At 65.3% G+C, this 57,671-nt stretch carries 22 protein-coding genes and 2 pseudogenes (2 of these 24 running past the window's edge); 18 read left to right on the top strand and 6 right to left on the bottom strand.

The window, feature by feature from the left end; all coding sequences use genetic code 11:
* Positions 1 to 528 carry the 5' portion of an Hsp70 family protein gene (locus IEX78_RS24535; RefSeq protein ID WP_188829103.1) on the bottom strand. The gene continues 1,494 nt to the left of window position 1, outside the view, so 528 of the gene's 2,022 nt are visible here — the first part of the coding sequence; the start codon lies at positions 526 to 528; the stop codon falls past the left edge of the window.
* 273 nt (positions 529 to 801) lie between these two features.
* Here IEX78_RS24535 and IEX78_RS24895 point away from each other — a divergent pair.
* Together IEX78_RS24895 and IEX78_RS12705 are read left to right on the top strand one after the other, a co-directional pair.
* Positions 802 to 957 (top strand): annotated as a pseudogene (locus IEX78_RS24895) (hypothetical protein); the annotation flags it as partial.
* 7 nt (positions 958 to 964) lie between these two features.
* Positions 965 to 1,216 (top strand): hypothetical protein, encoded by a 252-nt coding sequence (locus IEX78_RS12705; protein ID WP_188829102.1) that lies wholly within the window; start codon positions 965 to 967, stop codon positions 1,214 to 1,216.
* Between the two features lie 41 nt (positions 1,217 to 1,257).
* Here IEX78_RS12705 and IEX78_RS12700 read toward each other — a convergent pair whose 3' ends face one another.
* Positions 1,258 to 2,118, bottom strand: coding sequence for a hypothetical protein (locus IEX78_RS12700; RefSeq protein WP_188829101.1), 861 nt, complete (start codon positions 2,116 to 2,118; stop codon positions 1,258 to 1,260).
* Between IEX78_RS12700 and IEX78_RS12695 the strand changes: the two genes are divergently transcribed.
* From IEX78_RS12695 to IEX78_RS12670, 6 genes and pseudogenes are all read left to right on the top strand, one after another.
* Positions 2,110 to 32,652, top strand: coding sequence for a hypothetical protein (locus IEX78_RS12695; protein WP_188829100.1), 30,543 nt, complete (start codon positions 2,110 to 2,112; stop codon positions 32,650 to 32,652). The two genes, IEX78_RS12700 and IEX78_RS12695, sit on opposite strands and share 9 nt — an antisense overlap.
* Positions 32,653 to 32,666: 14 nt before the next feature.
* A pseudogene (locus IEX78_RS12690) lies at positions 32,667 to 34,559 on the top strand (dynamin family protein); the annotation flags it as partial.
* A 319-nt stretch (positions 34,560 to 34,878) separates the two neighbouring features.
* Positions 34,879 to 35,997 (top strand): alkaline phosphatase PhoX, encoded by a 1,119-nt coding sequence (locus IEX78_RS12685; protein ID WP_229683913.1) that lies wholly within the window; start codon positions 34,879 to 34,881, stop codon positions 35,995 to 35,997.
* A 190-nt stretch (positions 35,998 to 36,187) separates the two neighbouring features.
* On the top strand, positions 36,188 to 37,711 hold the full coding sequence (locus IEX78_RS12680; RefSeq protein WP_229683912.1) for a dynamin family protein: 1,524 nt from the start codon (positions 36,188 to 36,190) through the stop codon (positions 37,709 to 37,711).
* A gap of 149 nt (positions 37,712 to 37,860) precedes the next feature.
* Positions 37,861 to 41,559: an IniB N-terminal domain-containing protein gene (locus IEX78_RS12675; RefSeq protein WP_188829097.1), complete on the top strand. Its 3,699-nt coding sequence runs from the start codon at positions 37,861 to 37,863 to the stop codon at positions 41,557 to 41,559.
* A 2-nt stretch (positions 41,560 to 41,561) separates the two neighbouring features.
* Positions 41,562 to 43,268, top strand: a complete 1,707-nt coding sequence (locus tag IEX78_RS12670) for a dynamin family protein (protein WP_188829096.1) — start codon at positions 41,562 to 41,564, stop codon at positions 43,266 to 43,268.
* On the opposite strand, the gene IEX78_RS12665 is transcribed toward IEX78_RS12670, so the two are convergent.
* From IEX78_RS12665 to IEX78_RS12655, 3 genes are all read right to left on the bottom strand, one after another.
* Entirely contained in the window at positions 43,265 to 43,543 is a 279-nt protein-coding gene (locus IEX78_RS12665; protein ID WP_188829095.1) for a helix-turn-helix domain-containing protein, read from the bottom strand. The two genes, IEX78_RS12670 and IEX78_RS12665, sit on opposite strands and share 4 nt — an antisense overlap.
* On the bottom strand, positions 43,543 to 43,881 hold the full coding sequence (locus tag IEX78_RS12660; protein WP_188829094.1) for a type II toxin-antitoxin system RelE/ParE family toxin: 339 nt from the start codon (positions 43,879 to 43,881) through the stop codon (positions 43,543 to 43,545). Before IEX78_RS12660 ends, IEX78_RS12665 begins: the two co-directional genes overlap by 1 nt.
* A gap of 86 nt (positions 43,882 to 43,967) precedes the next feature.
* Positions 43,968 to 44,216, bottom strand: a complete 249-nt coding sequence (locus IEX78_RS12655) for a hypothetical protein (protein WP_188829093.1) — start codon at positions 44,214 to 44,216, stop codon at positions 43,968 to 43,970.
* 337 nt (positions 44,217 to 44,553) lie between these two features.
* Between IEX78_RS12655 and dnaK the strand changes: the two genes are divergently transcribed.
* The 7 genes from dnaK (at position 44,554) to IEX78_RS12620 (ending at position 52,457) form a co-directional block, all read left to right on the top strand.
* The gene (dnaK, locus tag IEX78_RS12650) at positions 44,554 to 46,416 is read left to right on the top strand and encodes a molecular chaperone DnaK (protein ID WP_188829092.1); all 1,863 of its coding nucleotides are present in this window, start codon (positions 44,554 to 44,556) and stop codon (positions 46,414 to 46,416) included.
* Positions 46,413 to 47,009, top strand: a complete 597-nt coding sequence (gene grpE / locus IEX78_RS12645) for a nucleotide exchange factor GrpE (RefSeq protein ID WP_188829091.1) — start codon at positions 46,413 to 46,415, stop codon at positions 47,007 to 47,009. The genes dnaK and grpE overlap by 4 nt, the downstream gene beginning before the upstream one ends.
* A 24-nt stretch (positions 47,010 to 47,033) precedes the next feature.
* Positions 47,034 to 48,212: a molecular chaperone DnaJ gene (gene dnaJ / locus IEX78_RS12640; RefSeq protein ID WP_188829090.1), complete on the top strand. Its 1,179-nt coding sequence runs from the start codon at positions 47,034 to 47,036 to the stop codon at positions 48,210 to 48,212.
* Positions 48,212 to 48,613, top strand: coding sequence for a heat shock protein transcriptional repressor HspR (locus IEX78_RS12635; RefSeq protein WP_188829089.1), 402 nt, complete (start codon positions 48,212 to 48,214; stop codon positions 48,611 to 48,613). Before dnaJ ends, IEX78_RS12635 begins: the two co-directional genes overlap by 1 nt.
* 602 nt (positions 48,614 to 49,215) lie before the next feature.
* The gene (locus tag IEX78_RS12630) at positions 49,216 to 50,385 is read left to right on the top strand and encodes an FAD-binding oxidoreductase (RefSeq protein ID WP_188829088.1); all 1,170 of its coding nucleotides are present in this window, start codon (positions 49,216 to 49,218) and stop codon (positions 50,383 to 50,385) included.
* A gap of 135 nt (positions 50,386 to 50,520) precedes the next feature.
* Positions 50,521 to 51,681 carry an FAD-binding oxidoreductase gene (locus IEX78_RS12625; protein ID WP_188829087.1) on the top strand — a complete coding sequence of 387 codons (1,161 nt, stop codon included), beginning with the start codon at positions 50,521 to 50,523 and terminating at the stop codon, positions 51,679 to 51,681.
* Between the two features lie 17 nt (positions 51,682 to 51,698).
* Positions 51,699 to 52,457, top strand: a complete 759-nt coding sequence (locus tag IEX78_RS12620) for an FAD-binding oxidoreductase (RefSeq protein WP_229683911.1) — start codon at positions 51,699 to 51,701, stop codon at positions 52,455 to 52,457.
* Here the strand turns inward: IEX78_RS12620 and IEX78_RS12615 are convergent.
* Positions 52,454 to 53,440 (bottom strand): NADP-dependent oxidoreductase, encoded by a 987-nt coding sequence (locus IEX78_RS12615; protein WP_188829086.1) that lies wholly within the window; start codon positions 53,438 to 53,440, stop codon positions 52,454 to 52,456. The two genes, IEX78_RS12620 and IEX78_RS12615, sit on opposite strands and share 4 nt — an antisense overlap.
* A 248-nt stretch (positions 53,441 to 53,688) precedes the next feature.
* Here IEX78_RS12615 and clpB point away from each other — a divergent pair, with 248 nt between their 5' ends.
* From clpB to IEX78_RS12600, 3 genes are all read left to right on the top strand, one after another.
* Positions 53,689 to 56,259 (top strand): ATP-dependent chaperone ClpB, encoded by a 2,571-nt coding sequence (clpB, locus tag IEX78_RS12610; RefSeq protein WP_188829085.1) that lies wholly within the window; start codon positions 53,689 to 53,691, stop codon positions 56,257 to 56,259.
* 65 nt (positions 56,260 to 56,324) lie between these two features.
* Positions 56,325 to 57,134 (top strand): DUF5666 domain-containing protein, encoded by an 810-nt coding sequence (locus IEX78_RS12605; RefSeq protein WP_188829084.1) that lies wholly within the window; start codon positions 56,325 to 56,327, stop codon positions 57,132 to 57,134.
* A gap of 68 nt (positions 57,135 to 57,202) precedes the next feature.
* Positions 57,203 to 57,671: the start of a TtfA family protein gene (locus tag IEX78_RS12600; RefSeq protein ID WP_229683910.1), read on the top strand. 653 nt of this gene lie beyond the right edge of the window; 469 of the gene's 1,122 nt are visible here — the first part of the coding sequence; the start codon lies at positions 57,203 to 57,205; its stop codon lies beyond the right edge, outside the window.

The following is a 57,671-nucleotide window of genomic DNA, read 5'->3' as shown; positions in this document are numbered from 1 at the left end:
GAGCAAGCCCGATTTTTCGCCGGTACGGACCACCGAAACGGTGACACCACTTTCGCCCAAGTCATAGACAACGAGCGCGCCCTCATTGAGCAACCCGCGCTCGATCTCATAGCGCCGGACAACCGAAAGCGGCTCGGGTACCAAAACCACGGTTTCAGCGCCCTGGGCATCCAGCGCCGCCCGCACTTCACGCACCCGCCCAGCGCCCCACCAGCCCGGATAATTCGCGACCGTCGTTGGCTCTTGTGCTGCGTCGGTTGTCGCGGAAATATCGGCGATCAGGCTGGTAACCGCCGCTGCGACCAGGTCGGCGGCCGCATGCGTCGAACCGTCTTCGGCCACCATTCGCACCGGGTCGCCGACCCGCGATAAGAACCCGTCGACCACGACGGGCCCACTACTCGACGCCAACTCAACAACGCTTCGTCGGGAAATGACAGCGACCGGTTCACCCCCATCGTCAGTGACGGCGACTGCTGCGGAACGCGAAGCGCCGACGGTGATGCCGAGCGCGAGACGGTCAGTCATGAGAAACCTCTTGCGAATGCGTGAGTTTGCATGGGCTAGCTACGGACACACGAAAGAGCTATTTCCATTGTCGGTTGCTGACCGTCTGCTGTTACTCCCGGACCCCTAATCACCGGGCAGATCCCCTAACCGGGGCGCTTCCCCTAACGAATGTGGGGGCACGCCTGCGGGGATTCGGCCCGTTACGGGGGTGCTGCCTCGCCCAATAGCGTCGAAACATCACTTTGTGTGTCGATGATCGTTCGCGGAGAAGCTAAAGGGAGCTGAGTTGCGATGACCACACCAATGGAGAACGCGATCGTGCAGTTCATTCTTGACCTGCTGCGTGACCCGAAGGCCGCGGCGGCCTACTGTGAGGCGCCGGACAAGGTCATCGACCAAGTGAAACTTTGTGCGACGCCGCAATATGTTGCGGCGTGCACGCCGATGGTGGCGCGTGGTGCGGGAATTGACTGTGGTGGCGCTGGGGTGCGCGGGATTGTTGGTGCGGGTCGTGGTTTTGGTGCTGGTTCGGGGTATGGGCAGGGTGCTGGTTTTGGGCAAGGTGCTGGATTTGGGTACGGGCGTGGGGCTGGGAATGGTGGTGGGTCCGGATTTGGTCAGGGTGCGGGTTTTGGGCGCGCGGGAAATGGTGGGTCGGGATTTGGTGGAGCTGGTTACGGTGGCACGAATTATTTTGGGCCCGTAACGAATTACTATGGGCCGTCTCGGTTTAACGGGCCGGGAGGTTCAGGTGGGTCTGGTGGTTCCGGTGGGGCTGGGACGGGTGGTGGTGCTGGCGGGCGTGGTGGTTCGGGCGGGACTGGCGGCGCTGGTGGGTCCGGTGTTGGGACTGGCGGCACGGGCATCGGGGTCGGCGGAGGTGGAACCGGCGGGAACAGCGGCGGTGGTGGCAATGGCGGCGGCGGCAACGGGGGGAATGGTGGTAGCGGCGGCAATGGTGGTGGGTCGAATAACGGTGGCGGGAATGGCGGTAATGGTGGCAACAGTGGGAGCAATAACAACACCGGTGGCAATGGGTCGAACAATGGCAATAACAATGGTGGCCAGGGGTCTAATAATGGGCAGATTAATGGCGACCCGTTCAGTAACTTCCTGAATGGAAACAATCCGCTGAGCAATGTCGCCAATGGTGTGCTTGGGAGTGTCGGCAACGGTGTTCTCGGCGGCGACATTCTTGGTGGCGATTTCCTCGGCGGCGACATTCTCGGCAACGTTATTGGTGGGGACGCGCTGAGCAATCTCGTCGGCGGCGACGTCGGCAATCTCGGCAGCGTGCTCAACGGGCTCAATGTCGGTGGGCAGAACATCGGCGATATCGGCAGCATCGGCAACCTTGGTGACATCACCAACCTCGGCAGCGTGTTGAGCGGCATCGGCAGCCTCGGCGACGTTGGCAATGTTGGGTCGATCCTTGGCAATGTCGGCAACTTCGGCGACGTTGGGTCGTTGTTGAACAACTCGGTGCTCAACAACGTTGGCAGCATTACCAATTCGCTCGGTGACGTTGGTGATTTCAGCCCGTTCAGCAACATCGGCAACCTTGAGTTCCTGAACCAGGCCGCGTCGATCGCGAACGACATGACCCAAGCCTTCAATGACGTGCAGAACGTGATTGGCAACGGGTTCCTCGGCAACCTCAGCGCGCCGGTTTCGGTGATCGGCAGTTCGCTCGGCGGGGTCAGTGGCGTGCTGAACAACCTCGGCCCGGTTGGGGATATCGGCGGGGTGTTGAACAACTTCGGCGACGTGAGCCACATCATTGAAGAGCTGACGATTACCGATTTCGTCAACGCGCTCAACGGAATTGGGTCGGTCAACAATGTGCTTGGCTCCGTTGGCGACGTGAATTCGCTTGTCGGCGACGTTGGTTCGGTTACCGGCGTTGGTGGCGACCTGATCAATTCGGTCGGCAATCTCTCCAACGTGGGCGATATTCTCAGCAACACCGGATCCATTAGCGAAGCGCTGAACGGAAATTCGATCGGGGATGTACTCGGAGGGGTTACCAACGTTGGGTCGGTTGGTGACGTACTCGGCGGGATTACCCAGATCGGTTCGGTCGGTTCGGTCGGCGACATCATCAGTGGCGTCGGCTCGGTAGGCGATATTGGCAACGTACTCAACGGAATTGGTTCGATTAACGATGTCGTCGACGGAGTAGGTTCCGTTGGCGACATTGGCAATGTGGGCAACGTCGTTGGCGATGCGGTGTCGATTGACCCGGTTACGAGCTTCCTTGGGAATGTTGGGCCGATTAGTGGTCTGACGAATGTGGGCAACATTGGGAATGTTGCGGGGGATTTGGTTGACGGCGGGATTGGGTCGATCGGGTCGGTTGGGGATGTGCTTGGTGGGGTCACGAATGTGGGGTCGATTGGGAATGTCGTTGGGGACATCAGCAATGTTGTCGGGTCCGTTGGCGACGTGGGGAGTGTCGTCGGGGACGTGACCGACGTTGGGTCGGTTGGGGACGTGATTGGTTCCGTTGGGGACGTCAGCAATGTGGTTGGTGATGTTGGCTCGGTTGGCGATGTGATCGGGACCGTTGGGGATGTCACCGATGTGGGCTCGGTTGGGGATGTGCTCGGTGGGGTGACCAACGTCGGGTCGGTTGGCGATGTGGTCGGGACGGTTGGCGACGTCACGAACGTTGGTTCGGTTGGCGACGTGGTTGGCGGCGTGAGCAATGTTGCCGGCGACGTGACGAACGTCGGCTCGGTCAGCGACGTGCTCAGCAACGTGACGGGGGTTGGCAACGTCATCGGGTCGGTCGGCGACGTGACTGATATCGGGTCCGTTGGGGACGTCAGCAACGTGGTCAGTGACATCGGCTCGGTGGGCGATGTGCTCGGCGACGTGACCAACGTTGGGTCGGTTACGGGTGTGGTTGGCGACGTCAGCAATGTGGCCGGGGACGTGATCAACGTTGGATCCGTTGGTGATGTTGTCGGCGGTGTCAGCGGCGTTGCTGGTGACGTGACCAACGTCGGCTCGGTCGGTGACGTGCTCAGCAACGTGACGGGTGGGTCCGTTGGCGACGTGGTTGGCGACGTCGGGTCCGTCAGCGAGGTGCTGAACAACATCGGGACGGTTGGGGACGTCACGAACGTGGTTGGCGATGTGACTGACGTCGGCTCGGTGAGCGAGGTACTCAACAACGCGGGCTCAATTACTAACGCGGGCAACATCATCGGTGACGTCACCGACATTGGCTCGATCTCCGACGTTGGCAATGTTGCGGGTGACGTGCTCAGCAATGTTGGTTCGGTTGGCGACGTCACGAATGTCGCGGGTGACGTGCTCAGCAGCGTTGGTTCGATCGGCGACGTCACCAATGTCGCGGGCGACGTGATTGGCGACGTTGGTTCGGTTGGCGACGTCACGAACGTTGCGGGCGACGTACTGAGCAACTCGGGTTCGATCGGTGACGTCGGCGGCGATGTACTGAACAACGCGGGTTCGATTTCGAATGTCGGCGACGTATTGAGCAACGTGAGCTCCGTCGGCGACATCACCAACGTGACGGGCGACATCACCAACGGTGTTGGGTCCATCGGCGACGTATCGAACGTCGCGGGTGACGTGCTCAGCAATGTTGGTTCGATTGGCGACGTCACGAATGTGGGTGACGTGCTCAGCAACGTCGGCTCGGTTGGCGACGTGACCGACGTTGGGGGCGTACTCAACGAGGTTGGGTCGATTTCGGACGTGGGCAACGTCGCGGGTGGCGTGGTGAACAACGTCGGGTCGGTTGGCGACGTGCTGAACGACGTGAGCTCCGTCGGCGACGTCACGAACATCGGCGGCGATGTGCTCAGCAACGTGGGCTCGACGGGCGATATCGCGGGCGACGTCATCAACAACGTCGGTTCTGTCGGCGACGTGACGAATGTGGTTGGCGACGTGACCAACGCGGGTCAGGTGGTCGGGGACGTCGGGTCGATCGGGGACATCGCGTCCGTCGGCGGTGGCGTGGTTGGCGACGTTACGAACGTGGCAGGCGATGTTGGGTCGATCGGCGACCTGACCAACGTCGGCAACCTGACCGACGTGACCAACACCGTCGGCAACGTGATTGGCGACGGGGCCTCGGTGGGCAACGTCGGGGACGTGGTCGGCGACGTGATCGACAATTCGGGTTCGCTCGGCTCGGTCGGCGACGTAACCAACCTTGTCGGCGGAATCGGCAATGTCACCGGCACTTTCGGCGACGTGGCATCGAACATTGGGTCGGTCACGAACACGGCAGGCGACGTGGTCGGCGGAGTCGGCAACGTCAGCGACGTGAGCGGCGTGGCTGGGGACGTCACCAACGTCGTCGGCGGAGTAACCGGAGTCGCGGGCGACGTAACCAACATCGGCGACGTGAGCAACGTCGTTGGCGATGTGACCAACCTTGGCGACGTCACGAACATCGGCGACGTGTCGAACGTGATCGGCAACGTGGGCGATGTTGGCGGCGTGACGGGCGTGGCCGGCGATGTCACCAATGTGGTGGGTGACGTGCTCAATAACGCGGGTTCGATTTCGGACGTGAGCAACGTGGTTGGCGACGTGAGCGGGGTCGCGGGTGACGTGAGTGGTGTTGCGGGCGACGTCAGCAACATCGTCGACGTGACCAACTTCGGTGACATCACCAACGTCGCGGGCGACGTGCTCAATAACGCTGGCTCGATTTCCGACGTGAGCAACGTGGTCGGCGATGTCGCGAGCGTGGGTGACGTTTCCAACGTGGTCGGCGACGTCCTCAACAACGCGGGCTCGATTTCGGACGTCACCGGGATCGCTGGCGACGTGTCTGACCTCAGCGACGTGACGAATGTCGTCGGCAACGTTGGCGACGTAACCGGTGTCGCGGGCGACGTGCTCAGCAACGTCGGTTCGATTTCCGACGTGAGCGGTGTGGTCGGCGACGTCGCGAGCGTGGGTGGCGTTTCCAACGTGGTCGGCGACGTGAGCGGGGTTGCGGGCGACGTGAGCAACGTCGTTGGTGATGTCAGCGGGGTCGTGGGCGACGTCGGCAACATCGGCGACGTGACGAATCTCGTTGGCAACGTGGGTGATGTCAGCAACGTCGCGGGCGACGTGCTCAACAACGCGGGCGCGATTTCGGACGTAACCGGGGTCGCTGGCGACGCGTTCAGCAACATCGGCTCGATTTCCGACGTGAGCAGCGTGGTTGGGGACGTCAGCGGGGTCGCCGGTGATGTCACGAACGTCGGCGACGTGACAGGTGTCGCGGGTGACGTGATCGGCAACGTCGGTTCGGTTGGCGATGTGAGCGATGTGTCTGGCGTGGCTGGAGATGTGACGAATGTCGTTGGGGGCGTAGGCAACCTGTCGGATGTAGTCAGCAATTTCGGCAATGTTGGCGACGTAACCGGTGTCGCTGGCGACGTCACGAACCTGGTGACCGGCGTCGGCGACGTCAGTGATGTGGTTTCCAACATCGGTTCGATCAACGACCTGACCAGCACGGTCGGTGATGTGGGCAACGTGACCGGCGTCGCGGGCGACCTCACCAACACTCTCGGCAACGTGAGTGACGTGTCCGGCGTGGCTGGCGATGTAACCAATATCGTTGGGGGAGTTGGGGATATCAGTGATATCGGCAACGTGACCGATGTGGTTGATGGCGTCGGTGATGTCACCGGAGTCGCTGGCGACGTAACGAATGTTGTTGGTGGCGTTGGGAATCTGTCGGATGTCGTCAGCAACATTGGCAATGTTGGCGACGTCAGTGATGTGGTGTCCAACATCGGCTCGATCAACGATTTGACCAGCACGGTTGGCGATGTGGGCAGCGTGACGGGCGTCGCGGGCGACCTCACCAACACCCTCGGCGACGTGAGCGGGATCGGTGACGTGACCGACGTCGTATCCAACGTTGGCTCCGTCGGCGGCGATGTGACTGGCGTTGCGGGCGACGTGATCGGCAGCGTTGGCGATATCGGATCGAACATCGGAAACGTGAGTGATGTTGCGGGCGGCGCGATTTCGAATGTGGGCTCGATCGGTGACGTGACGAACACTGTCGGCGACGTGACCGGCATCGCGGGTGGGGTCAACGATGTGACTGGCGTTGCGGGCGACGTGATCGGCGGTGTCGTCAACACGGGGGACATCACGAATCTTGTTGGCGGCGTTGGCAATGTGAGTGACGTTGTTGGCGACGTGACGAACGTCGGCTCGATCAGCGACCTCACCAGCACGGTCGGCGATGTGAGTGGCATCGGCGACCTGACGCAGACGGTTGGCGACATTTCGAACGTCGGTGGTGACGTGACGGGCGTTGCTGGCGACCTCACCGGAATCGCCGGAGGCGTGGGGAACCTGACCAACACGGTCGGCGATGTTTCCGACGTTGTTGGCGGGGTCGGCGACGTGACGGGTGTCGCCGGTGATCTGACGCAAACGGTGGGCTCGGTTGGCGACATTTCCAACGTCGTTGGGGACGTGGGGAACCTGACGAGCACCGTTGGTGACGTGGGCAACGTGACCAACACGGCTGGCGATGTTGTCGGCGGCGTTAGCGACGTGACTGGCGTCGCGGGCGACCTCACTGGCGTCGCAGGTGGCGTGGGGAATGTGACCAGCACGGTCGGGGACGTCGTTGGCGGGGTTAGCGATATCGGCGACGTGAGCAACGTCGTTGGCGATGTGTCCGGCGTCGCGGGCGACCTGACCAATAGCGTCGGCAACGTCGGCGATGTGGTCGGCGGCGTGACGGGTGTCGCGGGCGACCTCACTGGGGTCGCAGGTGGCGTGGGGAACGTGACCAACACCGTCGGCGATGTAGTTGGCGGAATTAGCAACGTGACTGGCGTCGCGGGGGATCTCACGCAGACCGTTGGTTCGGTCGGTGACGTTGCTGGGGTCGCGGGTGACCTGACTCAGACGGTTGGCGACGTCAGCGACGTGATCGACGCGGGGAACCTGACGAACACGGTCGGCGACGTTTCGGGTGTCGCGGGTGACGTCACCAATAGCGTCGGCGACGTGCTCTCCGGTGCGGGCGCGATCAGCGACGTGACCAACACTGTCGGCGATATCGGCTCGATCAGCGACCTGACCAGCACCATCGGTGACGTCTCGGATATCGGCAACATCGGTGATCTGACGCAGACTGTTGGTTCGCTTGGTGATGTCACCGGGATCGCCGGGGATGTGGGCAACCTGACCAACACGGTCGGCGACGTGACGGGTGTCGCTGGCGACCTCACGCAGACCGTCGGTTCGCTTGGTGACATTTCGAACGTCGTAGGTGACGTCACCGGGATCGCCGGAGGCGCGGGCAACGTGACCAACACCGTCGGCGATGTGGTCGGTGGCATCGGCGATATTTCCGGGATCGCGGGCGACGTAAGTGGCGTCGCGGGCGACCTGACCAACACCGTCGGCGACGTGTCGAATATCGGCAACCTGACTAATACCGTGGCCGGGGTCGCCGGTGACCTCACGCAGTCGGTGGGTGACGTCGGCAACGTGACAGGTGTTGCGGGCGACGCGCTTTCGAACATTGGCAACGTGACGCAGTCCGTCGGTGACGTGTCGAACGTGGTTGGCGACGTGAGTGAGATCGGGTCGATCAGCGACGTTGTTGGCGACGTGACGAACGTTGGGTCGCTCGGCGACGTGACGGGCGTCGCGGGCGACGTCACCGATGTTGTTGGCGGCGTTGGCAACCTCACTCAGTCGGTGGGCGACGTGACCAACACGGTCGGCAACCTCACGGGCGATCCAATTTCGAACATCGGGAATCTGACTGGCGTCGTAGGTGACGTGACGAATGTTGGGTCGCTCGGGGACGTGACCAACGTGGTTGGTGACATCGGCTCGCTCGGCGACGTGACGAACACCGTCGGCAACTTGACCGGCGATCCGGTGTCCAACATTGGGAACCTGACGCAGTCGGTTGGTGACGTGACGGGTGTCGCGGGCGATGTGGTCGGCGGGGTTGGCGATATTGGGTCGGTTGGCGACGTCACGCAGACGGTTGGGAACTTGACCCAGTCGGTCGGCGATGTTTCGGGCGTCGCGGGTGATGTCACGGATGTTGTTGGGGGCGTTGGGAATTTGACGCAGTCGATCGGTGACATCACCGATATTGGCTCGGTTGGCGACGTAACCGGCGTGGCTGGGGATGTGACTGACGTGGTCAGCGGCGTTGGCGACGTGACGCAGTCGGTTGGTGACATCGCTAACGTCGGCTCGGTTGGCGACGTGACGAACACCGTCGGGAACCTCACGCAGTCGGTCGGCGACGTGACCGGCCTCGGTGATCTCACGAACGTCGGCTCGGTGGGCGACGTGCTTGCGGGTGGAGTCGGCTCGATTGGCGACGTAACTGGTGTGGCTGGGGACGTGACGAATACCGTCGGGAACCTCACGCAGTCGGTCGGCGACGTTACGGATGTTGTTGGTGGCGTTGGGAATTTGACGCAGTCGATTGGCGACATCACCGATGTTGGCTCGGTTGGCGACGTGACGAATACCGTCGGGAACCTCACGCAGTCCGTCGGTGATCTCACGAACGTCGGGTCGGTTGGCGACGTTACGCAGACGGTCGGCGACGTGGGTGACGTGCTCAGTGGGAACGGGGCCGTAGGCGACGTGACGGGTGTCGCGGGCGACCTCACCAACACCGCGGGCAACCTCACCGACCTCGTCGACGTTGGCTCGGTCGGCGACGTGACCGGCGTGGCCGGGGACGTGACCGACGTGGTCAGCGGCGTCGGCGACGTGACGCAGTCGGTGGGCGATGTGGCTGGCATCGCGGGTGACGTAACCCAGTCGGTTGGGGACATGAGCAACATCGGTTCGGTTGGCGACGTGCTCGCCGGCGGGATCGGGTCGATCAGCGATGTCACCGGTGTCGCGGGCGATCTCAGCGGGGTTGGCGACGTGACGAATGTCGTCGGTGACGTGACCGGGGTCGCGGGTGATCTGTCCGGCGTTGGCGGCGATGTGATCGGCGACGTGTCCGGGGTGGCTGGCGACATCGGGTCGATCTCGGACGTGAGCAACGTGATTGGTGACATCACGGATGTTGGCTCGATTGGCGACGTCACCGGAATCGCGGGCGATCTGACCGACATTGGTTCGGTCGGCGACGTGCTTGCCGGTGGGATCGGTTCGGTTGGCGACGTGACGCAGTCGGTTGGTGACGTGAGCGGCGTTGCTGGCGACCTCACTGGCGTTGGCGGCGACGTGATCAGCGGGATCAGCGACGTGACCGGCGTTGGCGGCGACGTGATCAGTGGCGTCGGCGACGTGAGCAATGTGGTCGGCGACGTAACCGACATCGGCTCGATTGGCGACGTGACCGGCGTTGGGGGCGACCTGACGCAGTCGGTTGGCGACGTGGTCAGCGGGGTTGGCGATGTGACGAACGTTGTCGGCGACGTGACCGGCATCGGCGACGTGACTGGCATCGCCGGGGACGTGAGTGACGTGGTCAGCGGGGTTGGCGACGTGACGAATGTCGTCGGCGACGTAACCGGCGTCGCGGGTGATCTGTCCGGTGTCGGCGGGGACGTGATCGGCGGAATCAGCGACGTGACTGGTATCGCCGGGGACGTGAGCGACGTCGTCGGCGGAGTTGGGAACGTCGGCGACGTGAGCAGTGTGGTCGGGGACCTGACCAACGTTGGCAGTGTCGGCGACGTGAGCGACGTGGTGAGCGGCATCGGCGACGTGACCGGGATCGCGGGCGACGTCACCGATATCGGCTCGATTAGCGACGTCACTGGAGTTGCGGGCGACCTCACCAACTCGATCGGCGACATCGGTTCCGTTGGGGACGTGCTGTCGAATGTTGGCTCGGTTGGCGATCTTTCGAACACCGTCGGCGATGTCACCGACATTGGGTCGATCAGCGACATCACCGGTGTCGCGGGTGACCTGACGAATTCGGTTGGCTCCGTTGGCGATGTGACGGGCGTGGCGGGCGACCTCACCAACTCGGTATCGGATGTTGTTGGCGGCGTTGGTAATTCGATTGGCGATGTTTCGGGCATCGCGGGCGACGTCACTGGCATCGCTGGTTCGGTTGGCGAAGTCACCGGTGTTGCAGGCGATCTCACGCAGAACGTGTCCGGTGTCGCGGGTGACCTCACTCAGTCCGTTGGTGACGTATCGGGTATCGCGGGCGATGTCACGGGCGTCGCTGGCGACCTGACGCAGACCGTCGGTTCGATTGGTGACATCACGGGCGACCCGTCGATTGGAAACGTGACCGGCGTTGCGGGCGACCTGACGCAGTCCGTCGGCGACGTGACCAACTCGGTTGGCAACGTGACCGATGTCGTCGGCGACGTAACTGGCATCGCTGGGTCGGTCGGCGAAGTAACCGGCGTTGCGGGCGACCTCACCCAATCCATTGGCGACGTATCGGGCATCACGGGCGGTGTCACGGGCGTTGCTGGCGACCTCACGCAGAATGTGTCCGGTGTCGCGGGTGACCTCACGCAGTCGGTTGGGGACGTATCGGGCATCGCAGGCGACGTCACGGGCGTCGCTGGCGACTTGACGCAGTCCGTCGGCGACGTGACCAACTCGGTTGGCAACGTGACCGATGTCGTCGGCGACGTAACCGGCATCGCTGGTTCGGTTGGCGAAATCACTGGTGTCGCAGGCGATCTCACACAGAATGTGACCGGTGTCGCGGGTGACCTCACGCAGTCCGTTGGTGACGTATCGGGCGTCGCTGGCGACTTGACGCAGACTATCGGCTCGGTCGGCGACATCACCGGTGACCCGTCGATCGGGAACGTGACCGGCGTTGCGGGCGACCTCACCAACTCGGTGAGCGACATTGGCGGCGACCTGACCGGCGTCGCGGGAGATGTGTCCGGCATCGGCGATGTCGCGGGTGTGGCGGGCGACCTCACGCAGTCGCTGAGCGACGTTGGGAACGTAACTGGCATCGCGGGCGACCTCACGCAGACCGTCGGTTCGATTGGCGACATCACTGGCGACCCGTCGATCGGGAACGTGACCGGCGTTGCGGGCGACCTCACGCAGTCGGTTGGCGACGTGAGCGGCGTTGCGGGCGACCTGACGCAGTCAGTCGGCGACGTGACGAACTCGGTTGGCAACGTGAGCGACTTCGTCGGCGGCGTGACCGGGGTCGCGGGCGATCTGACGAACACCATCGGTGACGTCACCGGTATCGCTGGCTCGGTCGGTGAAGTGACCGGAGTTGCGGGCGATCTTACGAATTCGATCAGCGATGTGAGCGGTGTCGCCGGTGACCTGACGAACACCGTCGGTGACGTGACTGGCATCGCGGGGTCGGTGGGCGAAGTGACCGGCGTCGCGGGCGATCTCACGCAGTCGGTTGGCGACGTAACTGGCGTGGCGGGCGATCTTGGCTCGATTGGCGACGTAACCGGCATCGCGGGCGATCTGACCCAATCGGTTGGCGACGTGACGAACTCGGTTGGCGACGTGACCGGTGTCGCGGGCGGCATCAGCGACGTGGTCGGTGATGTGACTGGCGTTGCGGGTTCGGTTGGTGAAGTGACTGGTGTCGCGGGCGATCTCACGCAGTCGGTTGGCGACGTGACGAATTCGGTCGGCAACGTGACCGACTTCGTTGGCGGCGTGACCGGGGTTGCGGGCGATCTCACGAACACGATCGGCGACGTGACTGGCATCGCGGGCGGGGTCAGCGAGGTGGTTGGCGACGTAAGCGGCGTGGCCGGCGACCTCACCAACACGGTCGGCAACGTGGGCGACGTTACGGGTGTGGCGGGCGACCTCGTTGGCTCGGTGGGTGACGTGACCGGTATCGCGGGCGACGTCAGCGACGTGGTCGGCGGCATCGGGAATGTCAGTGACGTGACGGGTATCGCGGGCGACCTCACCGATGTCGGGTCGATCAGCGAAATCACCGGCGTCGCAGGTGATTTGACGAATTCGGTCGGGTCGATCGGTGATGTGACTGGGGTCGCGGGCGACCTCACCCAGTCGGTTGGCGACATCGGCGGCGACGTGACTGGCGTCGCGGGCGATCTGACCCAGTCGGTTGGCAACGTGACCGACTTCGTTGGTGGCGTTACCGGGGTCGCGGGTGACCTGACGAACACCATCGGTGATGTAACTGGCATCGCGGGCGACGTGAGCGATGTCGTCGGCGGCGTCGGCACTGTCGGCGACGTGACGGGCATTGCGGGCGATCTCACCGGCGTCGCGGGTGACTTGACGAATTCCGTCGGCTCGATCGGGGACGTGACTGGCGTAGCGGGAGACCTGACACAGTCGGTTGGCGATATCGGCGGCGATGTGACTGGCATTGCGGGCGGAATCACCGGCGTCACAGGGGATTTGACGCAGACGGTCGGCTCTATTGGCGACATCACTGGTGATCCGGCGATCGGCAACGTGACTCAGTCGGTCGGGGACGTCACCGGTGTCGCGGGTGATCTTACGAATTCGATCAGCGGGGTCGCCGGGGATCTGACCAACACGGTCGGGTCTGTTGGCGACATCGCGGGCGTCGCGGGTGACCTCACCAACTCGATTAGCGACGTGACCGGCGTCGCGGGCGACCTCGGGTCGATCGGGGACGTGACCGGAGTCGCGGGCGACCTCACCAACACCGTCGGCGACCTAACCGGGGTCGCGGGGTCGGTTGGCGAGGTCACGAACTCGCTCGGTGACGTGACCGGCATCGCGGGCGACCTTGGCTCGATCAGTGACGTAACCGGGGTTGCTGGCGACCTCACGAACACCGTCGGCAACGTCAGCGACGTGACCGGTGTTGCTGGCGACCTCACGAACGGGATCGGCTCGATCGGCGATCTCACCAACACGGTCGGCAACCTGGGCGATGTCACCGGTGTCGCGGGCGACGTGATCGGCTCGGTTGGCGACGTGAGCGGTGTCGCGGGTGATCTGGTCGGGTCCGTCGGCGACGTGAGCGGAGTAGCTGGCGACCTGACGAACACCGTCGGCTCGGTTGGCGACGTGACGCAGTCGATTGGGGATGTGAGTGGTGTCGCGGGCGATCTGATCGGATCCGTCGGTGACGTGAGTGGAGTAGCTGGCGACCTGACCAACAGTGTCGGAAACGTGAGCGATGTTGTTGGCTCGGTCGGTGATGTGACTGGCGTTGCTGGCGACTTGTCCGGTGTCGCAGGCGATCTCACGAACACCGTGGGTTCGGTCGGCGACATCGCGGGCGTGGCAGGTGACCTAACCAACTCGGTTGGCGACATCTCCGATATCGGTGGCGATCTGACTGGCGTTGCCGGCGACCTGACGAACACCGTTGGCTCGGTTGGCGACGTGACGCAGTCGATTGGTGATGTGAGTGGAGTCGCCGGCGATCTCATTGGTTCCGTCGGTGATGTGAGTGGTGTGGCCGGTGACGTGAGCGGTGTCGCGGGCGACCTGACGAACAGCATCAGCGACGTGAGTGGCGTCGCGGGCGATCTCACGAACACCATCGGCTCGATTAGCGACGTAACCGGCGTCGCGGGCGACCTGACGCAGACCGTCGGCAACCTCGGCGACGTGACTGGCACCGCTGGGGACCTGACGAACAGTGTCGGGAACGTGAGCGACGTCGTCGGGGACGTGACTGGCGTGACGGGCGATCTGACGAACACCGTTGGCTCGGTTGGTGACGTGACAGGCGTCGCTGGTGATCTGATCGGCTCGGTCGGGGACGTGACCGGCGTTGCGGGCGATTTGACCGGCGTGGCCGGGGACCTGACGCAGACGATCGGTTCGATTAGCGACGTGACCGGGGTCGCGGGCGATCTGACCAACACCGTTGGCAATGTCAGCGACGTGGTCGGCTCGGTTGGTGATGTGACGGGCGTTGCGGGTGACCTGACCGGTGTCGCAGGCGATCTCACGAACACCGTCGGTTCGGTCGGCGACATCTCCGACATCGGTGGTGACCTGACTGGCGTGGCAGGCGACCTCACGAACACGGTTGGCTCGATTAGCGACGTGACAGGTGTCGCGGGCGATCTGACAAACACCGTTGGCAACGTGAGCGACGTCGTCGGTTCCGTCGGCGACATCAGCGGGGTCGCGGGCGACCTCACACAGACCGTCGGCAACCTCGGCGACGTGACTGGCGTCGCTGGGGATCTGACGAACAGTGTCGGGAACGTGAGCGAGGTCGTCGGAGACGTGACTGGCGTGACGGGCGACCTGACGCAGACCGTCGGTTCGATTAGCGATGTGACCGGCATTGCGGGCGACCTGACCGGCGTGGCCGGGGACCTGACCAACACTGTCGGGTCGGTTGGTGACGTGACTGGCGTCGCTGGTGATCTGATCGGTTCGGTCGGGGACGTGAGCGGTGTTGCGGGCGACTTGACCGGTGTCGCAGGCGATCTCACCAACACTGTCGGTTCGGTTGGCGACATCGCGGGCGTGGCAGGCGACCTGACCCAGTCCGTCGGCGACATCTCCGACATTGGCGGCGACCTGACCGGCGTGGCTGGTGACTTGACCGGTGTCGCCGGGGACCTGACCAACACTGTCGGTTCGGTCGGCGACGTGACGGGTATCGCGGGCGACCTCACGGGGGTCGCGGGCGATCTCACACAAACTGTTGGCTCGATCAGCGACGTGACAGGCGTTGCGGGCGACCTGACGCAGACGGTCGGCTCGATTAGCGACGTGACCGGCATCGCTGGTGACGTGAGCGGGGTCGCGGGCGACCTGGTCGGTTCAGTTGGCGACATCAGCGGGGTGGCGGGGGATCTCACCAACAACGTTGGCAACGTGAGCGAGGTCGTCGGTGACCTCAGCGGAACGATCGGTTCGATCAGCGACGTGACGGGCGTCGCGGGAGACCTGACGAACACGGTTGGCTCGATCAGCGACGTGACTGGCATCGCTGGTGACGTGACGGGCGTGGCCGGCGACCTGACCAGTGCGGTTGGTTCGGTCGGTGACGTTACGCAGTCGGTTGGCGATCTGACCGGGGTCGCTGGCGACCTGACGAACAGTGTCGGCAACGTGAGTGACGTGGTTGGCGACGTGAGTGGCGTCGCTGGCGATCTCACGAACACCGTCGGGTCGGTCGGCGACATCACGAATTCGCTTGGCGACCTTACGAATACGGTCGGTTCGGTCGGCGACGTGACAGGTGTCGCTGGCGATCTGGTCGGGTCGGTCGGCGACGTGAGCGGTGTCGCTGGCGACCTCACCCAGACCGTCGGCTCGATCAGCGACGTGACCGGGGTCGCCGGTGACCTGACCGGTGTCGCGGGCGACCTGACCAACACAGTCGGCTCGATCGGCGACATTACCGATGTCGGTGGTGACTTGACGGGTGTCGCTGGCGACCTCACCAACAGCGTTGGCGATGTGAGCGGCGTCGCCGGTGACCTGACCGGCGTTGCGGGCGACCTCACCGGAACGGTTGGTTCGATCAGCGACGTGACCGGCGTTGCTGGCGACCTGACCAACAACATCGGCAACATCAGCGACGTCGTCGGTGATGTGAGCGGGGCGGTCGGGTCCGTCGGCGACGTGACTGGCATCGCGGGTGACGTAATCGGTTCGGTCGGCGACGTGAGCGGCGTTGCTGGCGACCTCACCCAGACCGTCGGCTCGATCAGCGACGTGACCGGTGTGGCGGGTGACCTCACGCAGACCGTCGGCAACCTCGGTGACGTAACTGGCGTCGCGGGTGACCTGACCAATGAGGTCGGCAACGTGGCCTACTCGGTCGGCGACTTCACCAACACGATCGGTGATCTGACCAGCAATGTTGGCACGGTCGGCGATGTGTTGAACGACGCGACCGGCGTCGGCGGCGACCTCACCAACGCGGTTAGCGGGATTGGCGACGTCACCGGGATCGCGGGCGACCTGACCAACGAGCTCGGCAACATCGGCGACGTGACGGGTGTGGCCGGTGACCTCACGCAGACCGTCGGCGACATCTCCGGCATCGCGGGGGACCTTACGAATACGGTCGGATCGGTCGGTGACGTGACGGGCGTCGCTGGCGACCTCGCAAGCAACGTCACTGGTGTCGCGGGCGATCTGACGAACACGGTGGGCTCGGTTGGTGACATCACGGGCGTTGCCGGTGACCTGACGCAGAGCGTCGGCGACGTGACCGGGGTAGCAGGTGACCTCACGCAGACCGTTGGCTCGGTCGGCGACCTGACGAACTCCCTCGGCGACGTGACCGGTGTCGCGGGCGATCTGACCCAGACGGTTGGTTCGATCAGCGATGTGACTGGGGTCGCGGGCGATCTGACCAACAGTGTGGGCAACGTTGGCGACGTGCTGAGCAACGTAACGGGCGTCGCGGGAGACCTGACTGGTGTCGCGGGTGACGTGAGTGGTGTCGCTGGGGACCTGACGCAGAGCGTCGGTGACGTGACCGGCGTTGCGGGCGACCTTACGAATACGGTCGGAAGTGTCGGCGATGTGCTGAGCAACGTAACGGGCGTCGCGGGTGACGTGACTGGGGTCGCGGGCGATCTCACGCAGACGGTCGGTTCGGTTGGCGATATAACGAATTCCCTTGGGGACCTTACGAATACGGTTGGTTCGATCAGCGATGTGACTGGGGTCGCGGGCGATCTGACCGGCGTTGCGGGTGATGTGAGCGGCGTTGCGGGCGATCTCACGAACTCCGTTGGTGACGTGACTGGGGTCGCGGGTGACCTCACGAATACGGTCGGCGGCGTCGGTGACGTGCTGAGCGACGTGACGGGCGTCGCGGGCGATGTCAGTGGCGTTGCTGGCGACGTGACCAACAGCGTCGGCGACCTGACCGGTGTGGCGGGCGACGTAACCGGTGTTGCTGGCGACCTGACCAACACAGTCGGCAGCGTCGGCGACGTACTGAGCAACGTGACCGGTGTCGCGGGCGATGTGAGCGGCGTTGCGGGCGATCTCACGAACTCCGTGGGCGACGTGACCGGTGTTGCCGGTGATCTGACCAATACCGTCGGAAGTGTCGGTGACGTGCTGAGCGACGTGACTGGCGTTGCCGGTGACGTGAGCGGCGTTGCGGGCGACCTAACGGGTGTCGCGGGTGACGTGACCGGGGTCGCGGGCGACCTGACCCAGACCGTCGGCTCGGTTGGCGACCTGACTGGCATCGCGGGTGATGTCAGTGGCGTTGCCGGCGACCTGACCAACTCGATCGGCGACGTTAGCGGCGTTGCTGGTGACCTCACGGGTGTCGCCGGTGACGTGACGGGCGTTGCGGGTGGTCTGACCGGTGTGGCCGGGGACCTGACCAACAATGTGGGCAACGTCGGTGACGTGGTGGGCGACCCGACCATCGGCGACCTAACCGGAGTCGCGGGCGACCTGACCCAGACCGTTGGCTCGATTAGCGACGTGACGGGCGTTGCCGGTGACCTCACGGGTGTTGCGGGCGATCTGACCAACAATGTCGGGAACGTGGGCGACGTCCTCAGCGACGTGACTGGAGTCGCCGGTGATCTGACGAACTCGGTCGGCGATGTTAGCGGCGTCGCTGGTGACGTGACTGGCGTGGCCGGGGATCTCACCAACAGCGTTGGGAACGTGGGAGATGTGGTCGGTGACGTGACTGGCGTCGCTGGTGACCTCACCAACTCCGTCGGCAACGCCGGTGATGTGCTCAGCGACGTGACGGGTGTCGCAGGCGACCTGACGAACTCGGTCGGGGACGTGACCGGAGTCGCTGGCGATCTCACTCAGACCGTTGGTTCGGTTGGTGATTTGACCGGCGTCGCAGGCGATCTCACGAACTCCGTTGGTGACGTGACTGGTGTCGCCGGTGACCTCACCGGCACAGTCGGCAGCGTCGGTGACGTGCTGAGCAACGTGACTGGCGTCGCGGGTGACGTGACCGGAGTCGCGGGTGACCTCAGCGGTGTCGCAGGTGACCTCACGAACTCGGTCGGGGACTTCACCGGGATCGCCGGCGACGTGACCGGCGTTGCGGGCGACCTAACCAACAGCGTCGGCAATGTCAGCGACGTGGTTGGCGACGTGACTGGCGTAGCTGGCGATCTGACCGGCGTTGCTGGTGACGTGAGTGGCGTTGCGGGCGACGTGAGCGGTGTCGCGGGCGACCTCACCAACTCCGTCGGCAATGTCGGCGACGTGCTGAGCAACGTGACCGGTGTCGCGGGCGATCTGACTGGCGTCGCAGGTGACGTGAGCGGCGTGGCTGGCGATCTGACGCAGAGCGTCGGGGACGTAACCGGCGTCGCTGGCGACCTCACCAACACTGTCGGTTCCGTCAGCGACGTCGTCGACAATGCGGGCGACATCGGCAGCGTCGCGGGAGATGTGCTCAGCGGCAACGCTTTTGAAGCTTTCACCGGCGAGCTCGGCGATGTCGTCGCCAATATCGGCAACGTGAGTGGCGTCGCCGACGACGTGACGGGCGTCGCGGGCGGCATCACCCAGGAAATCGGGTCGATCAGCGACGTGACCGGCATCGGCGATGTGGTCGACACCGGCGACATCAGCAACGTCACCGGCGACCTGACCGGCGTCGGCGGCGCGCTCACCGGCATCGGCGCGATCGGCGCGCTCACCGGGATCGCCGGCGGCCTGATCGAGGTCGGCGACGTCAGCGACATCGCCAACCTCGGCGACATCTCGGCGCTAGCGGGAGAATTGTTCAGCGGCAACGCTTTTGGTGACATCACCGGCATCGCGGGCGACCTGACCGGCATCGGCACCGTAGTCGGCGACCTCACCGGCATCGCGGGCGACCTCGCGACCGGTGACATCGGCTCCATCAGCGACGTCATCGACGGTGACGTGCTCGGCGACATCACCAACATCGGCACGGTCGGCGACGTCCTCGGCGACGTGACCGGCGTCGCGGGCGACCTCGGTTCGATCGGCGACGTGACCGGCGGCGACGTCCTCGGCTCGGTTGGCGACGTCACCGGCATCGGCGACCTCACCGATGTCGGCAACGTGACGGGGGACCTGATCGACGGGGACGTCGTGGGTGACGTGACTGGCGTCGCGGGCGACGTGGTCGGCTCGGTTGGCGACGTGACCGGCGTGGGAGACGTCATCGACGGCGGGATTCTCGGCACCGTAGGTGACGTGACCGGCGTCGCGGGCGATCTCGGTTCGATCGGCGACGTGACGGGCGACTTGATCGACGGCGGGGCCATCGGCACCGTCGGTGACGTGACCGGCGTCGCGGGCGATCTCGGCTCGGTCAGCGACATCACGGGCATCGCGGGCGACGTGGTCGGCGGCGACCTGGTCGGCGACCTGACGAACACCGTCGGAGACCTCGGCTCCATCGGCGACCTCACCGACATCGGCAACGTGACCGGCGACCTGATCGACACCGGCGACCTGTCGAACGTTGGCAACCTGACCGGCATCGCGGGCGACATCGGCGGCGACCTGACGAACACCGTCGGCGACGTCACCGGCGTTGCGGGCGACCTCGGCTCCATCGGCGACGTGACCGGCATCGGTGACGTGATTGACACGGGCGACCTGACCGACGTGGGCAACTTGACTGGCATCGCGGGAGATGTGGTTGGCGGCGACCTGACCAACGCGGTTGGCGACCTCACGGGCGTGGCGGGCGATGTTGGCTCGATCGGCGACCTCACCGACGTAGGCAACCTGAGCGGTGTGGTTGGTGACGTGACCGGCATCGGTGACGTGATTGACACGGGCGACCTGACCGATGTCGGCAACTTGACTGGCATCGCGGGCGATGTGGTTGGCGGAGACCTGGGCTCGATCGGTGACCTGACCGACGTGGGCAACTTGACCAACACCGCGGGCGATCTGGTCGGCGGCGACGTGACCGGCATCGGTGACGTTATTGACACCGGTGATCTGACCGATGTCGGCAACCTGAGCGGTGTCGTTGGTGATGTGACCGGCATCGGTGACGTTATTGACACCGGTGATCTGACCGATGTCGGCAACTTGACTGGCATTGCGGGCGATCTCACCGGTGTCGCAGGCGATTTGGGCTCGGTCGGCGACCTGACCGGTATCGGCTCGATCGGTGACATCACCGACGTGGGCAACCTGACCAACACCGCGGGTGACCTGGTCGGTGGCGATGTGACCGGCATCGGCGACCTCGTTGACACCGGCGACCTCACCGACGTCGGCAACCTCATCGGCGGCGACGCGATCGGCTCGATTGGTGACGTGCTGAGCGACGGAATCGACACGGGCGACCTGACCGGCATCGCGGGCGACCTGACCGGCATCGGCTCGATTGGCGACGTGCTTGGCGATGTCGACCTGACGGGCATCGCGGGCGACCTCGTCGGCGGCGACCTCGGTTCCGTCGGCGACATCCTGAGCGGCTTCACGGTCGGCGATATCACCGGCGACCTAATCGACGGCATCGGCTCGATCGGCGACGTAACCGGTGTTGCAGGAGACCTGTTGGGCGGCAACACGATTGGTGATGTGACCGGCGACCTCGTCGACGGTGGCGTCGCGGGGATCGTGGGCGATGTGACCGACGTTGGCAACCTGACCGACATTGGTTCGATCGGAGATGTGACTGGCGACCTCATCGACGGCGGCGTCGCGGGGATCGTGGGCGATGTGACCGGCGTTGGCTCCGTCGGTGACGTAACCGGCGATCTGGTCGACGGTGGGATCGCGGGCGTCGTCGGTGATGTGACCGGCGATCTGGTTGACGGCGGAGTCGCGGGAATCGTGGGCGATGTGACCGACGTTGGCAACCTGACCGACATTGGTTCGATCGGAGATGTAACTGGCGACCTCGTCGACGGTGGCGTCGCGGGGATCGTGGGCGATGTGACCGGCATTGGCTCCGTCGGTGACGTAACCGGCGATCTGGTCGACGGCGGGATCGCGGGGATCGTGGGCGACGTTGGCAACCTGACCGACATTGGTTCGATCGGAGATGTGACCGGTGACCTCGTCGACGGCGGGATCGCGGGCGTTGTCGGCGACGTGACTGGCGATTTGATCGACGGCGGTGTCGCCGGGATCGTCGGGGACGTCACCGACGTTGGCAACTTGACCGGCATCGGTTCGATCGGAGATGTCGCTGGTGTCGCGGGAGACTTGTTGGGTGGGAACACGATTGGTGATGTGACCGGCGACTTGGTCGACGGTGGCGTCGCAGGTGTTGTCGGTGATGTGACGGGCGATCTGGTCGACGGCGGGGTCGCCGGGATCGTTGGGGACGTGACCGACGTTGGCTCGATTGGCGACCTGACCGGCATTGGATCGATCGGCGACGTAACCGGTGACCTCGTCGACGGCGGAGTCGCGGGAATCGTGGGCGACGTGACGGATGTCGGCTCGATCGGTGACGTGACTGGTGTCGCGGGAGACCTGTTGGGCGGGAACACGATTGGCGATGTGACCGGCGATCTGGTCGACGGCACGGTCGGCGACGTGACCAACGTTGGTTCGATCGGTGACGTCACCGGGGACCTGATCGACGGTGGTGTCGCGGGCATTGTCGGTGACGTGACCGACGTCGGCTCGGTCGGCGACCTGACCGGTGTCGCTGGCGACGCGGTTGGTGACCTCACTGGCATCGGTTCGATTGGCGACGTGACCGGCGACCTCGTTGATGGCGGAATCGCTGGAATCGCGGGCGATCTGACCGGCATTGCCGGAGACGCCGTCGGTGACGTCACCGGCATTGGCTCGGTCGGTGACGTGACTGGCGTCGCGGGTGGTGTTGTTGGCGACCTCACCGACGTGGGTTCGGTTGGCGACCTGACCGGAGTCGCTGGCGATGTGGTCGGCGATCTGACGAACGTTGGCTCGGTTGGCGACGTCACCGGCGATCTTGTTGATGGCGGTATCGGCAACGTGACTGGTATCGCGGGCGACCCAACCGCAGCCGTCGGCGACATCCTCAGCGGCAACACCGTCGACGACATTAACGCGCTGACCGGTGAAGTTGGCGACGTGCTCGCGGGAGATGTGCTTGGCGGCAACACAATTGGCGACATCATCGGCGGCGACCTCGGCTCGGTCGGCGACATCACCGACGTTGGCAACCTGACGGGTGTCGCGGGCGATGTTGTCGGTGACGTGACGGGCGTCGCGGGTGACTTGACCGGAGTTGGCGACCTCACCGATGTCGGGAACCTGACGGGCATCGCGGGCGACGTGACGGACGTGGTCGACCTGGCCGGCGTCGCGGGAGATCTGTCCGGTGTTGTCGGCGACGTGAGCGGCATCGGCGACCTCACGGGTGTCGCTGGCGATGTCACCGACCTGGTCGATCTGACGGGCGTCGCGGGCGACGTTGTCGGTGACGTGACCGGAGTTGCGGGCGATTTGACCGGGGTCGGCGATCTCACCGATGTCGGGAACGTGACAGGTGTAGCGGGCGACCTAGTTGGCGACGTGACTGGCGTCGACGTCGGCGACCTCACCGATGTGGGCAACCTGACTGGTGTCGCGGGTGACCTGACCGGAGTTGCGGGTGACCTGACCGGAGTTGGCGATCTGACCGACGTTGGGAACGTGACCGGTGTGGCGGGCGATCTGGTCGGCGGCGATCTGACTGGTGTCGCAGGCGACGTGGTTGGCGATGTGACCGGCATTGACGTCGGCGATCTCACCGACGTTGGCAACCTCACCGGCATCGCGGGCGATGTGGTCGGTGGCGACATCACTGGCGATCTCATTGACGGCGATGTCAGCGGTATCGCAGGCGATCTGACCGGGGTCGGTGGCGACGTTGTTGCTGGTATCACCGATATCGGCACCGTCGGCGACCTGACCGGCATTGCGGGAGATGCGTTGAGCGGCAACGTGATTGGTGATGTCGCGGGCATTGCGGGCGACGTGACCGGCATCAACACCGGCGACCTCACCAACGTCGGGAACGTGACCGGCGACCTAATCGACGGCACGGTGGGCGACGTGACCGGCGATCTCGTTGACGGCGGCGTCGTTGGCGACCTCACGGATGTCGGCAACCTGACTGGCATCGCTGGCGACCTGACCAATGTCGGGAACGTGACTGGCGATCTGATCGACGGGACGGTCGGCGACGTGACCGGCATCACGGGGATCGGCGCGATCGGCGACATCACCGATGTTGGGAACGTGAGCGGCGTCGTCGGCGACGTTCTCTCCGGCGACCCGACCGCGACTGTCGGCGACCTGGTCGGCGGCGACGTGACGGGTGACCTGATCGACGGCGGCATCGCGGGCATCGCGGGTGATGTGACCGGCGACCTCATTGACGGCACGGTCGGCGATGTGACTGGCGACCTCATCGACGGCACGGTCGGCGATGTGACTGGCGACCTGACCAATGTCGGGAACGTGACTGGTGACCTGATCGACGGGTCGGTCGGAGACGTAACCGGCATCGCGGGCGACCTAGTTGGCGGCGACGTGTTGAGCGGAATCACCGGCGATTTGGTCGATTCGGCCGGCGACATCACGGGTGTTGGCGACCTGATCGACGGAGATATCACCGGCGTCGCGGGCGGCATCGTCAACGGGGACACGTTGAATGACCTGACCGGCATCGGCGCGATCGGCGACGTGACGGGTGACCTGGTCGACGGCGGGACCGTCGGCGATGTGACGGGCATCGCGGGTGACGTGACTAGCGGCGACATCACTGGCGTAGCGGGAGATCTGACCGGTGGCCTCGTAAATGGGGACGTGACAGGCGATCTGATCGACGGCACCGTCGGTGACGTGACCGGCGACCTGATCGACGGAGGGATCGTCGCAGGCCTGGTGAATGGCGACATCACCGGCATCGCGGGCGATCTCACGGGTGGCTTGGTGAATGGGGACGTCACCGGTGACCTGGTTGACGGCACGGTCGGTGACGTGGCTGGCGTCGCGGGCGACCTGACTGGGGTTGGCGCGATTAGCGATGTCATTGACGGCGGCGTTACCGGCGACCTCATCGACGGCACGGTCGGCGACGTGACCGGCGATCTCGTTGACGGCGGCATCGTCGGCGACCTCACGGATGTCGGCAACCTGACCGGCATCGCGGGCGACCTCACCGGTGGTTTGGTGAACGGCGACATCACCGATGTTGGCGACCTGACCGGCATCGGCACGGTCGGTGATGTGACGGGCGATCTGGTCGATGGCGGTGTGGTCGCGGGTCTGGTCAATGGCGACGTGACCGATGTCGGCAACCTGACCGGCATTGCTGGGGGTGTCGTCAACGGCGACATTCTCAGCGACGCGACCGGTGTCGCTGGCGACGTGAGCGGCGTCGACCTCACCGGCATCGCGGGCGACGTGACCGGCGGCGACCTCACCGGCATCGCGGGCGGCCTCGTCAACGGTGACACCGGTGACACCCTCAACGACGTGGCAGGCGACCTCACTGGCGTCGGCGGAATCGGCGACGTGACGGGTATCGCGGGCGACGCCCTGACCGGCGACATCTCGGGCATCGCCGGCGACGTCACCGGCATCGCAGGCGATCTGACGGGCGGCGACCTGACCGACGTCGGCAATCTCACCGGCATCGCGGGTGGTGTCGCGAATGGCGAGTTCCTCAACGATCTGACCGGTGTTGCGGGCGATGTTGATCCGGCTGCGTCGATCGGTGACGTGACCGGCATTGCGGGCGGCGTCGTCAATGGCGACACCCTTAACGACCTGACCGGTGATATCACCGGCACCGGCGACCTGACCGACGTCGGCAACCTGACGGGCATCGCGGGTGGTGTCGCGAATGGCGAGTTCCTCAACGATCTGACCGGCGTCGGCGACGTCACCGATGTTGGCAACTTGACCGGCGTCGCAGGTGATCTGACGGGCATCGGTGCGATCGGCGACGTCACCGGCGATCTCGCGGACCTGGGTGATTTGACCGGCGTCGGCGCGGTCGGCGACGTCCTGTCCGGCGACTTCACGGATGTTGGCAACCTGACGGGTATCGCGGGCGATCCGACCGCGACTGTCGGCGACCTGACCGGCGTCGCGGGCGACCTCACCGGCGTCGGCGACGTGACGGGCGACCTGGTCGACGTCACCGACGTCCTGTCCGGCGACTTCACCGATGTTGGCAACCTGACCGGCATTGCCGGGGGCGTCGTCAACGGCGACATTCTCAGCGACGCGACCGGTGTGGCTGGCGACGTGACCGGCATCGACTTCACCGGCATCGCGGGCGACTTGACCGGCATCGGTGCCGTCGGCGATGTCCTCTCGGGCGACCTGACGGACGTCGGCAACCTGACGGGCGTCGCGGGCGACTTGACCGGCGTCGGCGACCCGACAGCGACGATCGGCGACGTGACCGGCGACCTCGCCGACGTTGGCGACCTAACTGGCGTCGGCGCGGTCGGCGACGTGCTCTCCGGCGACCCAACGGCAGCAGTCGGCGACCTGACTGGCGTGGCAGGCGATTTGACCGGCGTCGGCGCCGTTGGCGATGTCCTCTCGGGCGACCTGACGGACGTCGGCAACCTGACCGGCATCGCAGGCGATCCGGCCGCGACGATCGGCGACGTAACAGGCGACCTCGCCGACGTTGGCGACCTAACCGGCGTTGGCGCGATCGGCGACGTATTCTCCGGCGACCCAACCGCCACAGTCGGCGACCTGACTGGCGTGGCAGGCGACCTGACCGGCGTCGCAGGCGACCTGACCGGCGTCGGCGCGATCGGCGACGTGCTCTCCGGCGACCCAACCGCCACAGTCGGCAACCTAACCGGCATCGCAGGCGACCCGACCGCAACCGTCGGCGACATCCTCTCCGGCGACCCGACCGCCACTCTCGGCGACCTGACCGCACTCAACGACGTGACCGGCATCGCCGGTGACCTGACGAACACGGTGGGTGACATGACTAGTTCCATCAACGACAACGACATCGTCGGCGACATCCTCTCCGGCAACGGCGGTGGCGGCGGCGGTGCTGGCGACCCGGGCGCGCTCATCGGCGACATCACCGGCATCGGCAGCGACTTCAGCGACATCACCGGGGTGTTCGGCGATTGGTCGAACATGATCGGCGACGTCGGCGAGCTGAGCGGCGTGTTCACCGGTTTCGGCGGCGATGTCCTCAGCGGGGTGTCGGGCGTGAGCGGCGATTGGTCAGCGATGATCGCGAACGTGACCGGCGGCGTCGGCGACGTCACTGGCTTCGGCAGCGGCGCGCTCGCTGACCTTGTTGACGTGTCAGGCGATTGGTCGAACATGATCAGCGGCGTCACCACCAACGTGAGCGGAATCGCGGGTGACTTCACCGGCATCGCAGGAGACACAACCGCGGCGTTCACCGGCATCGGCGGCGACCTGGTTGCCTCTTTCGCAGGCGTGACCGGCGACGTCGCGACCTCGCTTACCGCCATCGGCGGATCCGTCGGCGACGTGACCGGCGTGTTCGCCGACCTCGACCCGACGGCCGTATTCGGCGACGTCACAGGAACTTTCGGCGACATCACAGGCTTCGGCGGCGACGCCACCGGCTTCGTCGCCGATCTCACCGGCATCGGTGGGGACTTCATCGGCTCGGTTGGCGATGTGGTCGATTTTGGAGATTTCACGGGCACGATCGGCGACGTCGGCGGCGACGTCACAGGGATCGCGGGTGGTGTGACCGGTGTTGCAGGCGACCTGACTGGGATCGCGGGCGACTTCACCGGCGGCATTACGGGTGATGTGACCGGCATCGTCGGAGCAGTTGGCGACGTGACCGGGGTGGTAGGTGACCTAGATCTTTCTGGCATTGGGGATGTGACTGACATGGGCGACATCAACTTGGGCAGCGGGAACAACATTTTTGGCGCTGGCCTGACTGACATCAACGGAATCGGCGATAACTTCGGTGGGATTGCCGACAACTGGAACGACGTCAACATTCAGGGAATCGGCGGCCAAGTCGAGGACTCGCTCAACGAGTTCGGTGGCCTCGCTAACGGCGTGGCGAGCGCGTGGCAGGACGTGCAGATCCAAGGAATCGGCGGCCAGGTCGACGAGTCGCTCAACGACTTCACCGGTGTCGCGGGCGACTTCATCGGCCCGGACGCGGTCGACATCAACGACATCACCGCCAACGGAATCGGCGCGGCCATCGACGAATCGCCGATCCTGAACGGTGTTGTCGGCGACGTGACCAACACCGGCGACATCGCTGGCGTGCTCGGCGGCGGTGACGTGACCGGGGTCGCGGGCGGCATCTTCAGCGGCGACTTCGAAGACATCACGACTAACGGAATCGGCGCGGCGATCGACGAGTCGCAGGTGCTCAACGATGTGTTCGACGGCGGCATCCTCGGTGCCGCCGACATCGGCAACGGGGCCGCGGTGACCGGCATCGCGGGCGGCCTCCTCGACGGCGCGACGTTCGAAGACATCACCGCCAACGGGATCGGCGCCGCGATCGACGAGTCCCCGATCCTCAACGACGCGGTCGACGGCGGCGTGACGGGAGTCGCTGGCGGACTGGCCGGCGCCGGCGACATCTTCGATAGCAACACCTTCGAAGACATCACGACCAGCGGAATCGGCGCGGCGATCGACGAGTCGCCCATCCTCAACGACGCGGTCGACGGTGGGATTACCGGCATCGCCGACGCGGTCGACGGTGGCGTCGCATCCGGGCTGCTCGGCGGGGCGGTATTCGAGGACATTACGACGAACGGAATCGGCGCGGCGATCGACGAGTCGTCGGTGCTGAACGACGTGGTCGACGGTGGTGTCGCCGGCGTCGCGGGCGGCCTTGCCAACGGGAACACGCTCAACGACATCACCGGCATCGGCGGAAATGTCGACGATTTGGGCGGCGTCGTCAACGGCGATTTCCTGAACGACACGGTCGATGGGGGAGTGGCGAGCGGGCTGCTCGGTGGCGCGGTGTTCGAGGACATCACCACGAATGGGATTGGCGCGGCGATCGACGAGTCGCAGGTCCTCAACGATGTGGTCGATGGCGGAATCCTCGACGATGTTGTCGACGGTGGCGTGGCGAGTGGCCTGCTCGGCGGGGCAGCGTTCGAGGACATTACGGCGAATGGAATCGGTGCGGCGATTGACGAGTCCCCGATCCTGAACGACGCGGTCGATGGCGGAATCCTCAGCGACGTTGTCGATGGCGGCATCCTGGACGGCACCACGTTCAACGACATCACCACGAACGGAATTGGTGCGGCGATTGATGAGTCGCAGATTCTCAACGACGCGGTGGATGGTGGAATCCTCAGCGACGTTGTCGATGGCGACGTCCTCAGCGACGCGGTCGACGGTGGCGTGGCGAGTGGCTTGCTCGGTGGCGCGGCGTTCGAGGACATCACCACGAATGGCATCGGTGCCGCGATTGACGAGTCGCCGATCCTCAACGATGTTGTCGATGGCGGCATCCTCGATGGCAACACCGTCAACGACATCACCGGCATCGGCGGCAACGTCGACGACCTGGGCGGCGTCGTGAATGGCGGCATCCTGGACGGCACCACGCTCAACGACATCACCGCCAACGGCATCGGTGCGGCGATTGACGAGTCCCCGATCCTCAACGACGTGGTCGACGGTGGCATTCTCGACGGCACCACCTTCGAAGACATCACGACAAGCGGGATCGGTGCGGCGATTGATGAGTCGCAGGTCCTCAACGATGTGGTCGACGGCGGCATCCTGGACGGCACGACCCTCAACGACATCACCGCCAACGGCATCGGTGCGGCGATCGACGAGTCCCCGATCCTCAACGACGTCGTCGACGGCGGCCTGCTCGACGGCACGCAGGTCCTCAACGACGTTGTCGACGGCGGGATCCTCGATGACAACACCCTCAACGACATCACGGGCATCGGCGGCAACGTCGACGACCTGGGCGGCATCCTCAACGGCGGCCTGATCAACGACTCCACCTTCGACGACATCAACGTCCTCGGCGTCCAGGTCCAAGACTCCCTCAACGGCGTCAACATCGAAGACGTGGCCGACTGGACCCAGGGCATCGGCGACATCTTCGGCCCCGGCCTCCCGGTAGTCGACCCGTCCGGCAGCCTTGGCGACCTACTCGCCGGCGGCCTGCCGGGCGTAGGCGCCCTCCCGGACCTCGGCGGCGGCTTGCCGGATGTGGGCGGCGTGCTTCCCGATCTGGGCGGCGGTCTGCCGGATGTGGGCGGCGTGCTTCCCGACCTGGGCGGCGGTCTGCCGGACGTCGGCGGTGCACTCCCGGATCTGGGCGGTGGCCTACCGGATGTGGGCGGCGTGCTTCCTGACCTGGACGGTGGCCTGCCGGATGTGGGCGGCGTGCTTCCCGACCTCGATGGCGGCCTGCCGGATGTGGGCGGCGTGCTTCCCGACCTAGATGGCGGCCTGCCGGACGTTGGCGGTGTCCTGCCCGATCTGGATGGCGGCCTCCCGGATGTGGGCGGCGCCCTTCCCGATCTGGGTGGCGGCCTGCCCGACGTCGGCGGCGCCCTCCCCGACCTGGGTGGCGGACTGCCGGACGTCGGCGGCGTTCTTCCTGATCTGGATGGTGGTCTACCGGACGTCGGCGGTGCATTCCCGGATCTGGGCGGTGGCCTCCCGGATGTGGGCGGTGTGCTTCCCGACCTAGACGGTGGCCTGCCGGATGTCGGCGGTGTGCTTCCCGATCTGGGCGGCTTGCCGGATGTCGGCGGCGCGCTCCCCGACCTGGGTGGCGGCCTGCCGGACGTCGGCGGCGCCCTTCCCGACCTCACCGGCAGCCCCCTCGGCGCAGTCGGCGACACCCTCGGCGACGCGGTCGACTCCACCTGGGCGATCCAGGATCCCACCTGGGACACCATCGGCGCCGGCCTCGACTCCGCAACCGACGCGGTGACCAGCCCCCTCGAAGGCACCCCACTCGACCCCGCAGGCGACCTCATCGGAGACGTCGTGGACGCCGGTTGGGCGGTCGAGACCGCGAAGATGGACCTCATGGGTACGGGCGTCGAAGCCGTCTCCGACGTCCTCCACGGCGACCCACTGATGCCGACCCCCGTCGACTTCAGCGACATCACCGACCCGATCACCGGCCTCACCCCGGACCTCCCCGACGCAACGGGCATCGTCCCTGACCTGACCGGCGGAATCCCGGATGCAACGGGCATCGTCCCAGATCTGACCGGCGGTCTCCCGGATGCAACGGGCATCGTCCCGGACCTGACCGGCGGGCTTCCGGATGCAACGGACATCGTCCCAGATCTGACCGGCGGCATCCCGGATGCAACGGGCATCGTCCCGGATCTGACGGGCGACCTGCCCGACGCAACGGGCATCGTCCCGGACCTGACCGGCGGTCTTCCGGATGCAACGGGCATCGTCCCGGACCTGACCGGCGGTCTCCCGGATGCAACGGGCATCGTCCCGGACCTGACCGGCGGCATCCCCGACGCAACGGGCATCGTCCCCGACCTCAGCGACGGCCCCCTCGGCCCCATCGGCGACGCCGCGGGCGACACCCTCGACGCCGCGTGGGCAGTCGAAGGCCCAACCTGGGACACCATCGGCGACACGATCGACACCGCGCAGGCCGCCGTCACCAGCCCGTTCGACGACACCCCCCTCGAACCCGCAGCTGACCTCGCCAACGCGGCCGCCGACGCCGCCTGGGCGGTCGAGATGGCCAAGATGGACCTCATCGGCGAAGGCGTCAACGCGGCTTCCGATGTCCTGCACGGGGATTCGGATGGCCTCTTCACCAGCCTCGACCCGTCGACCGTGGAAAGCATCCTGCCCGATGACGAGCAGAACCCGCTTACGTCGGCGGCAGCGGCTGGTCAAGCGGCCTTGGCAGGAGCGGGCGCGGGCGCACTACTCGGCGCGCTCGACGAGGCGACAGCGAACTCCCTCGGCCTGGGCGCACTCCCGGACACCGAGCTGCTCGGCGGCCTCACCCCAACCGGCCTCGAAACCGGTTTCGGTGCCCTGACCAGCGCAATTGACCCCGCCACCCTCGGCGGCCTCACCGAGGGCCTCGACCCGAACACCGCGGCGGGCGCACTAACCGGCGCCCTCGACCCGACGAGCCCCGACGGCTTGGCAGGCGCGATCTCGGGTGTCACCGGCGGCCTTGACCCGGCCACCGCGGACGGCTTGGCAGGCGCACTGACTGGCGTCACCGGCCTGAACCCAGCCGACCCGGAGGGTCTCGCCAGTGCCCTGACCGGCGTCCTCGACCCGACCAGCGCCGACGGCCTGGCAGGTGCGATTTCCGGCGTGACCGGCGGCCTGAACCCAGCCGACGCCGACGGCTTGGCAACCGCCCTAACCGGCGGCCTCGACCCAGCCAACCCGAGCGGCCTCGCAACCGCCCTGACCGGCGGCTTCGACCCAGCCGACGGCCTCGCAAGCACCCTCTCCGGCGCAACGGGCGGCCTAACCACCCCCGACGGCGTGACAAACCCCCTGACCGGCGGCCTAACCCCGGCTGACGGCCTCGCAGGCACCCTCTCGGGCGCAACCGCTCCCGACGGCCTCGCAAGCACCTTGACAGGCGGTCTGACCAGCCCGGATGGCCTAGCAAGCACCCTCACGGGCGCGAGCCCAGCAGGTGCCATCCCCGGCACCCTCGCAGGTGTGACAACCGGCCTGACCAACACCGACCTGCCGACCGCAACTGGTGCCCTTACCGGCCCCGACGGCCTCGCGACCACCCTCGGCGGCGCAACCCAGGGCATCGCCCCCGGCGAGCCCTACCCGGGCACGGGCCTCACCGACCAGCTCGGCAGCGGTTTGGAAACCGGCCTCGGCACGGTCACCGGCGCGACGAGCGGCCTCCCGAGCGCCGACGTGACCGGCACCGGCGAACCGTTCAACACCGTCACCGGCGTCGGCACCACCGCTGGCGACACGCTCGGCGGCGTGACCAGCGGCTTCGACACCCCAAGCGCCCCGACGGCCCCGCTTTACGACACGACCGAAGCGGCATCGGGCGGCATCGCCGACACGACAAGCGCCGCGACCGGCGGGGTTGTCGACACAACAGGTGCGGCGACGGGCGCGGTCACCGACACCACGTCGGTGGCAACGGGTGGCGTCACCGACACCGCGGGCGGCCTGACCGGCTCGCTTTCCACGGTCGACCCGTCGGGCGCCTTCGGCCCCGGCCTCGACACCGGCACCACCGACACCGGTCTTCTCGGCAGCAGTTCGTCGTCGACGCCCGAGCCCGACAGCGACGGCGGCGGCCTCACCGGCGGCCTCCTTTAAGGGATTCGGACATGACAACTCCGGCAACGAAGCCGGCCGCACCGTCAGCAGCCACCCCGCTGCTGACGGTGCTCGGCGACACGATCGAGGCGGCTCGCGCCGCCGACCGCGACGACCTTGTTGTCCGGTTGGAGGCGGCGGCGCAGCGGGTCAGCGACCCACGCAGGCGCATCGTGGTGACTGGTCAGCGGCAGCAAGGCAAGAGCAGGTTCGTGAATGCTCTTCTCGGACTTGATGTTTGCCGCGTAGGTGACGACGTCACCACCGCCATTCCCATGCAACTCGAATACGGCGCGACCCCTTCGGCCGAACTGGTGCTCACCGCGCCCGGTGCGAGCGAGGTCCGCGTGCAGGTCCCGTTCGAGGAGATCGGCAACATCGACGCCAACAGCCCCTACGCGCAGGGCCGCCAGATCGCCCGTATTGAGGCGAAGGTGCCAAACCAGCTGCTCAGCGAGGGAATTGTCCTCATCGACACCCCCGGTATCGGCGGTCATGGGAGCTCGTTTTCGGCGACGGTGCTGTCGATGGTTCCGTCGGCTGACGCGGTCCTGCTGTTGAGTGATGCGTCAACCGAACTGACCGAACCCGAACTCGCCTTCCTGCGACAGGTCCGCGAACTCTGCCCAACCGTCGCGGTCCTGCTCACCAAAATCGACATGTATCCGCACTGGCGCCAAGTCGCCCAAGCCGACAAAGCCCACATCGCGAAGGCGGGCTTGCAGGTCCCGTTCCTGCCCGTTTCGTCCCTGCTGCGCTCCCACGCGCTGCGGCTCAACAACGCGCAACTGGGCCGCGAGTCGGGTTTCGGCATGCTGTTTGGTTTCCTGAAAGACCAGGTCGTCGCACGCGACCAGGTCAGCGCCCGTGCGGCAGTGGCACGCGAATTACATTCGGCCGCAGAGCATTTGGCGCTCGCACTGGGTAGCGAACTGCTCGCGCTAAGCGACCCAGAATCCGGCGACGCCGCCATTCGCGAACTCCAAAACGCGCGTACCGTAGCCGAAGACTTACGCAGAAACTCCGGCTACTGGCAGCAAACCCTCTCCGACGGCATCGCCGACCTCATGAACGACATCGACCACGACCTGCGCGAACGCCTCCGCGCCGTCGCGCACACGGCCGAGGACTGGATCGACGATCACGACCCGTCCAAACACTGGCCCGCGATCGCCGAATGGCTAACGGGCACAGTCGATACGGCGCTCGGCGACAACCTCCTCTGGACGCACACCCGCGCGGAAACCCTCGCCGAAACTGTCGCTGAGCACTTCGGCAAGGCAAGCGCGATCGACCTCCCCGACGTCGATAAAGCGATGGACTCCGACCACGCGAGCAGCGCGAAAGTGGGCACGCTCGGTGGCCTTGAACCCGATATCGGCGTCACCAGCAAGGTTTTGGTCGGTTTGCGCGGGTCCTATGGTGGCGTGCTGATGGTCGGTTTGGCCTCAACGCTGGCGGGTCTCGCGCTGCTGAACCCACTGTCGATCGGCGCGGGCATTCTCGTCGGCGGCAAGGCATATAAGGACGACAAGGGTCAGCGTTTGCAGCGGAAACGCCTCGAAGCGAAGGCTGCCGTGCGCCGTTTCGTCGACGATGTCGCTTTCCATGCGGGAAAAGAGACAAAAGACCGCCTCAACCGCATTCACCGGGCCCTGCGCGACCACTACACCGGCGTTGCCGAACGCAGCTTGCGCTCGATCAACGCCTCGCTGCACGCCGCCCAGGAAGCGGCGAACAGCGCGGTCTCCAGCCGCGCGGCTCGTCGCGAAATCTTGGAACACCAGCTGGTCAGGGCCGCTGAGCTGCGCAGATACGCCGACGGAATGCTCGAACTCGGCACCCCGACCCCGCGCCAACGCACGTACACGGCCCCGTCGGCGGGAGTGCGCCCGGTTGGCGTCTGACCAATCAAGATCATCAGGCTCTCAGGTAAACAAACGTCGAGAAGGAAAATCCGTGAGAGCCTGATGATCTTGATGGCTGGCTGTCATGTGACGTTTCGGCGTGATAGTTGCGGAAGGATGTTCGCGGTAAATCGGCGTACGTAGCCGAAAAATGGGGAGCCACACAGTAATTGAGCATCGCGGCTGGCCTGTTGGCCAGTTGGTCGCTTGCCTGACGCGTCACGGTCGCGGCGACTTCCCCTGCGCTACCTAACCTCCCTCGAACTGCCTGTCAAAACAGGCGGGTCGAGGAAGGAAGAGGATGCAGCGACGAGGATTCATGAAAGCGGCCGTAGTCGGTGCCGGTTCGGTGGCACTGACGTTCACGCTCGGGCGTGAAGCGCTCGCCTATCCGGCGCAAAGTGGAGCGAGTCCATACGGCGGTCTCCAAGCCGCCGACGCCAACGGGCTGATGCTGCCCAAGGGCTTCACGAGCCGGGTCGTCGCTCGGTCCGGCCAGGTTGTCGGCGCGACCAAGCATGTGTGGCACGGCGCGCCCGACGGTGGCGCTTGCTTCGCCGACGGCTCCGGCTGGATCTACGTATCCAACGCCGAACTCGGTAAAGGTGCAGGTGGCGTGAGCGCGGTGAAGTTCGACGGCGCTGGCAACATCACCGGCGCGTACCCGATTCTGTCGGGAACCACCGATAACTGCGCGGGTGGCGCGTCGCCGTGGAACACCTGGATCTCGTGCGAAGAGCACAACAAGGGCCTGTGTTGGGAGACCGACCCGTGGGGCGTCAAGCCCGCGGTGAGTCACGAGGCGATGGGCGTTTTCAACCACGAAGCGGCCGCGTTCGACCCTGATCGCAAGGTCGTCTACCTCACCGAGGACGAGCCTGACGGCGGCTTCTACCGTTACACCCCAAACGCGTGGGGCAACCTGTCCGCGGGCAAGCTTGAGGTCCTGACCACCGACCTGAACTGGGCCGCAGTGAAGCCGAAGGGTCAGGACTGCCGCAAGCAGGTCAACAACATGTATGTGTTCAACGGTGGCGAAGGTGCTTACTACCGCAACAACATCTGCTACTTCACCACCAAGGGCGACGACAAGGTCTGGGCGTACAACGCCGCGACCAATCAGCTCGCGACGGTCTACGACAACGACACCACCGCCAACGCGCCGCTCACCGGCGTCGACAACATCACTGGCGATCCCCACGTCGGCGACCTGTTCGTCGCCGAGGATGGCGGCGACATGGAGATCTGCGTGATCACCCCGAACGACGTCATCGCCCCGTTCGTCAAGATCGTCGGCCAGGACGGCTCGGAAATCGCGGGGGTCGCCTTCAACCCCGCTGGCACGCGGATGTACTTCTCGTCGCAGAACGGCACCACCGGCACCGACGGCGGCGGCATCACTTACGAGGTGACGGGCCCGTTCCGCCGTTCGCTTTAGGGCACATTCAAGATCAACACGCTCTGGTGGCGGCATCGGCCGAGTGACTTTCTCCACCACAGCGTGTTGATCTTGATGCCGTTCGTGTCACGTGACGTTGCGGACCGAGGTTTGCCCACGTCCAATCGCCGCACGGCAAAGGGATCTGGATCCCAGCAAACGGTGACACGATGGCCGGTAGGGTGGCTAGGTGGACACCAGCTTGGACCCCGCGCGCGCCACCATCGGCGGCCTTGCTGAGGCGACGCGACTTGTCGCCGCGGCCACGCGAGAGCTCGATCGCGACCCGGTTGCCCGCGCGATGCTCGCTGAAACCGCCGCGCGGCTGCGTCAGCCGTTGCGTGTCGCGCTCGCTGGTTCGATCAAAGCGGGCAAATCGACGCTGCTCAACGCCTTAGTCGGCCAGAGCGTCGCGCCCACCGATGCCACCGAGTGCACGCGCGTCGTCACCTGGTACCGCAATGGCCAAACACCGACCGTCACTGCCTACTCTGCTGACAACGCCTCGGCGAACGTCGTTGTCCGCAGAGGGGCGGGCGCGCACGGCCTCACCTTCGACATGGCCGACCTGCGCTGGACCCCACCCGGCCAGCACACCGTCAGCCACCTCGAAGTGCAGTGGCCAACGGCCGAGCTCGCCAAGACAACCATCATCGACACCCCCGGCACGTCGTCGCTCTCCCGCGACGTCTCCGAGCGCACGATGGCCCTGCTTACCCCCGCCGACCTCGACGCCGCCGCGATGACGGTCCCCGGCGCCGACGCCGTCGTCTACCTCTTGCGCCGCCTCGACGCCACCGACGTGCACTTCCTCGAACAACTCGGCGCAGGCTCGGGCGCGCTCGGCGTTGTCGGAGTGGTTTCGCGCGCCGACGAAATCAGCGCGGGTCGCATCAACGCCCTCAATTCCGCCCGCGAAGTCGCAACGCGATTCTCCACGGAACTCGAACGAACCGGCTTGTGCCAGGCGGTGATTCCGGTGGCTGGCCTGCTCGCGTTCGCGGCGGCGACGCTGTCGCAGCCGGAGTTCGTCGCGTTCGAAACGCTGGCGCGACTGCCCGCCGAGCACCTCGAACTCGCGATGCTCTCGGCCGACCGATTCGCCCGCCCCGACGTCGTTCTGCCCGTCGCGCCGATGATGCGCGCGCAGTTGCTCGACCGGTTTGGCATGTTCGGCGTGCGGATGTCGGTCGAACTGGTCCGCTCGGGCGTGCGCGACGCGGCAGCGCTCGCGCGAGAACTGTCTTCCCGCAGTGGAATTGACGAGTTGCGGACCGTCCTCGACGTTCAATTCGGTCAGCGCGCCGACCAACTCAAAGCGCACTCGGCGCTCACGACGCTCGACCGCGTGATCCGCGCGCATCCCGGCACCTCGGCCGACGCTCTCTTACCGCGAATCCGCGAATTGCTTTCGGACGTACATGGTTTCGCCGAACTGCGGTTGCTCGGTCACCTCCGTGCCGACGAATTGCCGCTTCCCCCAGCAGAATTGGCCGAACTTTTCCGCCTGATCGGCGGTGCTGGAGTCGCGGTGCATCGACGCCTTGGTCTGCCCGACGACGCTGACGAAGCCGCGTTGCGTGAGCAGGCGATGACGGCCGTGCGAAAGTGGCGCGCCCGTGCCAAACACCCGCTCATCGACAAAGCAACGGCGACGGCATGTTTGACCGCCGCACGCAGCGCTGAGGGAGCACTCACCCAGCTAACGTCGTGAGTTGCGTGGAAACCGGATCGTGACCTGCGAAGTTTTTCTGCCGAGAGTCGTAACGAATCCGTTGGCAAATGGGACTAGCTTTTTACAACACTCGCAAGGCCCCAGCGTGAATCCGTGAATTGACGTGCCTGAGGAGCTGATTTCCGAGCATGAGCCCTACCGCGATCCTTGAATTCATCCTGAACTTACTGCGCGACCCGGCGGCTGCAGCAAACTATTGCGCGAGCCCGCACGCGGCATTGTGCACGGCCGAAATAGCCGTGTCCCCAACCGAAATCGCAACCCTCCTCCCGACGGTAGCGGCAGCAGCGGGCTTGTCCGGCACCCCGGCCCTACAGCCGTTACTAGCGGCAAGCTTGGCGACCCCGGCAGCCGCAGCGGCAGCGGTAGAAGCGACAGTCGACACCGCCCTCACCGCGACCGCAGCAACAGACCTCACCGGAGATATAGCCGTCGACACCGACGCAACCGCCGCCTTGGACACGGCCGCAACCTTCGGCACCAACATCGCTGCGACCGCAGCAACCCAGCTGGCCGGGGACGTGTCCGCAGCAGTGGGCACGGCGGGCGCAGTGGACGCGACCGCCGCTGCTGGCGCGGCAGCAACATTGGGCACCGACTTGGCCGCAACAGCAGCAAGTCAGCTGGTCGGGGCCGCAGCTATAGACGCGACTGCGGCCCTCGGTGCAGCCGCGACTGTGGGCGCCGACCTGGCTACGACCGCAGGAAGTCAGCTGATTGGGGACGTATCCGCAGCAGTTGGCACCGCAGGCGCGGGCGACGCAACGGCCGCCGTGGGCACGGCCGCAACTGTGGCCGCCGACCTCACCGCAACCACAGCGAGCCAGCTGGTTGGAGGGTTGGCTGCCACAACGGGAGCCGCCGCAACGGTGGGAACGGACTTGGCCGCGAACACTGCAACTCAGCTCGTCGGGGCGGCAGGAACCGCCACCGCCGTCGACGCAACGGCGCCCGTTGGTGCGGCCGCAACCGTGGGCGCCGAGCTCGCCGCAATTGCGACAACTCAGCTGGCTGGAGATGTGGCTGCTACAACGGGAGCCGTAGGTGCGATGGACGCGACCGCCGCCTTGGGTGCGGCCGCAACGCTGGGCACCGAGTTGGCTGCGACTGCGGGAACGCAGCTGGTTGGAGATGTGGCTACCACAGCAGGAGCCGTAGGCGCGATCGACGCGACCGCCGCCTTGGACACCGCCGCAACGTTGGGCACCGAGTTGGCTGCGACTGCGGGAACGCAGCTCGCCGGGCCGGCAGCGCCCGACGCCGCCGTCGACGCAACTGCGGCCCTTCACTCGGCGGCGACTGCAGGTGCCGACCTCGCTGCGACTGCGGGGAGTCAGCTGACGGGGGACGTGCCTGCAGCCACTGTCGGCGCGGTCGATGCAACCTCCGACCTGGGCGCGGCAGCAACGTTGGGCACCGACTTGGCCGCGACCGCGGGGGCTCAGCTGGTCGGGGACGTGGCCGCAACGGTTGGGGCGAACGTTGCCGGGGGAGCGGCCGCAACTGCCGTCCTCGCCAGCGGAACTGACACGGCCGTCAACTTTGCAACCAATCTCGGCACCGAGTTGGACGCCGATGTAGCCACGGCGCTCGACGTCGGCACCCAACTTGCTTCCACTGTCGATGCGAATTCGGCACTCGACCTGGGTGCCGAGCTTGCCGCCGGTGCTGGTGCGATTTCGGCACCCGACGTTCCAGTCCAGCTCGAAGCGGACCTCGGTGCGGTGTCGGGCGCCGCAACCGGTTTGGGTCTGTCGTCGACGCTTGGCCTGAACGGCGCAGCCGACTCCGCCCTCGACCTCGCAACCTCTGCGACGGCGGGCCTGACCGCGTCATCGGTGCTCAACACCGCGGCCGATTTGAGCACAGGGGTCGAGGCGGGAACCGATGCCGCGCTCGGGTTGGCAACCAGCGCTACATCGGCGATCGACGCTGGCGCTGCCACGAATTCGATAGTCGACCTGACGACGCCCCTGGCCGCTGGCGTAGACGCGACGTCTACAGCCGACTTCGCAACCGATTTCGGGGCGGCGGCCAGCGGTGCGGCCCACAGCCTGGGCGCCCTTGGCGGCGCGAATTCCGCCCTCGACTTCGCCACTCAACTGGCCGCGACTCCTGCGGTTGACGCCACGAACCTCGCCAGCAACCTCGACCTCGCCGCGGCGGCGAACGGCGCAACGACGGCAGCCTTGGGGATAACCACGCCCGCGAATCTGGGTGCGGCTGTGGATAACTCCGCAACGTTGGCCGCGACTGAACTCTCCACCGGCGCCCTCGGGACGACTGTGGATAACTTCGCCAACGCAGGTGTAGCGGCAGGACTTGGCGCGAATGTCGCGGCGCTTGCCTCGACCGCCAACCTCACTTCGGCGCTCGCATCCGACGCAACCGCAGGCGTCGCCGCCAACTTGGGCACCGCACTGGACGCGGCCTTCGCCCCAGAACTCGCCTTAGTAGGCGCCGCAGCCGCACAGCCCCTGAGCTCGGCAGCGAGCCTCCCCACGGACCTTTCATCGGCCTTCACCGCGACCTCCGGCCTGAACGCCGGAACGACCGCCACGAGCGGCCTCGACACCGCTGTGAACGCGACGGCAACAACCGCCCTCGCCGCGGCAACTGGCGCGAACGCGGCAGTCGGCGCATCAACGGGCCTCGCAAGCGCAGGATCTGCGGACATAGCCGCAACCGCGATATCCGGCCTGAACACCGGAACGACCGCCACGAGCGGCCTCGACACCGCTGTGAACGCGACGGCAACAACCGCCCTCGCCGCAGCAACTGGGGCGAACGCGGCAGTCAACGCGTCAGCGGCCTTCGCAACCGCAGCATCTTCAGACATCGCCGCAACCGCGACCTCTGGCCTGAACATTGGGACGCCAGTCATGACCAGCTTCGACGCGGCCGCCGCCTCAGCCCTGACAACGACGGCAACCCCCGCCCTCGCCGCAACGACGGCAGCGAACGCGGCGGTCGACGCGTCAATATCCCTCGCAACCGCAGCATCTTCGCCCCTCACCGCGACCTCGGGCCTGAACGCTGGCGCCGCTGTCACGAGCGGCCTCGACGCCGCCCTGAACGCCGCAGCAACCCCCGCCCTCGCCGCAACGACGGCAGCGAACGCGGCGGTCGACGCGTCAACATCCTTCGCGACCACAGCATCTTCGCCCCTCACTGCGGCCGCTACATCCGGTCTGAACGCCGACGCCGCTTTTACGAGCGGCCTCAACACCTCAGCCGCCCTGAACGCGACGGTAGGCTCCGCACTCACCGCAGCAACCGGGGCGGTCGAGGCGTCAACATCCTTCGCGACCGCAACCCCCGGCCTGGGCGCCGGAGCAGCCGTCATCAGCGACCTCGATACCTCCGCAGCAGCGGCAGCCATGAACGCGGCGGCCACCGCGGGCCTCACCGCAACAACCGGGGCCAACGCGGCCCTCACCGCGACATCCGACCTATCCGCAGTGGCATCCAACATCCCCGCCTCCGCGACAGCAGCAGGCGGCCCCGCAGCGCCCACCCCCGCAACCGGATTGGAAACTTCCTTGGGCACAACAACACCCGTCACCCAAGCCCCCGCAGTCGAAGCCCCCGCACCAACCGGCCTCGCCCAAGCTTTCACCGCCGCCCCCGCCCACGTCGACGTCACCCCAGCCGACCACCACGGCGAAGCCTGGTCGGCAGTCGACGTCGACAGCGTCTTCGGCCCCGGTCTCACCCACGAACCCCACGCCGCGTTCCAGCCGACCGACACCCACACCAGCCTGTTCACCGAAACCGAAACACACCCAGAGCCCCACGACGTCCCCGATCACGGCCTCATCCACTAACCGTGGACACGTTGCTCGCCGTCCTCGACGACACCATCGCCGCAGCCACAGCTGCTGGCCGAGCGGACCTGGTCGCCCGCCTCACCCAGGCGGGCGACCGGGTTCGCGACCCGCGCCGCCGCATCGTGGTCGCTGGCCAGGTCGGCCAGGGCAAAAGTAGCTTCATCAACGCGCTACTCAATGTCGACCTGTGCCCGGTAGGTGATGGTGCAACAACAACGGTGCCAATCGAACTCGCTTACGCTCCAACAGCTTTCACCGCGATCGGCGAACGAGAAATCAAATCCATCGCGACAATAACCCGCGACCAAGCAACCCGAATCGACCTGGGCTACCCCAGCGACCTCCTCAAAGACGGCATCGTCCTCATCGACACCCCCGGCCTCGGTGCGGCGGGCTCAACCGTCGGCGCGCTTGAGCTGGTCAGCACCGCCGACGCGATCCTCTTCGTCACCGACGCGTCAACCGAGCTGACCGCCCCCGAACTCGCCTTCCTGCGCCAAGCAAGCGAATTCACTTCAAGCACAGCGATTTTGCTCACGAAAACCGACCTTTACCCGCACTGGCGTCAGGTCGAAGCCGCGAATCGCACCCGCACGCAAACAACGCTCATCCCCATCTCCGCGCACCTGCGCAAGCACGCAATGCGGTTCCAAGACCCGCAGTTGGGCGCGGAATCCGGCTTCCCGCAACTGTTCGACTTCCTGCGCGAGGTAATCAACCAGGGCGACAGGGCCGCGAGATCCGCAGTAGCGCGCGAATTACACAGCGCGGCAGAACATTTGGCGCTGAAAGTCGGTAGTGAACTGGTAGCCCTCCGCGATCCCAAATCCGCCGACGCGGCCGTGAATGAACTCCACCTCGCCAAATCCACTGCCCAGGACCTCCAACGCCGCACCGCGACCTGGCAACAAACCCTCGCAGACGGCATCACCGACCTCATCGGCGACGTCGACCACGACCTACGCGAACGCCTCCGCACCATTGCCCGCGAAGGCGACGAGTGGATCGACACCCACGACCCCGGTCGCCACTGGCCAGCCGTTACCGAATGGCTAAGCAGCACAGTCGATTCCGCCCTAGGCGACAACCTGCTCTACGCCCACACCCGCGCCGACCTGCTCGCCGACCAAATAGCCGAGCACTTTCAGGCGATGAGCACCGTCGAACTGCCAGCGGCCGACGCACTCAACAAGCAACCAACCATCGCCGACCTCGAACCCGACATCGGCCTTGTCTCGAAAATGCTTGTCGGCATGCGTGGTTCGTACGGCGGCGTGCTGATGGTCGGCCTCGCGACCACCTTCGCTGGCCTAGCGATGCTCAACCCAATCTCGCTGGGTGCTGGCCTGCTCGTTGGCGGCAAGGCGTACCGCGACGACAAACAGGCCCGCCTCGCCCGCCGCCGCGCCGAAGCGAAACAGGCGATTCGCCGCTTCCTTGACGATGTCGCGTTCCAGGCCGCGAAGGACGGCAAGGACCGCATGCACCGAATTCACCGCACCCTCCGCGACCACTACGCGGGCGTCGCCGAACGCACTTTCCGCTCAATCGAAGACTCGTTGCGCGCCGCCTCGGACGCGGCCACAACGCGAACAACCCACCGCACCGCTCGAATCGCGGCATTGGAATCCCAACTCGCCGCAGTGGCCGAACTACGCACGTACGCAACCGCCCACCTCGAAGCCCCGTCCGAAGTGCGCGTTTAGGCCGCCCGAACGCTCAACTCGACGTGCAACCCTGCCGCCGCAACCATGTTCACGAGCGAGTCCAGGCCGAAGAGTTCGATTTTGCCACGGGTCAGATCCGAGACTCGGGGCTGAGTAACACCGAGTCTTTGAGCAGCAGTTGACTGGGTCCACCCCGCATTCTGGATGTGATTAGTGAGCGCCATCATGAGCAATGAGCGCAGCCGCATGTTCTCGGCTGCCTGCGGCGTATCTTCGATGGCATCCCACACGCTGTCGAACGACTCGTTCGTCATCAGCCCGTTCCTTTCCTGCTTGCGACACCAACCTGCGCGTAGCGCTTGCTCGCGAGGGTGAGGTCGGAATCTGATGTCTTCTGAGTCTTCTTCTGGAAGCAGTGCAGCACAAGCACTCTGTCGGCGAGTTTCGCCACGTACAAGACTCGGAAGGCGCCAGATTCGTCGCGCACTCGAATCTCGGCAACCCCAATACCGACGCTGCGCATCGGTCGCCAGTCGGTCGGATCCAGCCCGTTTTGCACCCGGTCAAGTTGGTAACCGCATTCCCGCCGAGCCGAGACCGGGAAGTTACGCAAGTCATCCAGCGCTGAGCCGACGAACTCAAGTCGCTTCACACTGGCAAGTATACAAAATTCGATATAGATGTTCCGCCGAAGCGAAAATCCCGCCAACCATCAAGGTCAGCGGGACTTTCCTCAACCTAAATGAAGTACGCCGTCCCCGACGTGATCCCCGTTCCCCAGCCCAAACTCACCGCGAACGCGCGCAACGCGATGAGCGCGTGCCCAACCGGTCCCGGGTCGCTGCACGATCCGCCGACCGACGAGAACGTGCACCCATCGTTGGCAATAACCGTGCCTGAATCCGCCGATGCGGTCGCGACCGGGCCCAGTACTGCGCCAGCGACAACCGCTCCCGCGACGAGTGAACGCTTCCAACCGTTACCCATAGTCATCATCCTTCGACGCTATCGCACCGCAACGCGCGTCGGTGCCCCCGAAAGTGGGGGTTGCGGATCGACAACCATCAGTCCGCAGTCGATCACGATGTGGTGTCGCCGAGTGTTATTGAGCGCATCCGAAGCAACAATGGCTTGCGCGGGAATGAATCGCCGCGAGCGTTGGTTGTGCCAGACATCAACATGAGCGTCTTAGACTCAAGTTCTGGTTGACTCCGAAGACTTTCGGGTGCAGGATTGAGCCGACCACGCTCAGCGTTGCGGAGGGCGGTCCGAAACGGGCGCTCTCGCACCCACATTGGTTTAAGTCAAAACAGGAGGAACCACTATGGCTCGTGCGGTCGGAATCGACCTCGGGACCACGAACTCTGTTGTCGCCGTACTCGAAGGTGGTGAGCCGGTCGTCGTCGCGAACTCCGAAGGTTCGCGCACAACGCCGTCGGTCGTCGCCTTCGCGAAGAACGGCGAGGTGCTGGTCGGCCAGCCAGCCAAGAACCAGGCCGTCACGAACGTCGACCGCACTATCCGCTCGGTGAAGCGCCACGTCGGCACCGACTGGAACGTCGAGATCGACGACAAGAAGTACACGCCGCAGGAAATCTCGGCGCGCACGCTGATGAAGCTCAAGCGCGATGCTGAGGCCTACCTTGGCGAGGAAATCACCGACGCGGTCATCACCGTCCCCGCCTACTTCGAAGACGCACAGCGTCAGGCCACCAAGGAAGCGGGCCAGATCGCTGGCCTGAACGTCCTGCGCATCGTCAACGAGCCCACCGCGGCCGCGCTCGCGTACGGCCTCGACAAGGGCGACAAAGAGCAGACCATCCTGGTCTTCGACCTCGGCGGCGGCACCTTCGACGTTTCGCTGCTTGAAATCGGCGAGGGCGTCGTTGAGGTCCGCGCGACCTCCGGCGACAACCACCTCGGTGGCGACGACTGGGACGAGCGCATCGTCTCGTGGCTCGTCGATAAGTTCAAGGCGCAGACCGGCATTGATCTGACCAAGGACAAGATGGCAATGCAGCGCCTGCGTGAGGCTGCTGAGAAGGCCAAGATCGAGCTCAGCTCGAGCCAGTCCACCTCGATCAACCTGCCCTACATCACCGTCGACGCGGACAAGAACCCGTTGTTCCTCGACGAGCAGCTCACCCGCTCGGAGTTCCAGAAGATCACCTCCGACCTGCTCGACCGCACCCGTGCGCCGTTCCAGTCGGTCATCAAGGACGCTGGCATCAAGGTCTCCGACATCGACCACGTCGTTCTCGTCGGTGGTTCAACCCGTATGCCCGCGGTGTCTGAGCTGGTCAAGGAACTGACCGGTGGTCAGGAGCCCAACAAGGGCGTTAACCCGGACGAGGTCGTCGCTGTTGGTGCCGCGCTGCAGGCTGGCGTGCTCAAGGGCGAGGTCAAGGACGTGCTGCTCCTCGACGTCACCCCGCTTTCCCTCGGCATTGAGACCAAGGGTGGCGTGATGACCAAGCTCATCGAGCGCAACACCACCATCCCGACCAAGCGTTCGGAAACCTTCACCACGGCCGACGACAACCAGCCGTCGGTGCAGATCCAGGTGTTCCAGGGCGAGCGCGAAATCGCTTCGCACAACAAGCTGCTCGGTTCGTTCGAGCTCACCGGCATCCCGCCTGCCCCGCGCGGCGTGCCGCAGATCGAGGTCACCTTCGACATCGACGCCAACGGCATCGTGCACGTCACGGCCAAGGACAAGGGTACCGGCAAGGAAAACACGATCAAGATCCAGGACGGTTCCGGCCTGTCCAAGGAAGAGATCGATCGCATGGTCGCCGACGCTGAGGCGCACGCCGCCGACGACAAGGCGCGTCGCGAAGAGGCCGAGACCCGCAACCAGGCCGAGTCGCTCGTGCACCAGACCGAGAAGTTCATCAGCGAGCAGAAGCTGTCCGAGGGTGGCGCGCAGGTGAGCGCGGATCTGCTCGCACAGGCCGAAAACGCGGTCGCCGAGGCGAAGTTGGCGCTTGAGGGCACCGATATCGCCGCGATCAAGACCGCTGTTGAGAAGCTCGCGACCGAGTCGCAGAAGGTCGGCCAGGCCATCTACGAGTCGCAGGCCGCGCAGGACGCGCAGACCGGTGCCGCTGGCAACGGTTCGGCCCAGGCCGACGATGACCAGGTTGTTGATGCCGAGGTCGTCGACGATCCGAGCGACAAGAAGTGAGTGAGCCCAACTCCGGCGAGGAGTTGCTCGACGACATCGTCGCGGACACGGCTCCCGGCGCGCCCGAGGAGCCAACCCCGGCTGACGATGCGACCAAGGCCGATGCAGCCAAAGCCGATGCGAGCAAGAGCGAAGCACCTGAGCACGACGAACTCGCCGAGCGCACCGCCGACCTGCAACGGTTGACCGCCGAATACGCCAACTACCGGCGTCGCGTTGAACGCGATCGTCAGGCCAATATTGAGACGGCCAAGGCGCAGGTTGTCACCGAGCTGCTCGGCGTGCTCGACGACCTCGACCGGGCGCGTGCGCACGGCGATCTGGAGAACGGTCCGCTCAAGTCGGTTGCCGACAAGCTCGAAACCGCCCTCACCAAGCAGGGTTTGACCGAGTTCGGTGCCGTCGGCGACCCGTTCGACCCCGCGCTGCATGAGGCTGTGCAGCACGAGGGTTCCGGCAGCGACCCGGTGCTCGGCCTGGTCATGCGCAAGGGGTATCGGTTCGGCGACCGGGTGCTTCGGCACGCGCTGGTCGGCGTCACCGATGCCGACGCGGTGGAGGCATCGGATCAAGATGCCACGCCAAGCGAATAACAGTTCGAAAGGAGGAGACGCCCGGTGAGCCAACGGGAGTGGATCGAGAAGGACTTCTACAAGGAGCTGGGCGTCTCGTCGACGGCGACGCCGGACGAGATTAAGAAGGCCTACCGCAAACTCGCTCGCGACCTGCACCCGGATTCCAACCCGGGCGACACCAAGGCCGAGGAGCGGTTCAAGACGGTCAGCGAAGCCAACGCGGTGCTTTCCGACCCGGCCAAGCGCAAGGAGTACGACGAGACCCGTCGCCTCTTCGCGGGTGGCGGGGCTGGTGGTTACGGGCGCGGCGGCGGCTTTTCGCCTGGTGGCGGCGGTGGTTTCTCGCAGGAATTCAACATCAACGACATCTTCGGTCAAGCCGGAGCTGGCGATGGTGGTCTCGGCGACCTGTTCGGCGGCCTGTTCAACCGCAGTGGCGGGGGACGGGCGGCGACGCGCCCGCGGCGCGGTTCGGATGTGGAGACCGAGACAACACTCGGGTTCCGCGAGGCCGCGCAAGGTGTCACGGTGCCATTGCGGATGACGTCGCCGTCGCCGTGCACCACCTGCCACGGCAGCGGCGCGAAGCCGGGCACCAGCCCGCGCGTGTGTCCGCATTGCAATGGCGCTGGTGTGGTCAACCGGAACCAGGGCGCGTTCGGCTTTAGCGAGCCGTGCGACGACTGCCGTGGCACCGGCTCGATCATCGACGATCCGTGCACCGATTGCTCGGGCACCGGTATCCAAAACCGCACGCGCACCATCACTGTCCGCATTCCACCGGGCGTGAGCGACGGCCAGAAGATCCGCCTAGCCGGGCAAGGCGAAGCGGGTTTGCGCGGTGCGCCTTCGGGCGACCTGTTCGTCACGGTGCACGTGAGCCAGGACAAGGTGTTCGGCCGTCAAGGCGACGACCTCACCCTTGTCCTTCCGGTGAGCTACAGCGAATTGGTGCTTGGCACAACGGTTTCCGTGCCTACCCTCGACGGGCGCGTCGGTGTGAAGGTGCCCCCGGGCACTGCCGACGGTCGCACGTTGCGGGTGCGCGGACGTGGTGTGCCAAAGCGCGGTGCCGCTGGCGGTGCGGGCGACCTGCTTGTCACGGTGAAAGTGGCTGTGCCGCAATCGCTCGACGCCGAAGCAACCGAAGCCCTCAAGAAGTACCAGGAAGCCGAGAAGGCGGCCGGGTACGATCCGCGATCGGGTTGGGCGGGCGCTTGATGGCTGACGATCCGAAGCCCACGTCGGGAGCGGCGGGGCGGGCCGATGTCTTCATGATTTCGGTCGCCGCCCAGCTCGCTGGTATGCACGCGCAGACGTTGCGTACCTATGACCGGCTCGGGCTGGTCACTCCGCAACGTACTTCGGGTGGCGGTCGAAGGTATTCGGCCCGCGATGTGGAGCTGCTCCGTGAGGTGCAGCGCCTTTCGCAGGACGAGGGCGTCAATTTGGCTGGCATCAAACGCATCATCGAACTCACCAATCAGGTTGAGGCGCTACAGCAGCGTGTTGGTGAGTTGGCGGCCGAGGTTGAGCGGTTGCAGGCGGGTTTTCGACCCGATATGTCCCCGCCGCAGCGCAGTACCGCGCTTGTGGTGTGGAAACCGCGCCACCGTCGCTAGGTCGAAGCTGAAGGTGAAGGGCCCCTTGCTTTCTCGCGTTCAGCGCGAAAGCAAGGGGCCTTTCGTTTTCCGGTGACCGTCCAGCAACTCACTTATTCGCGTTGCCCAGTTCGTGTGACTACGAAACGGGCCACTGAGGTGCACTTTTGCGTTTCACACCGGGCGAATGGTTGCTGTGAGTGTGCTAAAAGTGTTGCCCGAGGTAACGAGTGAAGCACCGCATGTTCACTGACCTCGTGAGCTGTTGGTGCGCGGGTGCCCACCCTGCGAGTGAACTGCCGTAGCCGACCTACACGCGGAAGTGCCCCGCCACCAGGGCAATTGGTCACCAACTGGGAAATCTCACCGATTTATCTCACCCTAGCGAGGGGTAATTACGCTGGAATTAACAGTCTCAAAGTTTGTTTCCACGGTTACATACCGGGCGGTACTGCCATATTCACGAATTACATCTGTGATGTTTAAGAGTACGATTCCGAAGCTGGCAAACCTGACCTAGACTCGCTCCCATCGGCTGCTGACGAGCTTCCTTCTAGGTTGGGGCCAGCCCGTCACTCGCCGGCGCGAAGAGCGTTCCATGGCGAAACGAGGTTGTGACACATATGGATTCGCGCACTATCGCCCTGATCCGAACTACGTTCAAGGCGGTCGCTGCGGAAGACGGTGGGTCCGAACGGCTATCCAGGTCGTTCTACTCAATCCTGTTCACCGACTATCCGGGCGTTCGAGACTATTTTCCCGCCGCCATGGATTCCCAGCGCGACCGCCTCGTCGGGGCCATCTCTTATGCACTCGACCGCCTTGAAGAGCCAGACAAGCTGCTGCCCTTCCTCGCTCAACTCGGGCGCGACCATCGCAAGTACGGCGTGCAGCCGTCGCACTATGTGGCCGTTGCCAATTCGCTGAAGTCGGCGTTGCAACAGTTCGCCGGTACCGAGATGTGGTCCGACGAAGTCGCGATGGCATGGGATGAGGGCCTCGCCACCATCAGCGGTGCCATGATCAGCGCGGCCGAAAAGGAAACAACACCGGCATGCTGGACGGCGAGAGTGCTTGAGCGGCGCGAGATTCTGCGCAACCTCTCGATCGTTCGGATCAAGCTCGATCAGCCGATGGAGTACGCCGCTGGCCAGTACGTCAGCGTCCAGATTCCCGCGCGGCCACGCATGTGGCGTTACCTCTCCCCGGCCAACCCCGCGAATGAGCACGGCGAGATCGAATTTCACGTGCGCAGCGTGATGGGCGGTTGGGTCAGCCCGGCGATGGTCGCCCATACCCAGGTTGGCGACCAGTGGTTGGTCGGCTCCCCACTCGGCGGCCTCGGCGTTCCCCGCAATGCCAAGCGCAAGATGCTCATGATCGCGTGCGGCACCGGCATCGCGCCACTACGCGCGCAGCTCATGTCGATGGCGCAGCGCAGGGTCAACCCGAAGGTTCACCTTTTCGTCGGCGGTCACCACCCGTGCGACCTATACGACCTCGCTGTCCTCAACCAGCTCGCCGAAGCCAACAAGTGGCTCACCGTCACCCCGGTCAGCGAACATGACGACAACCCGTGGTGGTACTTCGATGACGGCGGCCCGAAACCCGACCTGAGCAGCCTCGAACCCCGCATGACCGGCCAGATCGGCAAGGTCGTCGCCAGCTACGGCTCGTGGGCCGACCGCGACGTGCAGATTGTGGGCTCCCCGTCAATGGTTCAGACAACAAAGTTCCGCCTCATGGCGGCGGGAACGCAGGCGAAATCCATTCGCCACGATCCGCTGTTTTAGCCCGCAACCAGTTCTCGCCACGTGAGCTAACGCGCATCCGCGCACGTACTGGCGGGTTTCGGGGGATACTGGGGCGTGGTCTGCTCGCATGACTAGGCCACCTTCTAGCAATCCGACGAAAGGGAGCTTGACGACGTGGATGCGCGTTCGCTTGCGCTGGTCCGCGCCGACCTACGGGGGATCGCCGACTCACCTGGCGGCCCCGAGCGGCTGATCAGTGCGTTTTATGGTCACCTATTCGCGGAAAACCCCGGGTTACGTGCCGTTTTTCCACCCGCGATGGACATGCAGCCCAAGCGGCTCACCAGTGCGCTCGCGTATGTCGTCGACCATTTGGAAGAGTTTGAGAAGGCACAACGCTTCCTTGAGCAACTCGCGCGCGACCACCGCAAGTACGGGGTCGAAGCCGACCACTACGACCTCGCTGGCCGAGCGCTGCTCGCTGGACTGCGCACCTTTCACGGCCTGCGGTGGACCCGGGAGCTGCACGAAGGCTGGAGCGACGTCACCATCCTGGTTTCGGCGTCGATGGCCATTGGCGCGAACGAAGACAAATCGCAGCCCTACTGGGGCGCGACGGTCGTCGGTCATCGTCGCGTGCTCGACGACCTAGCGATCATCCGCCTACAAGCCGATTCACCGATCCCGTTCAAAGCTGGCCAGTACGTGCCCGTGCAGGTGCCGCAACGACCGAATATGTGGCGCTACTTTTCCCCGGCGATCCCAGCCAATCCGTATGGCGAGATCGAGTTCCACATTCGCCGTATCAGCGGAGGTTGGGTCAGCCCGGCGATTGTCAACGACACCCAGGTTGGCGACCGGTGGAAGATCGCGGGCCCGCTCGGTGGCCTTCAGGTCGACCGCGAATCCAAACGCGACGTGCTGTTCATCGGTTCGGGCACCGGCATCGCGCCGCTGCGCGCCCAGCTCATCGAGATGAGTCAGCGCGGCATCAACCCGCGCGTGCATTTCTTCATCGGTGGCCGCTACCCGGGCGACCTGTACGACGCGAACAACATGTGGCAGCTTTCGCAGTCGAATCCGTGGCTGTCGATCGTCACCGTCAGCGCCGAGCCGACCAACCCGTGGTGGTATCCGCAGGATGCGGGCGAACAGCCGCTCGGCATGCACCGCCGGATCGTCGGCAACCTGGGCGCGGTCGTCACGAGTTTTGGTTCGTGGGCGGACCGGCAGATTCAGATCGCCGGGTCGCCGGAAATGATCAGCCAAACGCGCAGGGCCCTCATCCGCGCTGGCACCCCAACCGCACTCATCAGTGCCGACCCGGTCGGCTGAGCCAAAGAGGTTCGCCTGTGAACAACGCCCTGCCCGACCCCGCGTGGACAGCCACCGTCGTCGGCCACCACCGCCTGCGCAACGACCTCGCCGTCGTTCGCCTCATCGGCGACTTCGTGCCGTTCGCGCCCGGCGGTTCGGTGGAGGTTGAGGTACCGCAGCATCCTGGCGTGCGCCGCAGGTTATCGCCCGCGCTGCCGCCCTCGCTCGACGGCAAGTTGGAATTTCACGTGCGAACGGTGCCGGGCGGCTGGGTTTCGGGGTCGATTGTCGCCGAAACCCAGGAGGGCGATCAGTGGCGAATCAGTTCGCCGCGTGGCGTTTTCGCGGTCGACCCCACCGCACCCGAGGTGGTTCTCATCGCGGGCGGCACGGGCCTAGCGCCGTTGCGCGCGCAGATCCTCCAACTGTCGCGTCGCGAAACCCCGCCCCGCACTTATCTTTTCATCGGTGCGAAGTACCCGCGCGACCTCTACGCCGCCGACATGCTGTTCCTGCTTGCGGCCGAATTGCCTTGGCTGACAGTACTTCCTGTCGTTGAGGCCCCGTACGACCCGCCAACCCCGGACCCGTGGCACGAACAAACGCGCGTCGACATCGGCTTCCCACCAGAACAGCTGTTGCACGGCCGCCTACCGGAAGTCGTTGCCGCACATGGCCCTTACCTGAATCAGCAGCTCATGGTCTGCGGTTCACCCGGCATGGTCCGCGCGACGGTGGCCGTGCTGTTGGAGAACGGCACACCGCCGGAGAACGTCACCGCCGAAGGCGCCTAAATCGCGAAGACGGTCTTCCCTCGCGCGCCATCTCCACCCAGCGCGAGGGGGCCAGCTTCCAGCGGAACCGTCGCCTCGATCGGCACAACAACGTCGCCCGAAGCGACCCGCGCGAGCAGTCGCGCCAATTCCGTTGGGCCACCCTTTGATTCGAAGTTGCCGCCGGTGATGTCGTGCTCGCGCAACGCGAGGTCGTCGGCCGCCCACACCGTCGAATACGCGTGACCGCCGCGCTTCACCAAGGTCGCATGTTCGGCGAAAGCCTTTGGGCCACTTACCAAGTCGAAAAGCACGTCAATGCCGTCGGGGTGGGTGAATCGCACCGCGTCGACAACACGCGAGTCAACGCGAAGTGACGGGTCGGGGTCGTTGAAGTTCGGGTCGTCGCCGCGCACGATCGTGTAGTCGATCGTCTCGTCGGCACCGAGTCGCGCCATCTGGTCGGCGGCGTCTTCGCGCGCGGTCGCGATCACCTTCGCGCCAGCGATGTTGGCGAGCTGCACGAGGAACGAACCGACGCCGCCCGTCGCGCCAACGATAAGCACGGTCTGATTCGGTTTGATCCCCGCCGCGTCAACAAGATCCTGTGCGGTGAGCCCCGCGATCGGCAACGCCGCCGCTGCCGTAAACGTGATTTCCTCGGGAATCGGCACCAGCGAATCTGCGGGCGCGGTTGAGTACTGCGCCCAACTGCCATGTCCCGCAGGACGACCCAGGAACTTGCCGACAACGCGATCGCCAACCGCGAACTTCGTCACGCCGTCGCCCACCTTGGCGACCTTGCCAGCCCCATCAACGCCAAGGATCATCGGAAAATCCGTCGGCAGCGTCTTCGCGAGCATTCCGTCGGCCAGCTTGAGGTCGAACGGATTCACCCCGGCCGCGTCGAGCGCGACCTGAACCTCACCCGGCCCCGGCTCCGGCTCTGGCATGTCGGCGAGTTCGGGACGCGCGCCGAAGCTTTGGACCACGATCGCCCGCATGGGTCGCTCCTTGATGGGTTGGGTGGGTCGGCAAGCAATCTTAGGGCGCACTTGCTCCGACATGCCGCGATTGGACCTCTTCGCGGGTGTCGCGCGAGCGTACCGTGAGCAGCGTCACGAAAACTGCTGAGGGTTCGACAGAATTGAGCGGAACAGACTCAACTCTGTTGGCGTTGGACTAAACGAAACCTGGCCCAGCCGTGGGCGAATCGAGCGCATCAGCGCTCAACTGGAATTACGGAGGATTTGTGGATTCGTTCAATCCCACCACCAAGACGCAGGCCGCGCTCACCGCCGCCTTGCAGGCCGCATCCGCCGCGGGTAACCCGGAGATCCGTCCGGCGCACTTGCTGGTGGCGTTGCTCGATCAGACCGACGGTGTCGCGTCGCCGCTGCTCAAGGCGATCGGCGTCGACCCGGCCGCGATCGCGCGCACGGCCAACGACATGGTCGACAAACTCCCGCGCGCGACCGGCGCGTCAACCCAACCGCAGCTGTCGCGCGAGTCGCTCGCCGCGATCACCGCCGCGCAGAAGCTCGCGACCGAACTCGGCGACGAGTACGTCTCAACCGAGAACCTGCTCGTTGGCCTGGCCGAGGGCGACTCCGATGTTGCCAAGCTGCTGCGCGCGAACGGCGCGACCCCCGAAGCCCTGCGCGACGCGTTCCAAAAGGTGCGCGGCAGCGCGCGGGTCACCACCCCCGATCCCGAAGCGAGTTATCAAGCGCTGGAAAAGTATTCAACCGACCTCACCCAAGCCGCCCGCGACGGCAAGCTCGACCCCGTCATCGGTCGCGACACCGAGATTCGCCGTGTGGTGCAAGTACTTTCGCGTCGCACGAAGAACAACCCGGTGCTCATCGGCGAGCCCGGCGTTGGCAAGACCGCCATCGTTGAAGGTCTCGCGCGCCGCATCGTCGAGGGTGACGTGCCCGAGTCGCTGCGCAACAAGAAGGTCATCTCGCTCGACCTTGGCGCGATGGTCGCTGGCGCGAAGTACCGAGGTGAGTTCGAGGAGCGGCTTAAGGCCGTGCTCGACGACATCAAAAACAGTGCGGGCGAGATCATTACGTTTATCGATGAGCTGCACACCATCGTCGGCGCTGGCGGTACCGGCGACTCGGCGATGGACGCTGGCAACATGATCAAGCCGCTGCTCGCGCGCGGTGAGCTGCGCCTTGTCGGCGCGACGACGTTGGACGAGTACCGCAAGTACATCGAAAAGGACGCCGCGCTCGAACGTCGATTCCAGCAGGTCATGGTGGGCGAGCCGTCGGTGCCCGACACCATCCAGATCCTGCGCGGCATCAAGGAGCGCTACGAGGTGCACCACGGCGTGCGCATCACCGACTCCGCGCTTGTTGCGGCGGCTACGCTGTCGGACCGCTACATCACGTCGCGCTTCCTGCCCGACAAGGCGATTGACCTGATCGACGAATCGGCGTCGCGGCTTCGGATGGAAATCGATTCTCGCCCAGTCGAAATCGATGAAATCGAGCGAGCGGTCCGTCGCCTTGAGATTGAGGAAATGGCGCTGGAAAAGGAGACCGACGAAGGCTCGAAGCAGCGCTTGGAGAAATTGCGCCAAGAACTGGCCGACGACCGCGAGAAGCTCAACCAGCTCACCACGCGCTGGCAGAACGAGAAGAACGCGATCGAAGGCGTGCGCGGTCTCAAGGAACAGCTCGAAGCGTTGCGCGGCGCGTCCGACCGTGCCGAGCGCGACGGCGACCTTGGCAAGGCGGCCGAGCTGCGCTACGGCAAGATCCCCGCGCTGGAAAAGCAGCTCGCTGACGCCGAAAAGGCAAGCGGTGCAGCATCCGACGGTGACGTGATGCTCAACGAAGAGGTCACTCCCGACGACATCGCCGACGTCGTTTCGGCGTGGACGGGCGTGCCGGTCGGTCGCATGATGGAAGGCGAGACGGCCAAGCTGCTTCGGATGGAGACCGAGGTCGCGGGACGTGTTGTTGGACAAGAGGAAGCGGTGCGCGCGGTGTCGGACGCGGTGCGTCGTGCGCGCGCTGGCGTCGCCGATCCGAACCGTCCGACGGGCTCGTTCATGTTTGTCGGCCCGACCGGCGTTGGTAAGACCGAACTCGCAAAGTCGTTGGCGGACTTCCTTTTTGCCGACGAGCGCGCGATGGTCCGCATCGACATGAGCGAGTACAGCGAGAAGCACGCGGTCGCGCGACTCGTCGGTGCGCCTCCCGGCTACGTCGGCTACGACCAGGGCGGTCAGCTCACCGAAGCTGTTCGGCGACGGCCCTATTCGGTTGTTCTCTTCGACGAGATCGAAAAGGCACACCCGGACGTGTTCGACATCCTGCTGCAGGTGCTCGACGAAGGTCGACTCACCGACAGCCAGGGCCGCACGGTCGACTTCCGCAACACCATCCTCATCCTCACCTCCAACCTCGGTGCCGGTGGCGACAAGGAACAGGTGATGGAAGCGGTGCGGCGCGCGTTCAAGCCGGAGTTCTTGAACCGGCTCGACGACGTGGTGATGTTCCACGCGCTCGACGCCAAGCAGTTGGAGTCGATCGTCGACATCAACCTGCGCGGTTTGCAGAAGCGGCTTTCGCAACGTCGCCTGACGCTCGACGTCACGACCGAGGCGAAGGAATGGCTCGCCATTCGCGGATACGAACCCGCCTACGGCGCGCGCCCGCTGCGCAGGCTCATTCAGCAGGCCATTGGCGACAGCCTCGCCAAGGAACTGCTGTCCGGCGCGATCGCCGACGGCGACACCGTGAAGGTCGACGTCGACAACGCCAACGACAAGTTGGTGCTCGGCCGCGAAGCCGTCACGGCCTAGTTTCGCGACAGCGCGGTGCGTGCAAGCCCAGAAAAACGCACCGCGCTGTCGGTAGGGTGGGGCTCATGACGAACCCAAACGATCCGTGGGTTGGGCAACACGGCCCTACCGGTGGGGAGCAGCCGACTGAACGGCTGGGTTCGCCTGGCGTCGAGCACACCGCGCCCTACGGTGACAGCAATTTCGACCAGTGGGGTCAGCCGTCGAACCCAACCCAGGCATTGCCGCCGCATGAGGCGCAGTGGGGTGGGTACGAGACCGGCTACCCAGGTCAGCAGCCACCGCCGCAGGATTATGTCCAGCCGGGTTACGGCCAGCCTGCCTACGGTCAGCAGCCGCCGCATTACGGCCCGCAGGATCAGCCCCCGCAACAGCCGCCCAAACGCAAGCGCAACACTGGGCTCTGGATCCTGCTCGGCATCGGCGTGCTCGCGCTCATCGGTGTCGTTGGCGTGGCTGCGGGTCTGATGTTCAGCGGCGGGTCAAGCGATGGCACCGCGTCGGGTTCGACGACTACAACCACTCAGGCTGGGCTTTTCCCGAGCATCGTGCCCACAACGCCGAAGAGTTCGCCCAGCACAAGCGGCCTGCCCGGGCTCGGTGGCATCCCCGGACTCGGCGGCACCGACGACTCCGGCACCACAATGGGCACGATCGAGTCCAACACCGGTTCCGAAATCTCGTTGGCCTCGCTCGGCGGGTCGACCGTGCGTGTCCTCATTGATAGTGGTACGCAAGTGATCTCGCTAACCACAACGAAGGCGGCCGACCTGCCCGTCGGCGACATGGTTATGGTGCAGGGCGACAAAAACCCAGACGGGTCGGTCCACGCCAAGATCATCATCTCGACGGCGTTGCCGGGCGGCCCCCGATGAGCGACCCACGCACCGAAGTCCGGTTTCTACCGGGCAATCGGGGCGACGGCTGGATAGGCTAGGCGACGATGACTGCTATGTGGTTCGGCTTGGCGGCGATCGCGCTTGTTGGTGCGGTCGTACTGCTGTATTTCGATCGGGTCCAACGCCAGCGCACCGGACACGCGCGCCAGGTTTGGGCGAAGTCCCAGGGCTACACCTACGTTTCGGTTGAGCCTGCGCTCGCTTCGACGTGGCGTCGTGGCGCGCTCGCCAAGCTCGGTTACCTGTCGGCTGTCGACGTGGTTTCCGGCATTCGCAAGGGCGAGAAGTTCGTGCTCTTCGATCTGGAAGACGCCGCGACGCTGGTTGCGGTCCGTCGCCAGATCGGGTCGGAAATCGACATCGACATGCGCCTCAAGACCGCGGCGCCGCCGAAGGACCACGACCTCGAACTGCTTGGTGCCATTGGTGATCGCGTTGTTTTCGCGACCGACACCGAGGTGGCGCGCCACGCTGTCGACCAGCGGATGGTCGGGTTCATCGAGGGTCTTTCCG

This window comes from Nocardia camponoti, from assembly GCF_014646135.1.
In the GTDB taxonomy this organism is placed as follows: domain Bacteria; phylum Actinomycetota; class Actinomycetes; order Mycobacteriales; family Mycobacteriaceae; genus Nocardia; species Nocardia camponoti.
This window is presented reverse-complemented; position numbering and strand designations above follow the sequence as displayed.

Coding starts and splice junctions, on each gene's coding strand:
- IEX78_RS12695 (WP_188829100.1), top strand. CDS start 2,110: ATGACCCAAGCCTTCAATGACGTGCAGAACGTGATTGGCAACGGGTTC.
- IEX78_RS12685 (WP_229683913.1), top strand. CDS start 34,879: ATGAAAGCGGCCGTAGTCGGTGCCGGTTCGGTGGCACTGACGTTCACG.
- IEX78_RS12675 (WP_188829097.1), top strand. CDS start 37,861: ATGAGCCCTACCGCGATCCTTGAATTCATCCTGAACTTACTGCGCGAC.
- IEX78_RS12665 (WP_188829095.1), bottom strand. CDS start 43,543: ATGACGAACGAGTCGTTCGACAGCGTGTGGGATGCCATCGAAGATACG.
- IEX78_RS12655 (WP_188829093.1), bottom strand. CDS start 44,216: ATGGGTAACGGTTGGAAGCGTTCACTCGTCGCGGGAGCGGTTGTCGCT.
- dnaK (WP_188829092.1), top strand. CDS start 44,554: ATGGCTCGTGCGGTCGGAATCGACCTCGGGACCACGAACTCTGTTGTC.
- IEX78_RS12635 (WP_188829089.1), top strand. CDS start 48,212: ATGGCTGACGATCCGAAGCCCACGTCGGGAGCGGCGGGGCGGGCCGAT.
- IEX78_RS12630 (WP_188829088.1), top strand. CDS start 49,216: ATGGATTCGCGCACTATCGCCCTGATCCGAACTACGTTCAAGGCGGTC.
- IEX78_RS12615 (WP_188829086.1), bottom strand. CDS start 53,440: ATGCGGGCGATCGTGGTCCAAAGCTTCGGCGCGCGTCCCGAACTCGCC.
- IEX78_RS12605 (WP_188829084.1), top strand. CDS start 56,325: ATGACGAACCCAAACGATCCGTGGGTTGGGCAACACGGCCCTACCGGT.